Raw genomic sequence first — 54126 nt, forward strand, 5'->3', positions numbered from 1 at the left:
TTTACTTTTCCTTTACTTTTTCTTTACTTTTTCTTTACTTTTTCTTTACTTTTCCTTTACTTTTCCTTTACTTTTCCTTTTTTTGCTTTTACCTATCTCTCGTTTTCCTTAATTTTACTTTCTTGTTTTTTGCATTTGTTCTTTTTGCCTTTATCTCTTTTCTTGCTTTTCCTTTGAGCTTGAGACAAGCCTTAAAGCAAAGCCTAAAGTAAAACAAAAAGAAACAGTAAAACTTAAGCAAATCTCAAAAAAACTAAAAACAATTTTGCAACTAATAGCTCTTTAAGATGAGAATAAATTTAAAAATATAAATTTTATTGATCATTAAAACCGATCAATAAAATTTTTCACAATGGCAAATTTTATGGTATAATATACTTGTAAAAAAGATTAACCAGACTTATATGAATTTTTAAGGATTTTAAAATGTTAGTGCTTTTATCTCCAGCAAAAACTTTTAATACAAAGTTAAGCGTACCACATAAGTTTCCAGTACGTGCTCCTGAATATTATGACTCACTAACAGATAAACTAATTTCTAATTTAAAAGAATTAAATCAAAATCAGTTAGAAGAACTGTTAGATGTAAGTGAAAAGATTGCTCAAACTAACTTTGAGCGTTATAAATCTTGGACAAAAGAATTAAACGAAGCAAATGCAAAACCAGCTGCTTTTAGTTTTTGGGGTGATGTAAATAAGCATTTTGATGCTTTTACTTTATCACAAAGCCAATTAAAGTATGCGGATGAGCATGTTCTTTACTTAAGTGGTTTATATGGCCCAGTACGTCCTCTAGACTTTATTAAAGAATATCGTCTAGAAATGGGCAAGTCTCTTGCAACTTCTCCAACTTGTAAGAATCTATACCAATTTTGGCATACTCCATTACTTGATTATTTAAATGCTCGTATTGCAGCTGAAAATATTGAAGTAATTGTGAACCTAGCTTCTAAAGAGTATGCTGGAGCTGTGGATTTTGCTCAGGTTAAAGCCCCTGTGATCGAAATTCAATTCAAAGAGCAAAAAAATGGTGTTTACAAAGTAATTTCTGTAATTGCTAAACGTAGCCGTGGTGAGTTTGCTCGTTGGATTGTCGAAAACAAAGTAACTAAAATTGAACAATTAAAAGAGTTCAATGTAGGTGGTTACTACTTTAACCCAGAAGAGTCTACAGACAAATTATTTACTTTTTATCGCGATGAAAAGTAAAGTTAAATAATATGAATTAAATAGAGTGTTTGTTATTCGAGTCTAGTTTGAATTAAGTTCAAACTAGACTTTTTTTAATAAGTGTGGTTTTTGCTTTTACTCTTGTTTGTGCTCTTGCTTTTACACTTACTCTCACTCTTACACTTCTATTAGTTTATCTTTAGTGTATTAGTGTTTTTTTAGTTGCTCGCCTTTATTTTTAGCAGTTGTAAGTGATTGTCATTTTATTTGCTTTAAAATAAGCTGATTTTTTAAATTTTCTTGCTTGCTATTTTTTCTTTGCTATAATTTTCCCTTTGTTTGTCTTGCAAAAAGTTATAATAAAAAACACATAACAATTATTATTTTGCACGATATTTTAGTGACTTAGCAAAGTATTTTTCTGAGATATTGTGGTAAATATCTGTAAAAAATATTTTGCTGTTTTGGAAAAGATCTTATGACAGTTTTATCTCCTGAAGAGTATAAACGTACGGTAAGTCGAGCTTCAATTGCAGCCATTTGTACTGCGTTGACGCTGATAGTTATCAAGCTTACCGTCGTAATTATGAGTAACTCGATTTCACTCTATGCTTCGTTAATGGACTCAGTATTTGACGTAGCTTGTAGTGTAATTAACTTAATTATTTTACGTAAAGCTTTAAAACCTGCCGATGATGATCATACTTTTGGGCATGGTAAATTAGAGTACTTTGGTATTTTAGGGCAAAGTATTTTTATAGGTACTTTAGCGGTAATGCTAATTGTTAGTGCTATTAACCGTTTTTCTACCCCTGTCCCTATTGAAAAAACCACCCTTTCGGTAATAATTCTTATTATTTCCATTATTATGACCGCAATCCTCGTAGCTTACCAACAGCGAATCATTAGGATCACTGGTTCGGAAATGATAAAAGTGGACCAAGCCCACTATAAAATGGACTGCTTAATGAACGCTTCGGTAGCTGTGGCAATTGTTTTTGCTCACTATGGTTATGCTAAAGTGGATTTAATACTCGCCATAATTATTGGTATTTACATGTTAGTTTCCGTTTATCAAATGATAAAAACTGCCGTAGATGGCTTAACTGACAAGGTACTACCTAGCGAAGATCTGCAGTTAATTGAGCTAACCATAAACAAGCATCCTCAAGTTTTAGGCGTACATGAACTGCGGACACGTCAAGCTGCTAATACCAAATACATTCAATTTCATCTAGAGCTAGACAATAATATTCTCTTACGTCAAGCCCATGACATTTGTGATGAAATTGAAACTACTTTATTAGCTATTTTCCCAGATGCTTTAATTACCATTCACCCAGAACCAAAAATGGTAGCCCAAGAAGAGGCAAAAGGAACTTATCAAGCTAAGACATCTCCTGAACTTGTTGATCTCGTGCAAAACTATGCCGAGCATGAAAACCAAGAACCTCAGCAAAAACGTCGTTTTTGGCGTCGTCGTAAAGACAAGGATCAGGAACAAGATCAAGAACAAGAATAGGTTATTTTTAAGACCAGAAGAATTTTTTTCTTCTGGTCTTTTGTTTTTTAGGTTAGATTTTTTAGAGCCTCTTTTGAGTAGTTTAATTTTGCTAATTTTTCCTTTGCCTAAAAATCTTGCTGACAGAAAATTATTTTTGCATTAAGATATAAAGGGTATAAGCAAGAATTGCTTTTGTTCGCAAAGCAAAATAGCGGTATAATATTAGGTAGATTTGGCTCACTAAGGTTGGGCTAAATAAAGATTAACTTTCGCATAACAAAAAAAGGAAATAGCATGCTTTTTAATGTTGTCCATACACTTCAACATGGTAAAGAAGACACTTTAGTTTTATTTGCCAACACTGAAGGAAAACTTGTAAGAACAAACGACTTAAATGCTGATACTGTAGCTGACGTTGAACGTTTACTAGTATTAGATAACTTCAAAGGCTCTACAGGTGAAGTTTCTCACTTCTACTCTGTAGCTGGTTTAACTGGTTTTACCCGTGTTATAGTTGCCGGTGTAGGTAAATACGATGCTGAGCACAAATTAACAGCTAAAGCATTAAAAAAAGTTGCTGATAAATTAGTAAAAAAATTAGTTGAAGTTAAAGCTTCGTCATTAACTTTACTATTACCAGAAGACTTATTAACTACGGCTGAAGCAAGTGATGCACCTTACCACACTGCTTTAGTATTTGTTGAAGCGATTAACTTTAGTCGTTACAAATTCAAACGCTTCCTGACTTTAGATAAACCTGAAGAAGGTCACGCGGACAACTGCTCTTGCTGTACAGGAGTTAAATCTTATCACTTCTACGTAACTCCAGAACACGCTGCTGCCTTTGAAGCAGGTTTAGCTGATGCACGTTGCATTTCTGCTGGGGTTAAATTAGCTCGTGACTTAGGTAACCTACCTGGTAATATCTGTACTCCTCGCTATCTTGCTGATCAAGGGGAAAAACTAGCTCGTGATTACGACAATATTACTACCGAAGTTCTTGATGAAAACGCTCTTGAAGCTTTAGGCATGGGTTGCTACCTTGCTGTAGGTAAGGGTTCTTCTAACCGTCCATACATGACAGTAGTAAAATACAACGGTGCTCCAGATAGCAACCAACGTCCATATGTGTTTGTAGGTAAAGGAATGACTTTTGATACAGGTGGTTATTCTTTAAAACCAGCTGCAAGTATGGAAGAAATGAAATACGACATGTGTGGGGCAGCTTCGGTATTAGGTTTAGTTAAAGCAGTAGCGGAATTAAACTTACCAATTAACTTAGTTGGGGTTGTAGCTGGCTGTGAAAACTTAATTTCTAGCACTTCATACCGTCCAGGTGATATTCTAAAATCTATGAACGGTTTAACAGTAGAAGTAAACAATACTGATGCTGAAGGTCGTTTAGTATTATGTGATGCTTTAACTTATGTAGCTCGTTTTAACCCATTAAAAGTAATTGATATTGCTACTTTAACTGGGGCATGTATGGTTGCTTTAGGTAGCCGTATTACGGGTGTATTCTCTACAAGAGATGAGTTTGCTCGTGAATTAGTAGAAGCGGGTGAATATGTTGATGACCGTGGTTGGCATTTACCTCTAGACGATGACTTCCGTGCAGACATGCGTGGTAACCATGCAGATTTAACTAACGCAGGTAGTCGTTTTGGTGGGGCTTCAACAGCAGCAGCTTTCTTAAGCTACTTTACTAAAGATTACGACTGGGCTCACTTAGATGTAGCTGGTACAGCTTGGGTTTCAGGTAAATACCACTTAGCTACTGGTCGTCCAGTATCTTTAATGACGCGTTGGTTACAAAACCAAGTAATGCAAGCAGAATAATAATTTATTTCTGTAAAGTAAAAAAAGGCGCCCTAGGGGCGTCTTTTTTATGCTTATGATAAAATTTTTTCAAACAAAATTAGCCCTCTTCAAGTGCTGAGGGCTAGTTATTTTAGTAGCTTCAAGCTTACTTAGCAAAATTAAAGCTAAAGAAAAGTAACTAGTAAACCTAGTTTACAATGCGAATATAAAATTCCTTATAGAAGTGAATAGCACGATCATAGTAGTACTCAACTTCAGGGTAGGCTATCGTAAAATTAGTTCTTATGTTTTCAGGATTTTGTCTAAGCAGGTTCTCTTTATTACTTAGAGCCATATTTTCATTTACTTTCATATTTATAAGCATAAATGTACTTTCCAAAGCCATAGTTTGCAAGTATTGCGGATTTCTTTGAAAAACATCATAAATAGTAAAGATCTCTTTACATCCAGAATATGCCTCGCTTTTCAACTCTAGAGACAAAACTGCAAGATTATTACTCTTAGGCACACAACCTGCGGCAACTTTTAGAAATAAGGTCACGCGAGGATCTTGCTCATAATAAGAATTACTTGGATTATAAGAAAAATTACTATTAAGGTCTGCAAAGAAATGTACCCCTACAGTGTAAACAAAATCAGCTGCATTCATTTCTACGCCATAATAAGTATTTTGTATATTACTAATAGTATTTTTCGCATGTTTAATAATTTCGTCTCTGGCGGTGTTATAACTAGAATTTGCGAAGCTTGGTGCAGTAGTTGCACCTAGGCTTAAGAGAGCAAGACAGGTAGTGATAAGGCTTTTACGAAACATGATTGTTCTCCTATAAGGATATTTTTTAAGTTGAGAAATTGAGAATATTATTATAAATACATCACTTTTTTAACTTTATTATAACGAGATTTTTTTCTTAAGAGAAACCATTTTATATTGAAGTTTCTGAAAAATGTAGTTATTTTCTACTTTTAAATAACTATCTCTAGATACAACTAAGATGTGTATAATATGAAATAATAAAGCCATTGCTTTTGCCTAACGAAGGTTAATTTAGTTCTGCAAAAGGTAAATTCATTTCTCAACAAAAAGTTTTTCTTAAAACTAAAAAAACAATAACAATTATGTCTCGAAAACATGTACTTTTATCACTTTGTGCTTTAGGGGCTACAGGTGTAGCTCTATACTATGGTTATGATTATTACGAAAACAATTCTACTAGAGGCCTAGAAGCAAAGTATGCTAAACTTTCTCCCGAGTTTTCTAAAGCTATGGTATCCGTGAGGAATGGTACTCAAGGTACTTATCAAAGTACCAATAGTAGGCTTGTAAGTCCAACGTATGTAACTAGCAGACATTTTCTCGATATTATTAGTAAAAGTTATTTTGGTGAGTTAAATAAAGAGTTTATTCTTACTTCTAATAGTTATCGTCAAGATCCTAGTATTGATAGATTTATTGAGTTTGCTAAAGTATGTGACAAAATGTCTGAATTAGACATATATAATTATGGGGACCATCCAACTTGTCGATATGCTAACGTGATTTGGGAGCTTAGTCAAAAAGATCCTGAGGTAATCAAAAGCCTTGCTCTTTTAGGTATTATGGCAAGTGCAAGAGAAGTTAGACCACATAATCAAACCGAATTATCTAAGTCATTAATTGCTTTAGAGAAAAATATTTCTAACTTTGATTTAGGTTTTACCTATACTTTACCTACGTCTGAGTATCTTACGCAAGAAAATGTTAGAAGTCATACTAGGTCTTGGTTTAATCTTTCTGTTCTTGAAAGAAGAAAATAAAAACGCTTAGTAAATAAAAGCGGGGTTGATGTTTAATCTCGCTTTTTGCTTTAGCAAAATTTTTTGAGGGTGAGAGTTTTAGCAAAATAATATCCCAAAAGTTATACTCTAAAATTCCAAAAAGCCAAACTACAACCTTGCAAAACCAAAACCTCAACGTCGCAAAATCCCTAAATCTATCCCTCAAAAAAAATCACGCCAAAAAAAAGTGCAAAAAATTGCTCTAAAAAATCATTTTCCAAAAAACTTTTAGGAAAAGATTTTCTTCTTTGTGGGAGTAAAAAAAGCTAATTCTTTACTTCTTTATAGGGGAATAAAAATTAGCCCTTTATAAAACTCTCCTAGTTTAGGCAAGTAATTTAATCTCCCTTAAAAAAACTGCCTAAAATTAGGCAAAAATTAAAAATTTGCCTTTTTATTTCCTGTTTATCAATTACTTAAGAAAATCTTTTAAAAAAGTGTTGATCTGAATAATTATACATGCTACTATAAAACTATACCTAAGGAAATAAAAAATTACGCGAAAAAAAGTATTATTCCTCTTGCCTTTTTTTCTTTTATATTTTCCTTTGCAAACATTTATAAGGCAAGAAAGTTTGTACTTTTTTCTACCTCATTTTTTATTTCTTTTCCTGCAACAATCTTAAGTTATTTTTTAAATTTTTATAAGTTTTATAGGAGTATAAACTTATATTAGTTCTTTATTTTTTTAATACGCTAAATTTAAAAATAAGGAGAGATGCCAACATATGAAAAATTCTTCATCGTAACAAGTTTAACATTTTGGCAACAGGAGGAATACATGCAAAATTTATCTCAGGCTAAAGGGTTCTAAGAGAAAATAATTTTATCCCCTTTATGCTAACAAGTCTGTACCCTTACAGTTATTCTTACTTTAGCAGCAGCTCGTAGTGACTACCAGTCAATGTTAGAGGACAAGGCTTTTACTTCTCGAGATTGAGATTGAGAGAATCAGAAGTTGGCTAACTGATAATAAAGGATGTAGAGGCGGGGGTTCAGTAGATTTACTGAATAGTTTGCATAGTTTTATTTATAGGAATTGATTTTTTTCTAGAGGCACGAGTAATGGCTCTCTAGAAGCAAAACAGATTTTTTTCATAGTGATTTGAGGAGCTTAATTGCTCCTCAAATACTCTCGACAGATTTTTTCACCTTACAAAACCTAACAATAGGGGTTTGTTTATATTTTTTTTCATATTAATATCCTGTCTAATAAAATCTTAAAAACATAAACCAGCTAATTTAGCTGGTTTTTTGCGTAGTAAAAAGACAAAAAACAAATTAAAAACCCAAAAGCAAAATAAATACCCAAAAACAAAATAAAAAGCAAAAATACAAAACAAAAGACAAAAAGCAAAGCAAAAGACAAAGCCAAATACAAAATAAAACCCAAAAGCAAAATAAAACCCAAAAGCAAAATAAAAACCAAAAGACAAAAACCTATACAAATCTACTAGCAAGAGAAAAAGCTAAAGCTCAGGGAGTTCCCTGAGCTTTAGCTTTTTTTATTGTTTATTTAAAAATTCAAGTAGTTGATTTTCAAAATTAACTAAATGCGCATTATTACTTACCAGATTATTAATAAAGTAAGTAAAGGCAATTTTGTGACCTTTGCTGGTTGTAAGGATCCCTGTAAAATTACTTACCCCATTTAATGAGCCTGTTTTGCCGATTAAGCTATAGTTTTTATAGCTAGTACGTAAGGCTAGAGTACCTTCGTTTTGTTGCGGAAAAAGGGTTAAAAGGTTGCTTAATGAGGCGTTATTAGTATAAATAGCACTCATGATTTTTGTCATTTGCACTGGAGTTACATTATTGTAATAAGAGAGCCCTGAGCCATCATAAATACTAGGATCAACTTCGAGTCCTAAAGAAGTAAGCAGTTGACTGTTTACTTGATTAGCTAAAGTATAGGATACAGGTTGCCCTGTACGCTTGAGAGCTATATTACGATAAAGTTGCTCGGCAATGTGGTTTTCTGATTTAGTTAACATGGTTTTAACTAAATCACCTATAGTTGCACTAGGAATACTAAAACTTGGGGTGCGATCACTACTAATTAAAGTTTGCTCGAATTTGAGGTTACTAACTTTAATACCCGCATTAGTTAAAGCTTGACGAATTACATTGCCTGTAAAAAGATCGCCATTAGGAACTGCAAAATACATCCAGATACCATCACGACTTTGGCTACTACAGCCTGTAAGAGTAAAGCTAGTATTTTGTGGATTCGAGTAGTTTAATTCACAGCTTGTGCTTTGGTTACGCGAAACTATCCGAACTTGGGAGTTAATGCTAATTACATTAGCATTAGACACGTTTTTCATTGGGGCAATAGTGCCTACAGCTTTACTGGTATCTAGAGTGCCCGTAATACAGTTGTAGTTATACTGAGCAGCTGAGTTTTCTGAACTATAACACATAGAATTACCATTCCACACCCAGCCTTGTGGACGGTTGTGTCCGGTGTATTTTCCTGTATTAATGGTTAAGGTATTAATTTGCGTTACTCCATTGCCTTTTAATTGGCTAATGAGATTATTTACACTTGCCAAATTAAAGCTAGGGTCACCTGTAAACTCTAAAGTAAGATTCGAGCCATTTAAGTAAGCATTGGTATATAAACGCGAATTAAAATCAAAAGTTAATGCCGTTAATAAAGCAGTAATTACTTTATTGGTAGAAGCGGGCTTAAAATTGAGATTGGCATTGTAACTTAAAACCACGCGATTATTTGTTAAGTCAACAGCATAAACGCCCACTAAAGCTCCTGGTAAGTAGGCTTGAGGATTAAAGTTACCTACTCTACCGCCTGTCCAATCGAGGTTAGGGAGAGTGAGCTGGCTTATTGCCGTACTTGAGGCATATTGTGCCGAGGCGTTTTGGCTTTGTTGAATTAAATCATCCAAAGAATCATTAGCCTCATCAGCCCAGCTTGGCAGGGCTAATAAAGCTAAAAAACAAAGGGGTAGAGAAAGTTTCATAGACATTAGAGATCAAGGTTGAGAGTTGGCAGCCTAATCGTTTACTTGTTGTAAGATTTTAACGGCTGCTTGACGCTTTTTTGCTTGTGCGTAACTACTCCCGAATTGATCTTTTGCTTGACGTAATTTAGTAAATTGATTGAGATCTTTTGCTTGTAAAAAAGGATTATATAGTTTTTCTTGGCTATAAAGCACAGGACTATTACCACGATTTTGGGCAAAAGCTTGACGAGTTTGCTCTTCAAGTTTAGCTAAAGGAGCTTCGAGTTGGGCTTGTTCAAGCGAACGAGCAAAAGCTATATTACTTAAAGTATACTCGTGTCCTGGGAATAACCAGAAGTCGACTTGCCCAATAAACTCTTTAACTTTAACAATCGAAGAGTAAAGTTGTTCATAACTGCCGTCAGGCATAACCTTACCGCACCCTGCACTAAAGAGCAGATCACCAGTAAAGAGGAGGTTGCCTGTACTAAAGCAGAGATGATAATCAGTATGTCCTGGAGTAGCTAAGGCTGTAAAGTTTAAGCCAGCTACAGTAAACTCTTGCTCATCTTGCAGATACTGGCGTGCTTCTTGAGGCACTTGCCATCTAATTGCCGCAAAAATTTGTTCACTAGTATAAACTTGGGTTTGCGGGTAATCGGCAAACAGAGCTTGGAGTCCAGCCACATGATCATCATGTTTATGGGTAATTAAAAGATGGACTTGGCGAATATTATTTTCTTTTAAGTAGGTACGTAAAATCTTATATTCGCCTATATCAACAACTATAGCTTGGTCGTCGACTTTTATAACGTAAATATAATTATCTGAGAGAGCAGAAATAACTTCTACTTGCATGCTCTGATTTCTCCTATTCTTTCTCTACAAGTTCTTTTTCTTGCGCAAAGATTTGTAGGATTTCTTTGTTTATCTCTTTTAAGCGCTTTTGCGTAACTCCTTTGCTCTTCCGGAGTTTTTTAGGCACGGCATTAGCTTTAAAGCTAGCAGCCAGTTCTGCGAGTAAAAGATTAAGTTGTTGTTCGAGAGCCTGGAGTTGATCAAGGTTAGGGTCAGGGTTAGCTTCTGGGCTCTCTTTTGCCTCAAGATAAGTAAAGGCAGCTGCTTTTTTGGCAGCAGCTAGATTGAGGGGGATATTTTTTAATTTAGCGGATGCTTTTGGATTTTCAAGTTCATAAATAAAATCATGGAAAAGTAATTCAGCAGGTTGATCAGCAGCTTGGGTTGCCAGTTGGTCAACAAGCTCATTACCAGCTACGCCCGAGTGAGCAGGAACCTTTTCCCATTGAATGTTAAAGTGGTAGCGATAAACATTACAACGTCTAAAAAGATCAGGATTCTTTTTATCAAGAAAGTTTATTTTCTCCCAACTTTTGATCCATTTGGTCATGGAATCTTTTAAATAGTTCGAATCGGTTTTAAATAAAATAGTATCACCACGCTGAATAAGTTTTTCTTTATGTAAATAGAACATGGCATAAAGAAAAGCACTTATTTCCATGCGGTTATTAGTAGTTAAAGCAAAGCCTTTGGCTTTTTGGGCAAAGAGCTTATTGTCTTTATATACAGCAAAGGCATAGCCTCCGCGTCCTGGATTACTACGACAAGCTCCGTCAATATAAACTGTTATCATGCGAATATTATACAAGAAATAATAAAAGAACCCCAAGCAAAGCTTGGGGTTAGTCTAAAATCTATATTAGTTTCTACGGCAAGTAGCTACTACTTTTGCTTTATCAGTAGAGCTAGAGGTTGCACAAGTGTTTGTCCAACTTCCAGTGTTGCAACGTTTGCCAGTAGCACAATTGCCGTTTGTGCCATTAGCACTATTGCAGGTAGTGGTTGCACAGTTGCCAGTAGTGCAAGTTTTTGTGCCTTTGCCTTTAGCACAATTGCCAGTTGTGCAGTTTGTTGCACATTTACTACCTTCACAAGTTGCCGCACGGTTACCAGTTGTGCAGCTTGCTACACAATTAGTACCTTCACAAGTTCTTGCACCTTTGCCCTTAGTACAAGAGGTTGCACTTTTTGCTCTTTCACAGGTTTTAACGGCTGTGCAATTGCCATTATTACATACTGCAGTACATGTGTTAGCTTCACATTTACTTACAGTAGTACAAGTTGCACTTGCTGTGTAAGTAGTACTTGACCCAGCAGGAGTACAAGCTGCGTTTGCAGGAGCGGTTGCAAAGAATCCAGCTACTACAACTGCAAATAAAGTTGAAAGAGTTTTAAATGATAATTTCATATTACGCCTCTATATATCATTATTTATAACGAAGAAGAACGTTGCCCATTATTTTTAAGGGGGATCGTATAATACCGCCAAGTAGTATACGCCAAATAATGCGATCTTCTTGCTAAGCCAACCTATTCTCTCCAAAAGATGTTGCCTAGCAGGTTATAAAGTTTAAGAACTTTCATTTATCTTTCTTAGACGCCAATCTAATAGTGAAAGATAATTGAATTTAAATTAACTTCTATAAAAGAAGTAAAGCTAAGATTATCTTAAACATTCATGCTTAACTTTATACTTATATTTTATATTAGTCATATTTAAAAGACTATATTAACTCTATAAAAAGTAGGTAATTTGGTACTTTTGATAGAAAATGGTATTAGAGAGGGTGAAAACAGCAAGTTTTAGCTATCAAATGATAGTTTTTTCAAATAAGGGCTAAATTTGGCAAAAAAATATTTGCTTTAAAATCAAAAATTTAAGTATAAGTTATAGTAAACAATAAAGTTGCTAAGGTGCGGAAGATTCGGGAGTTTTGTAAGTTTAGAAAGGAGCTAAAATGAGCAAAATAATAAAATTTAGGAATTTATTGATCGGCAAAGCTAAAAAAGAAAATAAATGTTAGTTTATAACAGAAACGACAAAAATTGCCCTGGCTAATAGAAGGGAAAACCCTCGATATGTTCGCAAGAAATGCATTTTTTTAGCCAAATGCAAAAAAGCAAAAAATTCACGTATTTAGCAAAAATAGGTGATTTTTGTTATTTTGCTTCAAGTTAGCAAAATTGCCTAAATGTTAGTTAACTTTGTTCCTGAAAAAAAGTGATCAAATTTTCTTGGTTAAAAAACTAGCGATTCTCGTTGCTTTTTCTTATTTTTGAATCTACCCCTCAAAATAAGCCCTCTGATTTCTCTACAAAAACCCCTCTAATCTATCAAATGATAGGAAAAGCTTAAAAAACATGCCTTATTTTTAAAGACAACTAACATTTTAGGGGTGATTTTGATCCTTTTATGACCTTGGTTTGCGTTTTGGCTAAAAAAGAAACAAAAAATCCTCTTAGTAAGCTTACTAAGAGGAGTGAAGATTCGATTAAAACGAAATAAATAGATTAAAATTAGATTAAATATTAAATATGAAAAAACTTTACCTTAGCATTATGAATTATGGCGAAATTCATAATTAATTCTTAGAACAGAAAAAGTATTTAAGACTTTTTATTTAAAGGGCTACTTTAAATTTAAATCTGTTCTTACTAGCTTTGGTTTACTTAAGTTATAGACCCCAAAAACTAAAATGCAAATTATTTTTCCAAAAAATTGTCTAACTTGCTGTTTTTTAGTACAGGAAAATAAGAGAAAAATAGGGTAAAAAATAATTAAATTAATTGGCAAAAGAAAAAAATGCAGTTAAAAAAAGCAAATATAAAAATATAGCCCAAGAAAAAAAGATTAAGCATTTGAAAGAACTAAATAAAGCATTAAACCTTTACCAGGCTGATAAAAAAATTTATTACGGTTAATTACTTAAATTAGTGATTGGTTAATATTTCAAATAAATAGCAGATCTTAACTTAAAAAGTTAAATAAATACCCCACCTTAACTTAAAAAGCCAATTAAACACTTTCCCCTAACTTAATAAAGTAATTAAAAAAACTGCCTTAAATAGGCAAATAAACCCAACTAACTAAAAAAAATTAATAAGAATAGATAAAAATAAATAAAAAATATTCCTTAAAAAAGAGTAATTTAGAAAAATATTTAACAAAAACTCGATAAAATTAGAAACTTTTGCTTTTATTTATTGTCTAAGTAAATGAGTAAAAAAGATTAATTATTTTTCCTTTTAAATTAGGCAAAGAAAAATAAAAAAATAAATTATTTAATTAATTTTTTTAGTAAAAAATTGCCTAAATTAGGCAAGTTGGTCAAAAAAATTGCTAAAAATTTACAAAAAAGTTTACTTAAATTTCAACTGATTAAGAAAAAAGTCAAAAAAAATGTAAAATTTTAGACGACTTTTTGAAATTAGATTTGTCTAAGTAAGTGTAAAAATAATTAATATTGAGTTTATATTATTTTTTAGTTTTTATTCCTAAAAAATAAAACCACTTATTAACTTAAGCGGTTTTTCTGTTTTCACACTCTGTGTGCGTAGCTACTAAATTAAAAAAATTAAATTAATTTAATTATTTATTTAATATTTTTTCTTTGGTGGTTAAAAAAATACTAAATTTTTAATCTTAAAAAACAACAAGTTAAGAAATTAATTAAAATTTTGTAAAACTTTTAACAAAATTATTTGTCAAAGTTTACGTCCTCATTAAAATAATTGCCTTATACCTTATTTGCTGGCAATGAGTAATTATCTTTATCACGCCAAAAGTAAAGATAAGAATTAGTTATTCGATACCGCCTCTTCGTGTAGCTAAGTACTCTCCGCAAATTTTGCGCCAACAGAATTTGCATTTACATTTACATATAGTTGTCGCCAAATAAGTTATAAGAAATTTAAATTTGGATAACAGAATTTTAGATTTCATACCATGGTCTAGCATATCCCTCTCGCTTTAAGCGCCAACTTAAATCGACTCATACAGGAAATATGCATAGTTTGCGCCAACAAACTAATAGATCTTATTCAATCGAATCTAATTAAATTGTTTTAAGTAACAATTTAATTTTCATTTTATACGCCCAAAACTAACTTATAGCCAAATAAGTTAGTTTTTTTTGTTTGAAATTTCTCTCTTTGCCGTTATAACTTTAAATAAGGACAATGAATATTTTATTAGACAAGTATGCGTATTTTTCTTCTCTTCTGTTTTGGTCTAGTAGCTTTTAGTAACGCTCAGGCTAATACTTACAGTATTAGTAGCAACAACCAAAAGCAAACAATTTCTTGGAGTAGTCAAGCAAAGGCTCAGACACAGACAAATCAACCAGCTCAAGCACCAACGAGCACCAACCAAACAAAAAATGACTATAATCTAGGCGTAAAAGCTTACAATGCCAAAGATTACATGACCGCCCGCACTTATTTTTTCCGTGCGAGTAAACAAGGTTCTATTGGAGCAAAACGCTACCTTGGCTTAATGTACTTAAATGGCCAAGGGGTGACTCGTAATTTAACTAAATCATTTAATTATTTTTCGGCAGCTGCCAAGGGTAACGACGCTGTAGCTTTATACTATGTAGGACGAGCTTACGAGTATGGTCAAGGCGTGAGCCGTAACCTTAACCAAGCTAAAAGCCACTATCAAAAATCAGCTCAACTCGGTAACAATTTAGCTAGTCAAGCAGTGTTACGTTTAGGGCAACAAAAATAATTTCCCGCTCAAAGGTAACTTTGAGCCTTTTTTGTGTCTAATTTCGGGATTTTTTCCCCGCTGTGGCATAAAAAAGATATAATATAAAAGTTATACTCTTATGCTAGGCTAAGAGCCTAGTTGCACTAACTAGATTTGGAATATTTATGGAAAGCTCACAAGCTAATTTTCACCTCAATGATCTTTTAGAGTGGGTGAACAATAATGGGTTTTCAATAAACCTTTCAAGTGATCGTATAGGTTTTTTACTCGCGATCCATACCTTTCAGCGTACGAGCACGAGCGAGTTGTCAGAAGAAATTCTTATTGACCTCTATCGGCAAGTACTAGCCCAACAAAACCAAAATGCTTCAGATTTAACCGAAGCTACTTCGGCAGCTAGGGCAAATAAAATTATTAACGATATGGTGACGCAAAAGCTCCTTAATCGTTTTAGTCTCGACTTTGCAGAAGACCCTGATGTTGCCAACCAATCTTCGATTTATCGTCTTTCGCCTTTAGCTATAGGTATTGCCGATAACTATATTAGGCAAAAAGAATTTTCCCAAGTGGGCTTGAGCGTGCAATTATCTATGGTTGCCAAGGAGATGAATGAAATTACGCAAGTTTGTACCCAAAGAGGAGACTATTCTTTTTGGCGTACTAATGTCTATGCTCCTTTACGTTACTCAGTTGCCGAGATTTTTGATTTAATTGACTATCGTCAGCGTGAGCTTGATGAAGATCAACACCAAATTAAACAACAAATTTCCGAACTTCTCTCGCAAAACTGGGCAGCTGCTATAGATAAGTGTAAAGACTTATTAGCCTCAACTGGAGATACGCTCCGAGAACTGCAAGATACTTTAAGTTCGGCAGGTGATAAGCTCCAAGCTCAATTAATTACTATTTACTATGCCGTAAACCATCATATAGAGGCATTAAATACTTTAGCTATTCTGCAAAACGAACCTGAGTTAAAAAATACTCTGTTCCGTGATAATGTCGAACTTTTAGCTTTAGTTGAAGCTTATCAAACTGAATATACAGCCGAGGATCTAATTGACCTCGAAGCTATTTTTGCCCAAATAAACGAACTTATTGGCCATTTACAAACCAAGCTCGACCGGATTATTTCTTGGGGACAACAAAGTATAGATTTATGGATCGGCTTTGATCGTCACATTCATAAATTTATTCGTAATACCATTGACCTCGATAAAAACCGTGTATTCTCAACCCGCTTACGTCGTTCGGTAAGTGAATATTTACAGCAACCGTTTTTCCTTACTTATGTTGAGCAAGAGCGGATTCTCGATATGCGTGTAGAAGCCCAAGACCTAGTTGAAGGGGAAGAGATTGGGGAAATTCCGGAGGCATTGACCTATGAGTCTTACGACAATATTCAAGAGCAAATTGCTCAGGCAATGCAAATGGTGTTAACTCCATTCAAACAAAAACAAGAACCTTTAGACGTGGCCTTTATTCTGCGAAATATTCTTCGCGATAACCCTTTAGCAATTCATTTTGATGTAGCCCGAATTTTTGTTGAACAAGCAATGCGCTTGGGCGTATCAGCTGATGAATTAGCGGGAGTACAGGCTCTATGGCAAGATGTTAATGAGCAACATGCCCAAGTGCAGGCTCATGTGATTAATCGTTACCCAGCTTGAGGATTTGGCGTATATGAATAACTTATCAAGTAAGTTAATTGAAGCATTAAGTAGTCCTTTGTTTCCTGAACTAGATACGCAACTGCGAGCAGGGAAACACATTTGTAGTGAAGACATGGAAAAACACAGTTTTTGTCATGACTACTTTAATGAACTCGATAACTTTTATCGTCGCTATAATGTGGAGTTAATTCATGCTCCAGAAGACTTTTATTACTTACGTACTAAGAGTACAAGCATTATTGCGAGCTCTCAACTTAGTGAATTAGAAATGTTAGCAGGAAAAATTCTTTGCTTGCTATATCTTTCTCCTGAACGTTTAGCACAACAAGGAATTTTCTCAGCCCAAGAAGTATATGATGAACTTGTCTCTTTAGTAGAAGTTGAACGCCTGGTAAAAATTATTAACCCTCGTTCTACAGGTTCGGATTTAGATAAAGTTAAACTCTTTGAAAAATTACGTTCGGCTTTAAATCGTTTAGCTCGAATTGGCATGATTAGCTTTTTAGGCAAGGATAAAAGTCGAGATCGTTTTTTAATTCGTAATGCCGTGTTTCGTTTTGGTGCTGAAGTGAGAACAGGTGAGGACGCAAGCCAAGCCCAAGAAAAACTTATTCGTTCTGGCGAGGCTGTTACCCCTGAGTCTTTAAAACTAGCAGCCCAAGCTCAAAAAGCAAAAGAAGAGGCTGAGGCAAGTCAAGACTCTCAAACTCCTGAGCAAGAACTTGACTCTGCCCAAGAGCAAGAACAAGAAGAATCTGCAAGCCTTGCCGAGAATCAAGACTTAGAGGCTCATGCTCCAGAAGAGCAAGAAGATCAAGATTTTGATGAGGAAGATCAAGACAACTTCGATGATCAAGACGAAGACGACTTTGATGATGAAGATCAAGACGACTTCGACGATGAAGACGAAGATGACTTTGACGATGAAGATGAAGACGACTTCGAAGATGAAGACGACTTTGATGACGAAGATGAAGACGACTTCGAAGATGAAGATGAAGACGACTTTGACGACGAAGATGAAGACGATTTCGACGACGAAGATGAAGATGACTTCGATGACGAAGACGACAGCTTCGATGATCTCTACGGTGATAATCCATCCTTTGCCAAAAATAAATAAGAAAGATAGGTAGCAAAATGCTAAAACGAGGAAAGTTTAAATCCTTAATCATGATGAACTGGAATGGTTTTTTTGCCAGAAAGTATGATCTTGATGATCTAGTTACCACTCTTTCTGGGGGGAACGGGGCTGGTAAGTCAACAACCATGGCTGCCTTTATTACAGCTTTAATTCCAGATCTAAGTTTATTACATTTCCGTAATACTACCGAAGCGGGTTCGACCTCGAGTTCGCGTGATCGCGGTTTACACGGAAAATTAAAAAGTGGCGTATGTTACGCTGCTCTTGAATGTGAAAACTCGCGTGGAGAAATTTTACTCTTTGGGGTAAGATTACAGCAGGTTGCAGGGCGAGATAAAAAAGTAGACCTTAAGCTCTTTTCCATTATGGGCTTACAAGGGCAAGATGTAACCCAACTCTTTTTACAGCAGTTAGGGCAAAATCGTGCCAAAATCATTCCTCTCAATGACTTAAAAGAAGTTTGTGAGCAACAAGGTTTAGTGTTAAAAACCTATCACTCTTTAGGCGATTACCATGCCCAAATGTTTGATTATGGTTTCTTACCTAAGCGTTTACGTACGCCTCAAGATAGATCTCGTTTTTACCGTCTTATCGAAGCTTCGCTGTATGGGGGTATTTCTTCTACGATCACCAAATCTTTACGTGAGTATTTACTACCAGAAAATACGAGCGTAAAACGTGCTTTCCAAGACATGGAAGCGGCAATTTTAGAAAACCGTATTACGTTAAATAAAATTGAGCAAACCCGCAGTGATCGTAATCTTTTCCGAGCATTAGTTGATGCAGCCGTAGACTATGTAGCTGCCGATTATGTTTATCAGCACAATCAGCGTAAAGAACAAGTTGAACAACTTCTGGCGGCTCGTAAACAAAAACAACAGCTCCAAACTAAATACCAAGGCTTAACTACTAGTGTGCAAGCTTTTGAGTTACAGCAAAGTCAGTACCAAGAGAACTACCAACAGCTGTTAAGCCAGTATGAGCAAGCTAATGAGTATCACAGTTTATTAGTTTCGGCATTTCGTTTACAACAGCAATATGATGAAGCTTTAGTACGTGTAAATACTTTACGCGAAGAGGCAGAAATTGCTCAAGTACGTGCCGAAGACTTGGCTATAGCTCGGGAAGAAATTAGCGATAAGATTCTGAGCCAAGAAAGTCAAATTGACAACTTACGTCGTCAGTTAAGTGACACTCAAGCGGCTTTAGACCAGCAAGCGACCCGTCAAGTGCAATATAAGCAGGCCGTAGGTAAACTAAATGAGTTTAACACTGCCTATACGCAAGCTTATGCTCAGCTAGATGCTAGCTTACAAGTTTATGGCGAACAAACTTTAGCTTTAGAGCAAGTAGTTGCTCTTAGTGAAAAATTTGCTCCAGCCTTAGCTCAAGTTAACCAAAACTATTATGAACTGGATATGGCACAAAAAGTTAGCCAAAGTTCAGGAGAAAAACGAGCTAAGGTGCAACAGGCTTTAACTAAACTAGCTGGACGCGAAGTTGCCCCAAAACAAGCTTATGCTTTAGCGCAAAGTTTGGTGAAGGGGGCAATTATTAAACGCAACCTAGCCGAACGTAGTAACCAACTCGAAAGTGAGTTTAATAGCTTACATGCTCGCCGTGAACAAGTGCAAGCAAGTAGTAACCAAGTAATGCAATTACAGCAACAACTTGGAGAGAGCTTTAGTTCACGTCAAGAGTTAATGGATTACTTTGCGGCTAACCAGGAAGCTTTTGCTCAAGTTGATGAGCAGCGTAATGAAGTAAAAGATACGCTAGGGGCTTTACAAGCTCAACTAGGGGTAGGGCAAAATCAGCTTAACTTATTACAACAGCAACGTGTACCTTACTTAAAAGCTCAAGAAGAGTTAAGTAAAATTAATGCTAAACTTGAGCAACCAATTAGCAATGCTCAACAAGCACGTCAAGCTTTAGATTATTATCTGGGCATTAGTAACAGCCAAGGTCTACAAGTACAAAACCTAGAAAAACAACGAGATCAGCTCCAAGAGCGAATTTATCAAGTTGAAAAACAAGGTATGGGCGTAGATCAGCAGTTACAATATATAGCTCAAGATCTCAACGGGGTGTTATTATCAGAAATTTATGATGATATTAGCCTCGAAGATGCTAACTATTACTCGGCATTATATGGTCCTGCTCGTGATGCGATTGTAGTGCCAAGTTTTACTGATATTGAAGCTAAGTTAAGTCAGTTAAAAGACTTACCTTCAGACCTCTACTTAATTGAAGCAGACTTTAATGACTTTAATGAAAGTATGTTTGATAGTACGCTTCTCGATGAAAAATCAGTAGTAGTACGCATTAACCAAAACCAAATTCGTTACTCGACTATTCAGGAAATGACTACTTTTGGGCGAGCAGCTCGAGAGAAGTTTTTAGAGCAAGCTAAAGACGAACTCAAAGATGTACTTTATCAACTGAACGAAATTGAGCGTGAACATTTTGTTAATAAGGCTCTTGCTGAAAGCTTAACTTCGTTTATTGCCCAGTACTTTGATGTAGCCTTTAGAGCAAATCCTGAAGAGCAAATTAACCAATTAACGCGTCAAGTAAATGCTCTCGAACGTGAAATTAACAGTCTGCTACGCAATTTAGAGAGTTACAATGCCCAAATTAGCGATTTTACACGCAAAAATAGCATCTTAAATCGCTTAATTAATGTGTTTACCGCTCCAGAGGCAAGCCTCGAAGATGACTATCAAAGAGTACGTAATGAGTTAAATCAAGCTAAAGAAGCAAAAAGATACATTCAGCAATATGGTGAAGTCTTAGAAACTTTAGAAGCTGATTATGCTTTATTACAGTACCAAGTGGACGAAGGACAAGATCTAAGTGCTCAACTTGAGCAGGTTAAAGAGCAACGTCGCGTTTTAACTAATTTACAACACTTGGCTCTTGAAGTAGCAAATCGTCAACAACACTTTGATTATAAAGATCTAGGTGAACTTCAAGGTGATGAACTGGCAGATAGCCTAAGAGCACAATTAGCTACTCTTGAAGCTACTTGGGGTGAAGACAAAGAGCAACTAAAACAGGCAGTAGCGCAACACGAGCAAGCCCGTCAGCAAGTGTTTAAAGCCCAAGCTGAATTAGGAGCTGCCGAAAATAGTCTCAACCAATTAGGTAAAGACCTCAACCAAACTGGAACTAATGTAAACCAAGCTGCTGTTGATGCTGCCAAAGCTAAGGCTACGCAATTATTAAATCAAGTAGAGCAAGTTAAAGAACAAATGGTAAACGCTAAAAACGAATACCAAAACAATCTCGAACGCTTACAAGGTCTCTCTGAGCAAATTGACAAAGCGCAAAGAGAGTTCAAGCTCTTACGCACAAGTGTAATTGATAGCAAAGAAAAATGGCAGTTATCGCAACGTTTGGCAGCCGAGCATCAAGTAGCTACACGTTTATATAACCCAGATTTTCTTTCTTTAGCAAATAGTGAGTTACGCTCTAAATCTGACCGTGCTTTAGGGGTGTTACGTACTTTAATTAGTGATAATGAGTATTTACGCGACTCTTTAAAAGCTTCGGAAGATTCACGTCGTCCTCACTTAAAAGTAGAGTTCTTTATTGCCGTGTATCAACACTTAAGAGAACGTATTCGTCAAGATGTTCTAACTACTAACGATCCAATTGAAGCTATTGAACAAATGGAAATTCAATTAGATATGTTAAGTAGTAAACTTGCTGAACGGGAAAAATCTCTAGGTATTTCGGCAGCAGATGTGGCTTCAATTTTAGATAAGACTATTCAGCGTGAACAAAACCGTATTTGGCAATTAAACCAAGGCCTACAAAATATGAGCTTTGGGCAGGTTAAATCGGTGCGTTTAACGGCAACTTGTCGTGAAAGTCATGCTTTACTTTTAAATGCTTTACGAGATACAACTAATAAGTACGCAGATCTATTTGAAAATAGTGAAATTAGTTTTACCGAGGCTCTAGCTCGTTTATATCAACGCCTCAATGTTGATTTTGAGGTGGGGACACGTAACTATCAAACTATCGGTGAAGAGTTACTTGATTATCGTAACTATATAGATTTAGGAATTGAAGTATTCCGTGGTTCAGATGGTTGGTTAAAAGCAGAATCTGGTGCTTTATCTACAGGTGAAGCTATAGGTACGGGGATGTCAATTCTTCTTATGGTGGTACAATCTTGGGAAGAAGAATCTAAACGTATTCGTGCCAAAGACCTCTTACCATGTCGTCTCTTATTCCTTGACGAGGCTGCTCGTTTAGATTCTAAATCTATAGCAACGCTCTTTGAATTATGTCAACGCCAACAAATGCAGTTAATAATTGCGGCTCCAGAGAATATAGCTCCTGAAAATGGAACTACTTATAAACTGGTGCGTACAATTGACGGTGATCGTGAATATGTACAGGTTATTGGCTTACGTGGCTTTGGTAAAAAAGAAGAGTAAGTTTTGATTCTTGTAAAAGTCCTTGACGAGAAAGTCGAGGACTTTTTTTATAGGTAAATTAGTTAATTATGTAAATTTGTGATCAGGGGATAGTCTCCTGATCTTATTTTTTATGATTAGATTTTACGAAAGGTAAAGCAATTTTAAGTGTAATTTCTAAATTTACGAAGAGTTAAGCAAGTTTGACTTGTTGGGCTTTTTAAATTTACGAAGACTTTAGCAGATTATTACTTTTAATTAACTGAGGTTAGAATAATTAGAAGAGAAGCAAGAAAAGTTAATGAGGAGAAGAAAATAAATTAAGTGAAAATGTACCGTAAATGCGGGCTTATTTTAATAATTATGAAAAAATTTCAATTTACGAGTAAAAAAGCACTTGCAAAATCAAATTAAATATACTATAATAAATTTAGATTCATAAGTTATAACAATTGCAATTACAATTACAATGTTATTGATTTGTTTATTGTCCTTTTTATCCTTTTGCTTTTTACGGTAAATTTAGCTTTTATGCTAAATCTTAATTGGATATTACTGTTAAAAATATAGTTGTTAAAAATATAGTGGAAAACTTCAATTATTAATTATAAGGAATTTAATATGACTTCAGAAATTAAAGATTCAGTTACAGCAAACAAAGTAGACAAACAAAAGATCTTTAACCAAGTTTGGAGTATTGCTAACGATTTACGTGGAGGTATGGATGCAAATGACTATAAAAACTATATTCTAGGTTTCCTTTTCTATCGTTACCTAAACGTACAACTTGAACCTATCATTAAAGAGTTCATTAAAGCAGCTTTTGGGGAAGCTAATAAAGATTTATCTAAAGAGGAACTTGATAACCTAGTTAATGAAAAAATCAGGAAAGAAAGACTTCATAAAGTATATGATGAAGCTATTAAGATCTACGTAGAACTTGTAGGTAATAGAGCAGAGTACCAGGGCTTAAACGAAGATCAAAAAAGAGAAAAATTTATTAAGGGAGAACTTGCAGATTCCTTCAATCGAGCAGGTAGACCATATATTATCCGTCCTGAATATTGTTGGGATGCATTACTAGACAATATCGAAACTAATACCATAAATTATAATATTTACCAAAACGCATTTGTGGCATTTAACGAGGATAATACAGGAAAAAATTCTCTTAAAAATATTTTCCACGCTGTAAATATTAATTCACCTCAAATTGGTTCTACCACAAATGAACGTATAAATAATCTAAATAAATTAGTAACCAAGTTAGAAGGCATGCCATTCAAAGACGAATCAGGTCAGGATTTACTTGGAGCTATCTATGAGTATTTAATCGGTAAATTTGCGGCGAGTGCTGGTAAATCTGGGGGTGAGTTCTATACACCACATGAAGTTAGTGTACTTATTTCAAAAATCATTAGCTATAATTTAATAAGTGATAAAAAAGCTTCAGAAGAAATAAATCGTAAAGTACAAAATAGTCAAATTACCGTATTTGACCCTACTTGTGGTTCAGGTTCATTACTTTTAACTGTGCGTCAATCAATTCTTGAAAGGTTAGAAGAAGAAAATATTGAGATTACTGAAAGACAAAAAGAAAATCTCATAAGATTCTATGGTAAAGAGAAAAACTATACCACTTATAACTTAGCACGTATGAACCTCTTTATGCATGAGGTTAATTCAGATAACTTTGAATTAAGTGAAGGGGATACTCTAGATTTTCAATATCCAGTTAAGGAAGATAGTAAGAAAACTCCAATAAAAGTAGATGCAGTAGTAGCTAACCCTCCTTACTCTGCACACTGGGATCCACAAAACAAAGAAGATGATCCACGTTTCTCACCTTATGGTAAATTAGCTCCTAAAACTAAAGCTGACTTTGCTTTCTTATTACATGGTCTATACCACTTAGATGATCATGGTACCATGGGGATTGTTTTACCACACGGGGTTTTATTCCGTAGTGCTGCCGAAGCAACAATTCGTGAAAATCTAATTAAGAAAAACTATTTAGATGCAGTAATTGGTTTACCAAGCAACCTATTCTATGGTACAGGTATTCCAACAATTATCTTAATCTTCAGAAAAGGTCGTACAACCAATGATGTATTATTCATCGATGCATCAACTGAGTTTGAGAAAGATAAACGTCAAAACCGTCTAACTGAAGAAAATATTGAGAAAATTCTTCAAACGTACATTAATCGTGTAGACGTAGACAAATATGCTCACGTTGCAACTCTTGAGGAAATTGAAGAGAATGAGTACAACCTAAATATTCCTCGTTATGTTCAGACTTATGAAGAAGAAGAGCCAATCGATTTAGAAGAAGTGTTACGTAATATCGAGATTGAAAAACGTGAAATTCAACGTCTTGAAGATTCTATCTACGCACAATTAAAAGAATTAGGTGTGGATGTAGAAAAAATTCTCAAAGACATTAAATAATTAGCTTAAGCTTGAATAAGAATGTAAAAAATTAGAATATAAAATAAAGTTAGGGAAGAGAGATTAGCCTCTCTTCCCTTCTTTTTTTTGTTAATTTGCCTTTTGGGTTAATTTGCCTTGGATCAAAGGTTTTACTTTTAGTTGAGTTAAAGATAATATCAAAGTCGGCTTTTAGTTGAGATAAAGGGCTAGCATTTAGTTGAGTAAAAAGAATATTAAAGTTCTATTTTTAATTGAGCTATAGCCCATATAAGAGTAGCCCTAGAAGTAGCTAAATTTAGCATTTAGAAGCTCATATTTCCACAAAAAAGGCTAGAGGGTTATTTAGGTATAGCTTAAGCAAAACAAGGCTATATATAGCTTTTATAAGCTAAATTTTATTTGCTTAGAGTCTTGAGATCTTGCTCGAAGTAACAAAGTAGTTTTGAGCTTTTTTTGACCATGGGGCAGAGTAAATTAGTAAGTTTGCTATAAAGTAGTTACTTTTACTTTTTCTTTTGCTAATTCTCCATAAGGTTGGTTTTTCTTCTTTTTTCTCTAGATAATAACAATTATTATTAATCACCACTTAGTGAAACTTTTTTTAGAAAAACCTATCACTTTGAGGAAAAATTGGGGTAAAATATGAGTGTGCTGAATAAGCTACTTAAAGGTTTTTCCTTTAAGTTTTGAGGATCCTACTAAGAAATTTTCTTAGTATTTTTTCACTAACCCGCTTTTTCAGTTAATGTTTAAATGTAATTTAGTCGTACTTGTCAAAGTGCGACTTTTTTTGTAAGCAAAAGGCTCTATTGCCTCGCAATAGAGCCTTAGCTAATTTAAATTAGAAACTATAACCCACTAAAAGGTTAAGAGCATTAGAGCTATCATCAAATGCTGTATCTTTTAAGCCTGTTTTCCAAGCGTGACGGTATTCTAAACCTAGAGTTAAACCGAATTTAAATTTAACCCCGCCTTCAAGGCTTGCATACATGCCATGACTATTTTGTGTTGTTCCTTCACCTGTATTTAAAGAGTAGTGAACATTGTTCATCCCTAAACCAAGGCTAATGTAGTGATTCACAAGTAAGTCAGGAGTTGAGATTAAGTAGGTACCTTTTACCCCTACAGTATATTGAGTAACTTTAGTGTCTACATTAGTGCCAGCTTCTTGACCTTTGAATTTGCTGCTATCAAGAGATTTTGAGCTATAAGCAAAGGCAACTTCTGGACCAAAATAAAATTGGTGGGTAGTACCAAGGCTAGCTACTCTAAAGTCTACACCTAATTTTGCTACGGGACCAGTAAAACTGTGGTCAATGTTACCAAATTTAGTAAAACCATAACCTAAAGCAAAGTTAAAGTTAATGTTACTACGGTATTGAGCAAAAGTGTTTTGTAATTCAGGAGAAGACTCTAAAGTTGTGTTATTACCTTGAGCATAAGCTCCACCAGCTACTAAAGTAGCTAAACTTAAAGTTAGTAGTAGTTTGCGCATAATTTTTTTCAAAAGATTAATAAAAACTTTCTCTATTATACCACGACAAAAGGACTAGTGTATGACACCAGTCCTTTTGTTGCATGTTGGATTATTCTTCTGTAGGTGGAACTACAAGGATTTTAACTTGTGATTTATCTGCTACTAAAGCATCAAAACCTTCAGTTACTACATCTTTAAGAGCGATTTTCTTAGTTACAAAATCTTCAACTTTGAAGTAGCCTTGCTCCATTAATTTTAATACTGTTGGGTGGTCGTTGTTATAGCAGATTACCCCACGTAAAGTTCTTTCTGGAATTACTAATACGTTTGGTTGGAAGTCTGCACGACGTTCCCAAATAGATACTACTACTGCAGTACCACCAGTACGTGCAGCTAAAATAGATGTTTCTAATACTTGAGGCACACCAGTTACTTCAAAAGTAAAGTCTGCACCACCGTCAGTTAAACGCTGAACTTCAGCAACTACATCTACTTCAGTTGGATCTAATGGAATTGCACCTAAAGATTTAGCACGAGCACGACGAGTTTCGTTTACTTCTACAGCAAAAATTGTTCCAGCTCCAGCTGCTTTTAAAGCTTCGATTACCAATAAACCGATTGGACCAGCACCAAATACTACTGCAGATTCACCTAATTGTAAACCTGATTTACGTACTGCGTGCACTGCTACTGCTGCTGGTTCAACTAGAGCAGCTTGCTCGTAGCTTACGCTGTCAGGGATTTTATGTAACATGTGTTCCCCAACAACTGAGTACTCAGAGAAACCACCAACACCACCAGATAGACCTTGGAAGCCTAATAATGGAGATAAGTGGTACTCAGATAATAAGTAACGTCCGTCTTTGTGCGGAGATAAAATAGGTTCACAACATACGCGATCACCTACTTTAACACGTGTAACTTTTGGACCTACTTCTACAACTTCAGCAGACCATTCGTGCCCCATTACGATTGGAGCTACATCACCAGAGATAGGGTGTGGTTTATCTACTGGGATAAAGATTGGACCGGCAAGATATTCATGTAAGTCAGAACCACAGATACCACAGAACTTTAATTTAACCTTAACTTCATGTGGATCTTTAATTTCTGGAACTTCAATTGATTCAACACGAATATCTTTTACTTTATGCCAACGTGCAGCTAACATTGTTTTAGTCATTTAATTAAAACTCCTGGTTGTAGAAGAGAGTAAGTTTTTCCTGAAAATGAAAGTACTTAAGTATAACTAACCTTCTGTAAGTTCTACTTTTGCATCGATTATTGGTGCAAAGTTTTCTTGCATAAATCGCGTAATTCTTCTGCGACGTTCTCTTTTAACAATAAAAGAACGCATAGTTAATACTCTGGAACGTTTCATTTAACCTCTTCAGGCTTAAAGTTGATTCATTCACCTTTAAGCAGTAGATGGAAAAGTAAAATACAATCATCATAATTGTATTAAGCGAAAGTATGTGAAGTAAATTAATTATATTTTGTGCGATAAGTAGGATAGGAATTTAATTTACTCACAACTTAAGGCGAACCTAGAGACAGCAAAAAACCGCTCTTTCCACAAGGTCAGGAATGCCGACCTTGAGGAACTAGCGGGAACTATTAACTTAGTTGTTCTAGGCACCACTACTCAACTACTCCCTTGGCTGCCTAAGTGGGACTATATCCGATAGCATGCACTAGACACGGGTACCGTACGCCTGAGATAGTCCATGAGACCTCCCAGACTTGAACGAATAGCGCCTTGCCAAGTTCTTCATCTTTCGACCTAAAACTGTCGCAAATGCTTCCAATCATGGTATTTTTGAGCAAATGGATCTACCTAGGAAAGGGTTCAAGTTCTTTACTACCTTAAGCTAAGCATATCTTAGACCTAAGAAAATAGTTCTACCTAACTACCACGAGCAACTTACTTTGCTTCTGTAGTTAGGCTAAGCTACAAGGGGTCGCCCCACAAGCAGCCTAAAAACTAATACGGTAAGATCCCTTGTTAGCAGTTGACCATAAAAAATTAGGCTTTTCTACTGCGGTTTAGCCAACCGCCAACAAGACATCATCTAAGGCTTTGGACGCATAGATATTTGAGACGAACCGAGCGATTTAAACTTGCTATAGTTATGCGAGGATCTAGTATCCAACACGCATCAAAAAATTGGTTCTTATAATTGAGCGCCAAAGTAATGTAAAAAACTAAGCTTAATGCTTTTTTTAAAGTATTACCTTGTAAAACTTTGCAAAAAGGATTAAGAAAAAATGTCTAGGAAGAAGTTCTTGTTAACTGATGGGCAGAGCTAACTGATATCTACTCAAATTTGAACCCAGTAGAGATTTGCGAAAATAACTAAAACCACTTGGAGTAGATCAACTTTTATCTCTTAGAATATGAGGTTTTGTTTTTATAATGGAGTTGAGGTATTAACGGGAACCTTCTCCTAGACAAATAACAAACGAGATTAAGAATATGCTAAGACGAGAGTATTTTCTTTGGTTGCTAAGTATTTCGATCTAACATATGTCTCTTTTTCTATTTCTAGTTTAACACTATTTTGGGGTAAAAAAAGATAGGGCAACAAGTTTTATTCTTTTTTGTGGCATGAGTCACACTTTTTTGTTGCAAAAATGCCAATATTGATCAAAAAAGATCATTTTTGCTATATTTAACCGAGCTAAATACTCAAGAAATAGGACTTAAATTAAAAAATATAGCTTAATAATTTGAGGGGAAAGTTGGTTTTTTAAGCTTTTTGCCTTTGTTTTTAGTCTCTTTTTTAGATTTTTTTAGTTTTTTATTATTTCTTTTATTACTTTAGAGAAATAATGGCAAAAAAAGATGAGAAAGTAGACAAAAGAAAGTAAAAAAAAGATAGAGGAATAAAAAAAACATAGAGAAAAGTTAATAAAAAGTCGGTTAGTCAAATAAAGGTAAGGAGGTGAGAAATAAGACAAAAGAAAGTAAAAAAAAAGATATGGGAATAAAAAACATAGAGAAAAGTTAATAAAAGTCGGTTAGTCAAATAAAGGCAAAAAGATGAGAAAGTAGACAAAAGAAGGTAAAAGAAAGATAGAGGAATAAAAAAACATAGAGAAAAGGTAAGAGAAAGTCGATTAGTCAGAAAAGTTAGGAAAATATGTTAGTCTGAAAAGTTAGGAAAATCTGTTAATCTGAAAAGTTAGAAACCTCTGTAAGTCCAAAAAGTTAAAAAAGTTAGATAAAAATAAATAACCAACCGCTTTTAATAACAAGACTAAAAATAATATAAAAAATACCTAACTTTAACGAATAACTTATGGATAGTAGTTTCCCTGCTTTTCTACTTTGCTGTTCTTATAATCTTTTAGAGTTTACTTTAGATATAAGTTAACGAGGCAATTTGTTTACTTCAAATAAATGGTAGGGTTAAGTTGATCACAAATTATTAGTAATATCCTTACTAATAACTTACCAAAAATATCTCCTCCAAAAAATAAAAATCTCTAGATATTCTCTTTAATTTTCTCCCTTACGGAGAATTTTTTTGCCTCAAAAAGGAGCTAAAAACCTTGTAAAGTATAAGGGTTTTATTTTATTTAAGTAGTACCTAAAATGGCTATTATTGTTTCATTTTAGGTATTGTGACTTAAGACAAAGCCGATAATATCGTACTTTTTCTTAATTGCTTGAGGATAAAAAACAAAAAAATTAAGGTATTTTAGTTATAAGTGGGTTTTTGCGCAAAAGTGTGACGTAGATCACAGAATAAGAAAAAAGTTTTTGTGAGTTTTTGATCGAAATTAATCAGAAAACTGGTCATAATTCACACTTTTTGTAAATAAAATTGAATTTTCAAGAAGCCTTTTTGGGTTTATGCTTATTTATCACGGGTAAAGCATTTCACAAAAAGTGGGCAAATGTCATGTTTTTAGAAAAAATTGTGACAAATTCCCGAAAAAAATAGGTTGGACATAAACTTGGTAAAAGAACTAAAATAAAGAAAGAAAAAATATAAAATAATTTTAAAGTTTAAACTGAGGTTTAAGGTAATTGTCTTGTTCTTTTATTTTAAATTCCAGTATACCTAGTTCAAGGCTTTTATCCTTCCTTTAACATTATTTATATTTTTTTGGTAGCTGAGGCTACTTGCAGTTAGAATCTTCATGTTCTCAGAAAATAAAATTGAGAGTTCTCTCTCATTACAAGCAACAATATGCATAATTTCATTAGAAATTAGCAAAAAAAAATGAGATTCTAATTATGACTAAAATGATGAAAGCAGCGGTATTTGTGGAAAAAGGTCGTATCGAGTTAACTGATAAACCTATTCCAGATGTAGGTCCAAATGATGCCTTAGTACGCATTACTACAACTACAATTTGTGGTACTGACGTGCACATCCTTAAAGGCGAATACCCTGTTGCTAAAGGTTTAACTGTAGGACATGAACCTGTAGGTGTTATCGAAAAATTAGGTTCGAATGTAAAAGGTTACCACGAAGGGCAAAGAGTTATTGCTGGTGCTATCTGTCCTAGCTTTACTTCTTACCCATGTCAAGATGGTTTCCCTTCACAAGATGGTTCATACCTATTAAACGAAGACGGCACTTGTTCATGCCACGGTTATAAAGCAACTGCAGGCTGGCGTTTTGGTAATATTATTGACGGTACTCAAGCAGAATATGTTTTAGTACCAGATGCACAAGCAAACTTAGCACCTATTCCAGATGGTTTAACCGACGAAGAAGTGCTAATGTGTCCTGATATTATGTCAACTGGTTTTAAAGGGGCTGAAAATGCTGATATTAAAATCGGTGATATAGTGGCTGTATTTGCTCAAGGTCCAATTGGTCTTTGTGCAACTGCAGGGGCAAAATTAAGAGGTGCAAGTGTAATTATCGCTATCGATGGTAATGATGAGCGTTTAGCGATTGCAAAAAACCTAGGGGCTACAGTTACTTTAAACTTCCGTAACTGCGATATAGTTGACGAAATTATGAAATTAACTGGTGGTCGTGGGGTAGATTCTGCAATTGAAGCTCTAGGAACACAAAGAACCTTTGAGCAAGCTTTAGCTATCTTAAAACCAGGCGGTACTTTATCGAGTTTAGGTGTTTACTCAGATGACCTAACCATTCCATTAAAATACTTTGCAGCAGGTCTGGGCGATCATACTATTCGTACAGCTCTATGTCCTGGCGGTAAAGAAAGAATGCGTCGTCTATTAAATGTTCTAGATTCAAGAACAATTGACTTAAAACCTCTGGTAACTCATACCTATGCTCTTGATGATATAGTTGAGGCATATGACCTCTTTGCAAATCAACGTGACGGGGTATTAAAAGTAGCAATTAAACCAAAAAAATAGTTTAGTTTCTCTTTAAAAAATCTTTAAAAAAGTTAATTATTTCTGCTAATATAGAAGTAATAAATGATTAATTTTTCTCGCTTAAGGCTAGGTAGAAAATTTAATCCCTATCTAGCTTTAAGTGATCCCCTCTTACTCAGCTTTTTCTTTTAAAGAAACTGAAAAGTAAGCACTTGATCTACATAAAGGAGGACCTATGTCTCAAAGCCAAACTTCAGTTGTTCCAGCAGTTGAACGTCCATCTTTTTTAAACCGTTTAGCTCTAGCATTATTTGCAGTTTTAGTGGTAGTAGCAGGAGTATTTATTTCTCTAGCAGCTATTGCCCTTGCAGCTAGCATCATTGGTTTCTTATTATCTGTAGCTGTTGGCTTAGCTGCTATAGTTGCAGGTGCTTTAGTATTGCTTATTGCAGGTACTAAAATTGGGATTATTTTCAGTGATTTATTCAAAAAATAATCAATTAATTTAATTTCGGTATACTGGTTTATGTTTTGCTTAGCTCTAAGCAAAATATGAACCTTTTTTTTATTTTAGTTTTGCTAAAAAAGCTAAAATTACGCTTATTTTTGTCCTCATTTTTAAGCTAGAGGTTATTAAAATCTAAATAAAGCTGACTATTTTACTTATCTATTTAACAAATGCACAAAAAGTTTTACATTTTTTGCGTAAAATTTGAGGAAATTAGCGAGCTTTTTTTCACAAAAATTTAAATATTTTTAACCTAAAAGAAAATAGTTCTCAGGGTAATGAGGATCTGCAGTTAAGTAAGTTAAGCAAAATTAAGCAGAAAATTTTGCTTGTGAAAAACTTAACGCCTCAGAGCTTAAATAAAATTTAGATTTGGTTAATTAATTTAATAGTTTTACAATGATGACAAAAGTAATTACTGTTGAGTTGCAAAAAGACCGCATGCACTTATCCCAACTTTAACAGTTAAGTGACGTATTTGTACCGAGGTACTTGTTAGTCACATGTTCTTTACCAACCCCAAGTTTAACAATTTTGCAAGACTATCTTGCATTTTTAGGAGTAAAAAACATGACTAAACTAATGAAAGCAGCAGTTGTTAACCAAGCTGGTGACGGTGTAGAAGTAGTAGAAAAAGCAGTGCCAACTCCAGGTATTGGACAAGCTTTAGTACAAGTTGAATACTGTGGTGTTTGTCACACTGACTTACACGTTGCTGCCGGTGACTATGGTAAAAAACCAGGTGTTGTTTTAGGTCACGAAGGTATAGGTAAAGTAGTAGAATTAGGTGAAGGGGTACATAACCTTAAAGTAGGTGATCGTGTGTCTATCGCTTGGTTCTATAGTGGTTGTGGCGTATGTGAATACTGTGTAACAGGTAGAGAGACTTTCTGTCGTGAAGTAAAAAATGCGGGTTACTCAGTAGACGGAGCTATGGCGGAATACTGCTTAGTAGAAGACAACTATGCAGTTAAAGTGCCAGACGCTTTAGATCCAGTACAAGCTTCTTCAATTACTTGTGCGGGGGTAACTACTTATAAAGGCGTTAAAGTATCTAACGTTAAAGCAGGACAATGGTTAGTAGTATTTGGTGCTGGTGGTTTAGGTAACCTCGGGGTACAATACGCTAAAGCTCTTGGTCTACGCGTAATTGCGGTAGATATTAACGATGACAAACTAGCTCTAGCTAAAGAAGTTGGTGCTGAAGTAGTTATCAATGGAAAAAAAGAAGATACAGTTGCACGTATTAAAGAAATTACCGACGGTGGAGCTCAAGGGGTAATTTGTACTGCTGTATCAAAAATTGCTTTCAACCAAGCAGTTGATGCAGTACGTCCAGGCGGTCGTGTAGTATGTATTGGTTTACCACCTGATACTATGGACTTATCAATCCCACGTTTAGTGTTTGATGGTATCGAAGTAGTAGGTTCATTAGTAGGTACACGTGAAGATCTTGCTGAAGCATTTGACTTTGGTGCACGTGGCTTAGTAAAACCTGTAGTAGAAACTTGCCCTGTAGATGCAGTAGGTCAAGTATTCGAAGAAATGCATGCTGGTAAGATCCAAGGTCGTAAAGTATTAGACTTTACTAAAGAAGCTCATGCTTGTGGCTGTGGTTGTGCTCATCATCACCACTAATTTAACTAACTAAGATAAGAATTAAGGCTTCTAGCGGTTGCTAGAAGCCTTGATTTTATTCAGGTAAACTTTGCACAATAGTTATGCGAAATGATTCTTTTACATTAGGAAAAATGCCTTCCTTGACATAATGTTCATAGCTAGGTAAAGCATAGGTAAATTTTAGGGGAGCCTTAGCAGCTATGTTTTGCAAGGTTGGCACATTTTGCGTAATGGCAGCTAAACTATAAGAGTAAACATAGTCAGGACTATTACCTGCAAGAGAGTAAACTAAAATAGTTTTAGCACATAGATGTTGGTATTCACGATCGAGTTCTCTTAGAGTATTACGATCAAGCGTATTTTTTAAGTTTTCACAAGTTTGATAGACTTTAAGAAAACTCTCAACCGAGGCAGAAGTATAGCCATTTTCTACAGTAAGGCTATAGCTCTTATTTAGAGGTAAGAAAAACTTAGTTATTAATAGCTCTTGAAAATCTGCATAGCTAAGAGCCTTACCTTGGTTGGGACCGATAAATTCTTTGGGAAGAAATTCATTAACTATTGCTAAATAGTCCGAATTCTCTTTTACTAAATTATTTAGTTGTGCCTGAGGAATGGAGTTCGCTGCTAAACTAGCAGTGGCAATAGCCCCGAAGCAGAGGCTAAGAAGTAACTTACGCATGGTATAACTCCTTAGAGTAGGTTAAAAAAGAGTTGGTACTTTTATTATAGCCAAGTTAATTTAAGTACAAGTGATTATTTTCCTAAAAGTGGGCAAAGATCACACTTTTTTTAATCGGCAATCAATTGGACTTTGTAAATAGTTTCAATAGTTTGGCGCGTACTTGCATCGGCATAGAGTCTATTGCCTGGAATATATAAGGCAAAACCTAATTTATAGGCACCTGGATTTTTAGGAATTTGTAATAAAGCCTTTTGTTTAGTAGTAAGAGGCTGTTTTTTGTCCTCGAGATCGGCAACTTTAAATAAAGTGCCAAAGAGAGCTAAAGAATATAAAGCATTACTATTGAGTTCGGCAATAACATAGAGGCGACTAACAGTTTTACAGCTTTGACTTAGTTGAGCAAAATCTTGTCCACGAGCAATAAATTCAAGGCACACTTGGGAGAGGTTAACCAGATTGGTTATGCGTGGATCCGAAGTGTAAGTTAAGCCTTGCAACGAATAGTATTGATTAAAATCAGCTAAAAGTTGGGTTGAGGCAAGACGCAAAAAACTTTGGGCAGTTAGTTGTTTACCGCCATTAACTCTAACAAAGTTAACGAGTTTTGTTCTGAGGTTGGTTACGGTATCGGTATTTAGTTTTTCAAGGCGTTGAAATTCTTGTTGTAATTGTTTATCTGAGTAGTTACTATAGTTAGGAGTAGCTATAACGCCTAAAGATGTTAGAGCCAAAGCTATAGTTAAAAGAGGTTTACTTAGCATAATCACTCTCCTTAGGGTTAAGTAAAAGGTTTTCTCTAGCTATTTACGGATAATTAGCTTAAAGCTAAGGTAAAGATTAATGACTAATTGTTTAAATAATTAACCTAAGTTAGGGGGAGAGAAAAAAGCAGAGGTGCCAAAAAGCAAAAAATAAATAACCAAGAAAATTTGTCTATTCTTCTATTATATCCAAGGAAAAATATTTTTCCGAAAAAACCGAGGCTTAACCTCGGATTTTTTAAGTGCTATTTTTATTTTATTCCGCAGAATTAGGTAAAAGATGAACCTTGTAAGCTGCATAGATAGATTTTTTCATATTATCTTTTAAGTAGACTTGTTCATCAGGTATTTTTGCTTTAAAGCCCAAATCCATATTATCAAGATTCTCTACTGTATTAAGAAGAGCCTGTTGGTTTGCTTGCAGAGGAATATTATTGTGTTCTTGCACATAAGCATTAAATGAAGTACCAACAATTATTAATGACTGGAGTAAATCACGATCAAAATAGGCTAAGAGGTAAATCGGAAAAACCGTACTACAGGTTTGATTTGGGGACTCGTAGTTATTCCTAATACTCAAATGATAACAAACATCAGCAAGGTTAACGAGGTTAGTTATGCGAGGATCTTGACGATAAGTAGTAGGAGTAATGGTAAAGTTTTGATTTAGGTCGGCAAGAATATAGCCTGTAGCAAGAGATAAAAATCTATCTACAGAAAACTCTCTTTCCCCAAAATCTGTGGCAAAGTTATTAATTTCTTCTTTGAGATAAGCTAAAGTAGTTGCATTTGCTTGCTCGAGTTTAGTAAATTCTTGCTGCAATTGAGCATCGCTGTATTGGCGGTAATTAGGAGCTGCCATAGCTCCTAAAGTAGTTAGAGCTAAGGTGGCGGTGAGAATAAATTTACGTAACATAGTTTTAATTAAGAGTTGTCTATAAGTTTTATTATAGGCAAAATTTATGTAAAATAGCGAATATTTTATAAGTAGGTAAAAAAGTAATCTCCGCTAATAAAAGTAAACACCTAGGCTGATTGTGCAGGCTAGGTGTTTTAGATTACTATTGATCCGGAACTAGGTCTACATTGTAAGATTCTTTAAATACCTCATTACGTTTTTTGTCATAGTATACGGAAAAAGGTGGGAGTTTAAACGTAAAACCAAAATCAATAGAGCCAACGTATTTATTAAGTAAGCCAATTAAAGCAAGTTCCTTATTACTAAGAGGCTCATTTTTACTTTGTTTAAGTTGAGCATCTACTATAGAGCCATAAGTAGCAATAGTTAAAAGAGCGTCTGGATCGAAGTCAGCAATAAGATAAATTAATAGTGCGGATTTACAATGTACTGTTAGCTCGTCATAACTTTGTATATATTTAGTTAAGTGATAGCAAGTATCAAACAGTTTTACTATATCGATGATACGAGGATCTGCCCGATAAGTATTCCCATTTAATGTGTAATTTTCATTAAAATAGGAAAAGAGTATATAAGAAGATAGCTCTAAAAATTCTTTAGCATTAGCTTGACGTCCATTATGCAATTTTTTTAGAATATTTAAATTAAAGTTAATCATAATTAGGTTTACGTCAGTTAGGGGCACTAAACGTTGAAGCTCTTGTTGCAATTGGGTATAAGAATAGTTTTCATATTTTGGAATTGCTTGTACCCCTAGAGTGCTAATTCCTAGACCTAGGGCAAGTAAAGTTTTACCTAGCATATTTATTCTCCTTGCAGAGAAGTACATTTTAAGTTGAGATAAGGCAGACTAGTCTCTTACTAAACGAACATTAAAGGTTGTATAAAAATCATATAGAGTTTGGTTATCTAAATAATCTCCAGATTCTGGTAAATAAGGTTTAAAGCCATAATTATATGCGTCAGGATTTTTTGATAAGTTAATTAAGGCTCTTTGCTTTTGCGTTAGAGGCATGTTGTTTTCTTGTTGCAACACAGCCATAAAGACAACCCCAGCTAAAGCCATGCTTTGCAGAGTTTGGCGATTATATTTGGCAACCATATATAGAACATTAGTCGCTTCACAAGCACTATTTGGGGCTACATTATTATTTCTCACCGTTAACTGATAACAAACATCGGTTAGATTCACAAAACTCAGCACACGGGGATCCTGACGATAAGTATAATTGTTAATGCTATAGTTCTTGTTGATATCAGCAAAAACTAAAGCAGAAAAATAGACAATAAATTGGTGAGCACCAATTTCTTCGCCTACGGCTTCTTGACGTAATTCACGAATGGTTGTCGCTAGTTCGCGAACGGCTGTTGCGTTTTGGTTATAAAGGCGATTGTACTCTTGTTGTAATTGGGTGTTAGAGTAGTGCTTATACTCGCTGCTTATAGCACCTAGACTAGCTAGAGCCAGAATAAATGTAAATAGGGGTTTAACGAACAAGTTTTTTTCCTCACTTTTGTATCTTATTTAATCCTCATCGACAATGTGGATTTTAAAAACAGCATAGATTAGTTCTTTGTAATCTTTTTTTAAAGCCTTATAATTAATATTACCTCTTAAGTTAAAGTCAATATTGTAATTTTTGAAATCAGCATCAAACGCACGCATTCTTCTCTCTTTAGCAGTTAATTGATTGTCATCTTTTCTATCAATAGCTAAAAAAGTACCCAAAAGGACCAAGGTTTTTAAGGTATCTCGATTATAGTCTGCAAACGCATATATAGTTGCAAAATGTAAACAATCTACGTTTGTATTTGTATTATTATCTGGAGTGTATATAAAATTACATAATTCACCTAGATCGCTAAAGCTGTCTACATGTGGATCATGTCTATAAGTGTAATTATTTATAGTATAGTTTTGATTAATCGTATAAAGATAACCACTGGCAAAATATTGGATAAACTTAGAATAAGGCATTTGCTTTCCAGCAAAGTATTGCTTCATATATTTTACAAAAATATGGTAGTTGGCTAAATCTTGGGAATGGATTTTTATAAGTCTATCGTATTCTTGCTGTAACTGGGCTCTTGAGTACTTACTGTAATCGGCTGCCATAACACTGAAGCAAGTAAAGATAAGGCAGAGTGTGAGAAGGATTTTTCTAAGCATGATCTTTCTCCAAGTTTGGTTGTATATATTTTTAGTTGAGAAGTATAAATAGAGTTAATTAACTCTATAGCTAGGGATGAAAAAATGTAAAGTGTTTATGTTATTTTAAGGAGTTTGCTACTTATTTAATAAGTAGTTTAGACCTTGTTTTATCCCTATATTTCTATTATAAACAAGCTTTAATTGTCGTTTATATGTAATTATCAAGAGTGGTCATCAGTGGCATTTTTTTACAAAAAAATGATTATTTTTGATCAAAATAAGTCGATTAAGCTTTTATGGCATGAGTTATTTTTTCTTTTTAGCCAATATTTTTCTTTTTGCTTAAGCTTTGGCTTTTCTTTCTATATTTATATTCTCCTTGTCCCTTCTTCTATTCCTTTTGCTCCGCTTTATCTCTCCCTTCTTTTTTTTGATTCATTTATTCTGGATTTTAGTTGATCACTAATTTAAATAATTAACCAAAATTGGTGAGAAAAAAAAGTAAAGAGAACCTTAGATAATTCTAGGGTTCTCTTTTTTTAGATCGTACGAATAAGTTGTTAGTTTAAGCTAGAGGGTAAAGAGGTAAAATTAACTTAAGTGGCAAAAGAATAATGGCTCTTTAACTCCCAAGTTAAAAGAACTGTCATTTTGGAGCAGTTAAATTTACGTTAATAAATGAAGAAACGCCTTCTTTAAAATACTGATTATTTAGCAATTCGTTTTCAGTAGGTAGATCTAGTTTAAAACTATAATTATACTTACTCCAGTTATTTGCTATCTGCACTATGAGTGTATGTTGAGCTGTAACTTCATACTTAGGAAAATCTTGTATAAATGCAGCAGGTCCTAAAATCGCTAAAGTTTGTAAGATATCTGCGTTTGCACCTGAAAATACGATAAGGTAAGTAACAGCTTGGCATGCTGCATCTATTTCTTTTGTATGCCGCCAAACTTGGACACATACCTTATAGAAACTTACTAGATTTGTAACCCTAGGGTCATGGTAGTAGTTGTTACCTACAACTTTAAAGTCTTGATTTACATAATAAAAGAAAGGTCCATGAATTAATGCAAACAACTCATATGGAGTTAGGCTTTTACCACCATACTCTTCTTTTACATAAGTTGTTAACTGTAAAAACGATTTGAGATCTTCTAGCGTTGCTTGTTGTAAGCGACTATGCTCTTGTTGGAGTTGAGTATAGGAGTAGTTACTATAGTCTGTGGCAAATACATTACAACTTGCCAAAGCTATACCTAAGGTGAGAAGAGTTTTACGTAACATAAACATTCTCCAAGTTGTTGTAATTTAAGTTGAGAAAAAATATAACTTTGAGGAAGTTCCTCTAAGTTAAGGAAATAGTTCCTTATATAATTATTATAAAACCTCAGAAAAATTAACGAGATAAAATTTATCAAAACAGGTCATTTGACCTATTTTTGCACAAAAAAATCCCCTTGGGTTTATCCAAGGGGAATTGTTTATCCTTTATCAGGCTAGATTTATTATTTATTAATAACAAGAACGCCATAAGTATTACGAACGTAATTTTTCATATTTTCATTAAAGTAGTTATTAGCATCTAGAAGAGTGTATTTATTTAACTTCCAAGCTAAAAGAACCTATCATTTTGGAGCAATTAAATTTACCTTAAGAAACGAAGAAACGGTTTCTACAAAATTCTTATTATTAAGCAATTCGTTTTGGGTAGGTAGATAGAGTTTAAAACTATAATTATAATTATCCAAGTTCTTTGATAGGTGTACTAATAGTGTATGTTGAGCTGTAACTTCATGATTAGGATATTTGCTTATAAATGTTCCAGGTGCTAAAATCGCTAGAGTTTGTAAGGAGTTTATGTCTCCACCTGAATATATGGCAAGGAAAGTAATAGCTTGGCATATCTCATCTATTTCTTTTGTATGCTGCCAAAGTTGGTAACAAACCTCATGTAGATTTACTAAATTTGTAACCTTAGGGTCATGGTAATAGTTATTACCTACAACTTTAAAGTCTTTATTTACATAATAAAAGTAAGGTCCATGAATTATTTTAAGCAAGTCATAAGGAGTCATACTTTTACCACCATATTCTTCTTTTACTAGACTAGTTAACTTCAGAAAAAATGTGAGATCGGATAGGGTTGCTTTTTCTAAGCGGCTATGTTCTTGCTTGAGTTGAGTATAGGAGTAGTTGCTATAGTCTGTGGCAAATACATTACAACTTGCCAGAGCTATACCTAAGGTGAGAAGAGCTTTACGAAACATACACATTCTCCAAGTTGGTGTAATTTAAGTTGAGAAAAATGTAACTTTGAGGAAGTTCCTCTAAGTTAAGGAAATAGATCCTTATATAATTATTATAAAACTTCAGAAAAATTAACGAGATAAAATTTATCAAAACTGGTCATTTGACCTATTTTTGCACAAAAAATCCCCTTGGGCTTACCCAAGGGGGAGTGTTTATCCTTTATCAGGCTAGATTTATTATCTATTAACAATAAAAACTCCATAAGTATTACGAACGTAATTTCTCATGTTTTCATTAAAGAAGTTATTAGCATCTAGAAGAGATATTTATTTAACTCCCAAGCTAAAAGAACCTATCATTTGGGAGCAATTAAATTTAGGTTAAGAAATGAAGAAACGGCTTTTGTAAAAAGCTCATTATTAAGCAATTCGTTTTGGGTAGGTAGATTGGGTGTAAAACTATAATTATACTTATCCCAGTTCTTTGCTATCTGTGCTAAAAGTGTATGTTGAGCTGTAACTTCATAATCTTTATTTCTGTTTATAAGTCTTCCAGGTCCTAAAATCGCTAAAGTTTGGAAGGAATTTGTATCTCCGCCTGCAAGTATGACAAGGTAACCAATAGCCTGGCATACCGCATCAATTTCGTTTGTATGCTGCCAAAGTAGGACACAAACATCATGTAGATTTACTAAATTTGTAACCCTAGGGTCATGGTAGTAGTTTTTACCCACAACTTTAAAGTTTTGATTTACTCGATAAAAGTAAAATCCACTAAATGATTCAAGCAAGTCATATGGAGTTATGCTTTTACCACCAAATTCTTGTTTCATTAGATTAGTTACCTTTAGAAACCATCTTAGATCTTCTATGGTTGCTTTTTCTAAGCGACTATGCTCTTGTTGGAGTTGAGTATAGGAGTAGTTACTATAGTCTGTGGCAAATACATTACAACTTGCCAAAGCTATGCCTAAGGTGAGAAGAGTTTTACGAAACATAAACATTCTCCAAGTTGTTGTAATTTAAGTTGAGAAAAAAATATAACTTTGAGGAAGTTCCTCTAAGTTAAGGAAATAGATCCTTGTATAAATATTATAAAACGCGAGAAAAATTAACGAGATAAAATTTGTCAAAACTGGTCATTTGACCTATTTTTGCACAAAAAATCCCCTTAGGCTTACCCAAGGGGAAGTGTTTATCCTTATATCAGGCTAGATTTATTATTGATTAACAATAAAAACGCCATAAGTATTACGAACGTAATTTCTCATATTTTCATTAAAATAGTTATTAGCATTTAGAAGAGTGTATTTAAAACTAAGTTCAAAATTATCCAAGTTGTTCTCTTTGAGTTTCCTTTCACTAAACGAAAGAGTATATTGATTTCTTTTATTTTCGATATAGCTTTTAGTGGTAATTAGAGCTATAGTTTGGACAAACTCTGGGTTGTAATTAAAGAGATAATAGAAATTTATAATTCTCTTACAAGCATTATTATAGTTTGAATCAGAAACATAGAAGCTATTTCTTTCATAAAGATAATAGCAAAGTTCAGACATTTTAACGAGATCTACAAGTTCTTGACTTTGGGTATATCTAGGGGGATAAAAGTGGTTGACTTGAAAATCTTTATTGAGTGGAGTCAAGAAGTATAAACTTACTAAACTTATAAATTTAATAGGACTAGCTTGTATTCCGCCAAAGCCATTGCGACTTCTAAATTCTTGTAAAACCCTTTCTAAGTAAGTATCATAATTACTGAGAAGCTGGCTGTATCTATTATACTCAAGTTCTAGCATTGGAGTCAGATAGCTACTATAATCTGGGATTTTATTTGGGAAAAGAAAAGCCCAAGAGCCTAAACTGGTTAAAGCTAAACTTGTTGCAACGAGAGTCTTTTTTAGCATTAATTCTCCATATGGTGATATATTTACAGTTGAGATTTAGTATAAGTGTAAATGTTCAAAGATATTTTTAATAAGCTTGTTCGAATTAGCCACAAAGCACAGGGTAATTTACTAAACGATTAACTTGAGGCTATATAAAATATTATAAAACCTCAGAAAAATTAACGAGATAAAATTTGTCAAAACTGGTCATTTGACCTATTTTTTTGTACAAAAAAATCCCCTTAGGTTTACCTAAGGGGAATAATTTTTTCTTTTTCTTTGGCTTAGTAAAAGCCATTTTACTGCTCAACTATGATATTAACGTCATAAACTCTTTTAATAAAAGCGATTAGATTTTCATGAAAATAGCTGTCAGTATTAATAAAAGAGAATCTGAATTTATAGCCCAGCATATCTAAGTTAGTTTTAACTAACTGTTGTTGGCTCGAAGACAGAGACCTCTTGTTTCTTACCTTACTAAGCTCGCCTTTAGTGCTCACTAGAGCCATAGTTTGGAGAAAGTCGGGATTATAGTTAAAGACATAATATAAGTCTGCTGTTAGTTCACAGGCATTACCAAAAGAGTAATCGTAAACTAGTTTACTTCTCTGTTCATAAAGAGAGAGGCAGAGCTCAGAAAGCTTAACTAGATTAGTTAGCTCAGTACTTGGGAGATAAACATAGGTGGTATTGATATTATCCGTAATGCCATAGGTTATCTCAAGGTTTTTATTAAGTTGAGGAAAGAACTCTAAGCTTACGAGCCTTAAAAAATCTGTAGGGCTAAGATCTTTATTAGCATGCTTCTTTTTAAAAGAAGTAAATTTTTTCGTTAGATATTCTTGGTAAAAAGATCGAGTATAAGTATTATTTCTATACTCAGCTTCTAACTTAGCTAGAGTATAGTTACGATAATCTGGGATAGCATGGGGATCATAGCTAGAAGCTATAGCCCCTAAACTAGTTAAAGCTAAACTCGTAGCAACGAGATATTTTTGCAACATTTTTTCTCCACTGGGGTGGTATATTTAGCGTTGAGATTTGGTAAAAAAGAACCTAGGCTTGTCCAAGGTTCTTTTTTTGTTTGTCGCTACTCTCCTTGTCCTACGAGTCGCACGTGGTAAAGATTATAAATTTGCTCACGTGTTTCAGGATTAAGGAAATAGCTTTCTTGCGGTAAACGCAAGGTAAAGCCAAGGTTATAGTCACGTAACTTGTCTTTTGCTTGGACTAGAGCTTGTTGTCTAGGATCAAGAGGCGTACCTTGTTTGGCATTAATTTCGAGCGTTTGTAAGGTTCCTAATAAAGCCATGGACTGTAGAGCATTGGCATCATAACCTGCAGTGAGGTAAATAGCTGCCACAAAGCTACAAGTATCATCATCTTTTAGTAAGGCACTATTGCGTCTAAAAAGCTCATTACAAGTTTGAGCGAGATCAACAAAATTGCTTACTTGTGGATCTTGGGTATAACTATTGGCAGTTATACCAAAGTTTTTATTTAATTCGGCAAGAAACGAGCCACTAACATATTGAACAAATTCACCTGGCGTAATTTGTTTTCCTGCACTAAATTCATTAAAAGCAAGAAGAAAGCTTTTTATTTTATGAATACTTGCTTCATTGCTTTGCACTAAAGTATGATAATGCTTTTCGAGTTGAGTTTGCGAGAGTTTATCTACAGAAGTAGAGGCCATAGCTGTAACGCTAGCTAAGGCGAGGCTAAGAGTGAGAATAAACTTGTGACGCATAATTATTTTCCAAACTCGTGATCAGGAACGAGATAAATTTTATAGTGTTGGGCAAAGTAAGCAGGTAGCTTATGTTGCTCATAATCTTCATAGGTTACTTGATAAAACTTAAAGCTCTTTTGCAGGTTATCAGGATTTAATAAAGCCTGAAGCTGACTTTGTTGGCTTGCCGTTGGTGCTTGCAGTTCACTTAAATCTTCTCTTAAGCCTAGGAGGCCAAGACTTTGTGCTACATCAGCTTTATAAGCCGCTCCAGCATATACTTCAAGTAAAGCTTGACAGTCGGCTGCATAAGGAGCACTAGTACCTTCTTGTTCGAGGTAAGCTTGACAGCTATGAGCTAGCTTAACAAAGGCATCTACATCTGCACTTTGGTAGGATGTAGGAGTAATTTGATAATTACGATTTATTACCGAAAAATAAGCTTGGGTTAGGTAAGCTAAATCAGATGCAGTTACCTTACTTGTCCCAAAAGCCCCGTGTACCATATTTTGCCAGTTTTTAGCAGTAGAAATAAGGTAAGGGCGATCTTGAATTTGTTGTTGTACTTGTTCAGCAAGAGTGCTTGCCTGTGCTAATACAGGGCTAGCGATTAAAGCAAGAAAAGAAAGTTTTTTTAACATAACGTAAGCCAAAGAAAAAAAATTATTTTCATTTTATCATAAAAGCTCAGGGTTTTGCCCTGAGCTTTTATTATTGCACTAGATTTGGATAGTTACCAAGACCTGGAGAAATTTGAATTCCGTAAGTTGTTTTGAGATAACTTAAGGCAGGACCACCAATAGTATAGTATTGTTTATAACTATACGGTTGCCAGTAAAAGTCACGGCTCAAGTTTTTCCCAAACTCGGTACTTTTTAGGATTTCTAACTTACTTGTAGCAGCTAAACTAAGACTACCTTTTTCTTGGTTATAGTTAAAACCTTGATAAAGACTAAGCAGACCTAAGGTTTCCATAAAGTTAGGATCATTGAGCATTAGATTACCAAATCTAATAACATTATTACAGTTGCCCAGATTATTTTGCGTGCGATCTTGGTAAGTAGAGCAAGCAAGATAATAGCTAACAAACTGTTCCATAGATTGTGATGTGTAACTAGTTTCGGTAAGAGAATAACGTAAGTTGATATTGGATAATACCGAGAAAATTACATTAAGATATTGCCGATAATCAAGATTGCGATTACTTAGCTTTTCAACAAGGAGATTATCGAGCTGGGGACTAATTTTATTAAAGTCCTGAGCAGCTTGGGTCTTACTTAAGTTTTTTACCTCTTTGGCGAGCTTATCTGTTGGTAGTTGCTCATACTGTTGGGCTAGGTCACGATATTTCTCTGACTCTACATTAGTAAAGGTTAATGGAGAGCTTAAATTAGGTAAAGTTAAAGTTTGGCTGGCAAAGGCACTCAATGAGCTAGTTAAACTAACCAAGCCAGTACCTATTACCGCAATTAATTTGCTTGTTAATTTCATATTACTTTGCATAGAGTGAGTTTATAAAAAAATGGGATAAACGCTTTTATTCCATGCTATGCAATATAAGGTTTAAAAACCAAAAATCAATAATTTAGGACGGTTATTTTTTAAATTAACGGATAAAGGAAATAAAAAAGCTTGAGACAACAAAGAGAAGAAAAAAATTATAGAGTTGATCAGCAAAAATATAGGTCTTAGCTGCAAAGTTAATTAGGTATTAGTTTTCAATGTTAGTTGGGTCTTAGAGAGGTAAATAAACTTACCTAAAAGCAAAAACAAAAAGCAAATGCACTTTTTCCTCAGCTAATGTAGCAAATCTAGTTTTTTAGCTAAACAGGCAAGAAATCTGGACTTTTTTTAAGAGAGGGACAAGAAGCTAATAGCTTATACCCACAATTTATACCCTAGAAATATTTAAAAAATTATCTATAAAAATCAGTGAATTAAGAAAATAAAAGCAAAAAAGAAATATTTTCCCTGTTCTCTAGTTGACAAAAGGAAAAATTATTCATAAAATGGAAGTGTAAGGAAAATATCAAAAGAGAACCAAAGACAAATGAAGGTTTCAGAAGCTTTTCTTTTTCTCTTTGGTTCACAGAGTAGATTATTAAGTTGTGGCTAAGTGAGGTATAAAGAGCCGAGCTTAAAGTCTACTGGTCTTTAAAGTTTTTGCTTTAAAGGAACTTTAACTTTTCTTAACCAAAATAAGGAGTTGAATATGGCTCTAGATGTCGTAGGTAAAGCATTTGAAGTAACTGATGCTATCAAATCTCATGCAGACAAAGTTGTAGGTAAATTATCTAAATTAAAAGTAGATCTAAGCTACAATACTTTAGCTCTGAAAAAAGATGGGGCAAACTACGTAACTGAATATGAAGTACAAACCAATTTAGGTCGCTTCTTCGCACGTGGTTCAGCAACAGATTGCTATGTATCAATTACCGAAGCAGTAAATAAAATTTACGATCAAGTTAAGAAAAAACTAGACAAATTACAACATCCAAATAAAGGTAAAGTAGCTGCATAGGCTTTCTTAACCAAAAGCTCCCCTCTGACCAGAGGGGAGTTTTTTATTGAGCAAATACTAAGTTAAATGTTTTATAATAAGACTTTTGAGTAAGTAATTATTTAGTCTCCAATTTAAATTAAGAATACAATGTACAGTAAAATCTCTCCACCCTTAGAGTTACAAGGGAAAAAAGTAGATCTACGTGTTGAGAGGACTCATGTTCAAATTCGTATGGCAATGTTAGAATTGCTTAATGAAAAAGAATATCACTCAATTCGGGTAGAAGACATTTTGCAAAAGGCTCTAGTAAACCGAGCTACTTTTTATAAGTACTATACTTGTAAAGATGATCTGATTGGCAAAATGATCGAAGCAGTTAAAATAAATCTTGATAAAACTTGGGAAAAGAGAACTAAATATGGTGATCTCAATGACTTTCTTGATCATCATATAAATAATCTCTATGCAATGCGTGGTGAAATTCTCGCTCTCTGGAAAGTAAATACGCCTCGTCATCACTTACGTCAGGATATGATTAAAATGGTAAGTAATCGTTTTAGTGAGCTTTCGTTATTAGCTTTTCCTGAGAAAAAACCAGAAGATTTAGAGCTACAGAGTTATATCTTTTCTAATTTGGCACTAGATGTTTTAGAGTATCTCTTTACTAAGGGTGTACTTTCGAATTTACGCGAAATCTCTTATCATCTAGAGCAAATTCTTGTTATGGTTAATTTCGATTTTCGTAATATAATAAAATAAATTCTTGGAAAAACTATTCTATGTTTACTAATCCTGAAGATCAAAGCATTTTAGCTTGTATTCTCCACCGTCCAGAGTTAAACGATTGGCTTCCTGCTCTAAGTGCTGCCATGCAAGAAGCAGATGCTACTTTACTAGCGCGAGCAAAAACTAAATCTTCGCGTGAAGTAGCTTTTATTAATAATTTGCGTAAACTAGCTGCTTTAGAAAATTTTCTTGCCGAATTTAAACAACAAGCTTTGAGCCAAAAAGAACAATTAAGAGCCTTTTGGCAAGAAAATCCAGCTTTGGCACCAGAAGAAGTAAGTGCTGAACTTGAAGCTTTAGTAAACTTAGAGCAAATTCCAAGCTTTTTATCCACTCAAGCTGGTGATAAGTTAGAATTACATCCCTTATGGGCAGAGTATTTTAAACAATACCCAAATGAACTCTGGCATAAGATTTTACGTTTACGCGATACTTTAGTCCAAGATCTAATTCCTTGGCGCAAAGGTCCATTTAATCTCTTAGGGCAAGAAATAGATGCCGAATGGGATTGTGGGAAAAAATGGGCACGTATTCAAGCTTTAGGTTTAGATCAACAGCTGGCAGGAAAAAATGTTCTCGATGTTGGCTGTGGTAATGGCTATTACTTATGGCAAATGCTCAAGGGTAAACATCAACCTAAGTTTGTCCTGGGTGTAGAACCTTTTGAGGGTTTTACGGCACAATTTTTACTCACTAAAGTAATTTATACTGCTTTAGCTAGCGATCCGAGCCAAGTGCCTTATATGCTCACCTTACCTTTAGCTAAAGTGCCTGTTTACAATAAATTTGATGTAGTTTTTAACATGGGGGTACTCTACCACCGTAAAGACCCAGTGATTTTCTTAGAGGATTTAGCTAAATTCCTCACCCCAAATGGCACATTAGTTTTAGAAACTATAGTAATTGACGGTGATGCCCAAACTTGTTTAATTCCAGGGGCAAAATACTGTGGTATGACCAATGTGTATTTTATTCCGAGTTTAGCGACTTTAGAAAAATGGCTAGAAATGGCTGGCTTTAAAGAGTATGAAGTTAAAGATCTGTCAGTAACTACAAGTGAAGAACAAAGGTCTACGCCTTTATCTTCTCCGCTTTCGCTGCAAGATTTTCTTGATCCTCACAACCCTGACTTAACTATCGAAGGTTACCCTCGTCCACAAAGGGTAATAATTGTAGCCAAACGCTAAAAAGAAAGCTCAAGAACCAAATGGTTCTTGAGCTTTTTGCATTGTAAAAATTACTTATAAGCATCAGGATCAAAATTATTGCCTTGTTCTTGCTCCCAAGCCATACTATCAAAATAAGCTTGAGCTTCTTCATCGCTATAAGGAATATAATCTTGTTGATCTTCTGAGACAAAGTAAGATTCAGGATCGAGGTTATTAAGATCATACGCGAGTAGATCTTCAGGCACTTGCGGTTCTGCTTGAACAAGAATTTCTTGTCCTTGCTCTTGAGCTTGAGTTGTAGGCTCTTGTTCTTGAGCTTGAGTTGTAGGCTCTTGTTCTTGAGCTTGGTTTGTCAGTTCTTGCTCGGCTACCACAAAAGTATTGTCCTCAGCTTTGCCTTCAACTTGCGAGCTAGGATCCTGCTCTAAGGTCTGGTTTAGTTGAGGGGCATAAGCTTCTGGGCTTTGACTCAGACTAAAGTCTTCATCTTCTTCCAGAGTAGCAAATGCTTGTTTTAACTCAGCTTGCGAAGTTTGTCCTTCTTGAGGGGCAACGAGTTCGGGTACTTGAGTACTTTGTTTGAACTGTTGCTTGAGTTGTTCAAGAGGCACATCTACATCTTGGCTAAGGTGTAATTCGAGAGCCTGAGCGTCACTTACGCCTTGACTTAAACGTTTAGCCTTGAGGCTTTCTTGGTAAGCATTGCTATCTTTTACTTTTAAGACACGTACAGTTTCATTTTCGCGCAGTCTTTCTACTCGACTTGCCTGTACTCGCATGCTAGTTAAAGAAAACAGATCTGTTTCAGGGTGCAAGCTTGACCAGAGCGGAGCATCATATTGCCCGAGTTTCATGAGGTCGTAACCTGGCATAGGTTGCGGATTTGCAGGGCTAATATAGGAAATGAGATATGAGTGTTGCTGCATTTGCAGACGATCATAATCATTTAAAAAGGTTTGTGCTCGCTGAAGGTTAGCTTTTTGTTCGCTAGAAATAGTGTTTTCTTTTTGTTGTAAACGTTGGAGATCATATTGCAGAAGTTTTTCTAAACTGCGTAAATAGGTCATCTCCACATTAACATTATTAATTTGCTCGGCATAGGTTTGCAGATAAACTTGCCCCAGACGACAAATGCTATATACAAAATTAGTATAGGTTTCTTGCATCCCCTTATTAAAAATATAAGGAGCATCATCGGGGGTAAATTCAACCAAGTTATGCGCAAATTCCCCAAAGTGGCGTTCGAGATAGCGATTATAGTTAGCCTCAACTACTTGGCGTACTTCTTCACTTGCTTGCTCTTCGGAAATTAAGCCATCCTTTAATTTGTCTCTAACCGTTGCCAAAGCAAAATGTAAATGGTTAAAGAAAGTAAAGCAAGGTAAGCTAAATACAGTTATATAGCTGAGCATACTACTTATTGCCACAATTGGGCGTTGGTAGTACCAGGAAATTAAGGTTAATATCCGGTTTTCATAGCGACGAGCTGCTTGCAGAAAGCCTTTTATAGGTTCAAGGGCATCTGGATTAGCATAAACTAAAGGTTCGATTTGAATTACTAAACCATGATAATAAATATCCTTGTAATCAAAGCGTAACTTTAACTCTTGTTTAGTTTGTTCAATTTGGTTGGCTAAGTACTCCTTTTCCAGAGGTTGGAGTTCTTTAGGAGTTGCCGAGTCAACCTGAGGTAAACCTTGTTGGGCAATAAACTTAGTTAAAGGAATATTATAGGCTACACTTTGGGCATGTACTTCTTTAGCGATGCGTAAAATTTCAGCCTCTACTGCCTCTTGGGTAAACTCGAGCTTGTGTTTAATTTGTCGCCCTTTGGCGAGAGCTGTACGTTGTAAAAGGAGGCGATAGTTGATATTTTGAATAGCTTGATCTTTAAATTTATCCCAAAGTTGATTAGTTAAGCTTTCTTGATTAGCTTGTCGTTCTTCTGGCGTATATGCACTAGCTAATAGTTCCCGAAAGGCATGGATATAGGAAATACGAAATTCACTGTTTTGTGAGTCTCTTACCGAGTGTTCGATTGCCTTCCGCATAGCATGAGCTTGACTCCGCTGTTGAATTTGCGAAGCAAAAGCATTAACTCGAGCTTTTAAAGGATCTTGTTCACTTGCTTGGGTAAAAGTTTGGATTTGTTGCAAGTTAACTTGACGCTCAGGTTCTTTGTTACGGCGTCCATATTCACGTCCGAGATTTTGTCCTGTAGCTTGGGCAAGCATGCTTTTACCTGCAGCACTAACTTGACTTGGATCACGCTTTTTCCTTTTAGTTTGCGGTTGATCTTCTTGGCGACGATAACCATAGCCGTAAGGATTACTTGTATTAACTACAGGCGTTCTAGAAACAGGTTCTTGCTCTTGCTTTGGCTCTTGGCTTACTTTATTTGGCGTAGAAGCAGGGGCAACTTGTGTCACCACTTGCGTTTGTTCCTGGCGATAGCGTTGCTGATTGGCAAAGCGAAGACGATCTTCTTCTTGCTCTTGCTCATAGAGATCTTTAGCTTGAGCAAATTGTGCCATAAGAGCAGCGTGATCTAGGTTAAAGCGACGAATTACTTTGTTAACCAGGTCATTACGGTAAGCTACGGCAGAAATTTGGGCATAATAGTATCCCAGTTGCGATAAAGCAAAGCGCTCGATTTCGCTAGGAGCTGTATTCTTTTGTTCGAGACTAGACAGCGTATGTTCAATTAAATAGTCAATTAAGCCAATGGTTTTATGGCGTAAAAACTGATCATAGCTTTGCGGGCCATATTTTTTTAAGTAAGAATCTGGATCTTCACCGTCACTTAAAAAAGCAAATTGCACTGTATATTCATCACTAAGAATACCCAGAACATTACGAGCAGCCTGAGCTGCAGCTTTGTAACCTGCACTATCTCCATCAAAACAGCATACAAGATTTGTAGTGTATTTAAAAATTTGCTGTAGTTGTCCTTGAGCTATAGCTGTACCTGAAGCCGCTACGCCTTGGAATATACCAAATTGACTTAAGGAAATTACATCTAAGTAACCTTCAACTAAGATAATACGTTCAATTTTGGCACGGTTAATGCGGTGTGCTTGCACCACTTGGTATAAACCGTAGAGCTCTTTTGATTTGTCGTACAGAGTTGAAGTATTGGACGGGTTAATGTATTTGGCTTTGCTTTTACTATTGTTGAGTATTCGTCCGCCAAAGCCAACAATATCCCCATTTAAATTAAAAATCGGGAAAACAATTCTTTCGCGGTAAGTGTCATAATAGCCTTCACCTTGACTAGATTTACGCAATACATCGACATTGAGTAAGTGAGTTAAAGGATCAGGTACAGGACTTTTACCTTGAGCAACCAGACTATTATAGTAGTGGAGTACAGCATTATTTGCTGGAGCATAGCCCAGAAAATATAGATTAGCCATATCTTCGGTCATGCCTCGACTTACTAAGTAGTCAACTGCCCCTTGGTTATGTTGGAGTTGATATTGATAAAACTCTGCCACTTCTTGCAGAATTTTTTGGTCAATTTGTAGGGAGAGGCGACGAGCTTGAGCTAGTTCTTTATCCTTTTCACTACGTCCATCTTCTTGGTATTCAACGGGCATGCCAAGGAGATTAGCTAGTTCTTTAACTGCATCTTTAAAGTTTAAGCCATTGTGGTTACGTAAAAAAGTAAGAACGTTTCCTTTAGCTCCACAACCAAAACAGTGGTAAACCGCACGGTCATCATCTATATGAAAAGACGGTGTCTTTTCATTATGAAAAGGACAGCATCCTTTCCACTTATGTGAACCTGTTTTTTCTAATTTAACATAGCGACCAATAACATCACTCAATACCGCTTTTTCTTGAATTTCTTCAATAAACGTAGGCTTAATAAAACCTTGAGAGTTATCTGCATTCATAAGGTCAATAATAACTTAATAAAATAGTAAGGAATAATGGTAACTAAATTTAAAGATCTTGCCATTAAACTTTTGAAAAATAGACATTATTTTCTTAAAGGTGTTTTTCTCACGAAAATATCGTGAAAAAATATGAAAAAAAGTGTTGAAATAATCTAATCTTCGCTTATAATAAAATATAGAAAGAAAAAGAAAAGTTATTTAAAATAAAGCTAATTAAATGCTTTATATAGTTAATTAGCATTTTAATATAATTTGCTTGTTGCTTTTATTTTACCATTAAATAGCCCAAGCAAAACAAGGTTATTACAGCATTTAAGCTTAAGTCTTTATCGAAGCTCTAAACTACCCTTTTCAAGCTCTGAGGAAAAGGATAGTTTGATAAAGTATTTGAGCTTAAGTTGCAGATGCAATTAGGCATCTGCGGATTTTCAAGGTTGAGTCTTAAGCACTGCTTAGGACTTTTTTTCGTTATAAAACTGCAAAAGGGATCAAGTTCATCACTTGATCCTCTTTTAATGGAATAAGGATCAAGAATTTATCTTGATCCTTATTTATATTTTGCTTAGAAACTGTATTTAGCAAACACACCATAGTTGGTAACTGTTGTTTTTGATTTAGTTCCAGTCGTGTTACTATCGTTATCTGTTCTACGTACTGAAGCTTCTACCCCTACTAACACTTGGTTAGCAACTTGAGAGTAAACTCTACCATATACTGTGTGTGATCTGTTTGTTGCACGTGTTGCAGAGTTTAGAGTTGATTGCGTAAATACGTAAGAGTAGCCTAAAGCTGGCTGAGCATATTTATATGTAGTATTTAATACCTGAACATTAGCTGCGAAGAAAGTTCTCGAGAAGTTACGTTCGATTGTTTCTTTTGCCACACCTGCCGAACCTGATAATTGCGTATTTTCTGTTAGGTTATAAGAAGCAGAAAAGTCTAAAGACTGGTGATCATAACCAACCCAAGTAGTAGAACCATTAGTGACCTGCAGAAGCTACCACTTGTAGCACTAGGTCTTTAAAACCTTTATAACCATAAACCCCTGCAAATTGGGTACCATACTCACTACTTGATGCTGTTTTATTATCAGCATAAGATACACTTGCATAGTGTTCTTTATTTTCGCCAAAGAAGAAGTCAGCACGTACAGTACGTTTATCTGTACCTGGAGCATAGTTAACTCTGTCAACTAAGTCAAACGCGGTTCTTGCCCCGAGGACTAGATGGTTTGCTGTTAAAACATATTCATCACGTGCATATTCTAAAGCATCTGTAAATTGCCAGTATTGAGCAGCATCTTTTTCGCCACGTAAACCGAAGGTTACACGAACAAAGTTGTCGTAATCATAGTAGAAACGACCTACTTTTAGATAAACTGGTCTGCCGTTATGACCTTTAACAACGGTTGAAGTTAGGTCATTAGTATACTTGGAAGTATAGAATTCTTTGTAGTAGCTTAGATAAGCACCAAAAGTACCTTTTTCGCCTACTTTTGCGTCAAAACCACCACCTAAAACTAGTCTTAAAACGTAGCTACGACCATCGTTGTATCTTTGGGTTACACTAGTAGTGTTACCTGAAGTTGTTTCAGTTTTGTTGTTAAAAAGTACACCTGATAGACGTACATTACCATCAACATATACACGACCTTGATCAGTTTGATAAACAGTTGTGTCTGCAAAAGCCCCTGTTGTCAGAGCTGCTAAAGTTAAAGCAACTAATGTTTTTTTCATATTCTTATACCTAAAATCAAAATTAATCTTAATCTAAAATCTAAAATCTTGCGGTTTGTATATTTCGCAAATATGTTATTAGCTTAAATCATATCTTAAAAAAAAGAAATATATTTCACAATAAAAATTTATCAAATATTACTTAAATTATTGAAAAATAAAGAAATAAAATTGTAATATTTTATAGTCTAA

At 34.8% G+C, this 54126-nt stretch carries 39 protein-coding genes and 1 pseudogene; 15 read left to right on the forward strand and 25 right to left on the reverse strand.

Annotated elements, in window-relative coordinates; all coding sequences use genetic code 11:
- The first annotated feature begins 426 nt into the window (after positions 1–426).
- The 3 genes from yaaA to CJP74_RS01670 all read left to right on the forward strand — a co-directional run bounded on the left by yaaA (position 427) and on the right by CJP74_RS01670 (position 4513).
- Positions 427–1209 (forward strand): peroxide stress protein YaaA, encoded by a 783-nt coding sequence (gene yaaA, locus CJP74_RS01660; protein WP_119496542.1) that lies wholly within the window; start codon positions 427–429, stop codon positions 1207–1209.
- Between the two features lie 439 nt (positions 1210–1648).
- On the forward strand, positions 1649–2692 hold the full coding sequence (locus tag CJP74_RS01665) for a cation diffusion facilitator family transporter (protein ID WP_119496543.1): 1044 nt from the start codon (positions 1649–1651) through the stop codon (positions 2690–2692).
- A gap of 276 nt (positions 2693–2968) precedes the next feature.
- Positions 2969–4513 (forward strand): leucyl aminopeptidase, encoded by a 1545-nt coding sequence (locus CJP74_RS01670; protein ID WP_119496544.1) that lies wholly within the window; start codon positions 2969–2971, stop codon positions 4511–4513.
- Positions 4514–4682: 169 nt separating this feature from the next.
- On the opposite strand, the gene CJP74_RS01675 is transcribed toward CJP74_RS01670, so the two are convergent.
- Entirely contained in the window at positions 4683–5309 is a 627-nt protein-coding gene (locus CJP74_RS01675; protein WP_119496545.1) for a hypothetical protein, read from the reverse strand.
- Between the two features lie 305 nt (positions 5310–5614).
- On the opposite strand from CJP74_RS01675, the gene CJP74_RS01680 reads away from it, so the two are divergent.
- The gene (locus CJP74_RS01680) at positions 5615–6292 is read left to right on the forward strand and encodes a hypothetical protein (RefSeq protein WP_119496546.1); all 678 of its coding nucleotides are present in this window, start codon (positions 5615–5617) and stop codon (positions 6290–6292) included.
- A 1526-nt stretch (positions 6293–7818) separates the two neighbouring features.
- On the opposite strand, the gene dacB is transcribed toward CJP74_RS01680, so the two are convergent.
- The 4 genes from dacB to CJP74_RS01700 all read right to left on the reverse strand — a co-directional run bounded on the left by dacB (position 7819) and on the right by CJP74_RS01700 (position 11545).
- A complete protein-coding gene (gene dacB / locus CJP74_RS01685; protein WP_119496547.1) occupies positions 7819–9303 on the reverse strand; it encodes a D-alanyl-D-alanine carboxypeptidase/D-alanyl-D-alanine endopeptidase in 1485 nt (494 codons plus the stop codon).
- 27 nt (positions 9304–9330) lie between these two features.
- A complete protein-coding gene (locus CJP74_RS01690) occupies positions 9331–10137 on the reverse strand; it encodes a hydroxyacylglutathione hydrolase family protein (RefSeq protein WP_119496548.1) in 807 nt (268 codons plus the stop codon).
- Positions 10138–10150: 13 nt separating this feature from the next.
- On the reverse strand, positions 10151–10930 hold the full coding sequence (locus CJP74_RS01695) for a ribonuclease HI (RefSeq protein WP_119496549.1): 780 nt from the start codon (positions 10928–10930) through the stop codon (positions 10151–10153).
- A gap of 66 nt (positions 10931–10996) precedes the next feature.
- A complete protein-coding gene (locus CJP74_RS01700; protein ID WP_119496550.1) occupies positions 10997–11545 on the reverse strand; it encodes a hypothetical protein in 549 nt (182 codons plus the stop codon).
- Positions 11546–14338: 2793 nt separating this feature from the next.
- Here CJP74_RS01700 and CJP74_RS01705 point away from each other — a divergent pair.
- The 5 genes and pseudogenes from CJP74_RS01705 to CJP74_RS01725 all read left to right on the forward strand — a co-directional run bounded on the left by CJP74_RS01705 (position 14339) and on the right by CJP74_RS01725 (position 24546).
- Positions 14339–14866, forward strand: coding sequence for a tetratricopeptide repeat protein (locus tag CJP74_RS01705; RefSeq protein WP_119496551.1), 528 nt, complete (start codon positions 14339–14341; stop codon positions 14864–14866).
- A 146-nt stretch (positions 14867–15012) separates the two neighbouring features.
- The gene (locus CJP74_RS01710) at positions 15013–16518 is read left to right on the forward strand and encodes a condensin subunit MukF (protein ID WP_119496552.1); all 1506 of its coding nucleotides are present in this window, start codon (positions 15013–15015) and stop codon (positions 16516–16518) included.
- A pseudogene (mukE, locus tag CJP74_RS08225) lies at positions 16502–17263 on the forward strand (chromosome partition protein MukE); the annotation flags it as partial. The gene CJP74_RS01710 and the pseudogene mukE, both read left to right, overlap by 17 nt.
- Positions 17264–17661: 398 nt before the next feature.
- Complete coding sequence (mukB, locus tag CJP74_RS01720) at positions 17662–22116, forward strand: chromosome partition protein MukB (RefSeq protein ID WP_119496554.1); 4455 nt, start codon at positions 17662–17664, stop codon at positions 22114–22116.
- 600 nt (positions 22117–22716) lie between these two features.
- Positions 22717–24546, forward strand: coding sequence for a type I restriction-modification system subunit M (locus CJP74_RS01725; RefSeq protein WP_119496555.1), 1830 nt, complete (start codon positions 22717–22719; stop codon positions 24544–24546).
- Positions 24547–25369: 823 nt separating this feature from the next.
- Here CJP74_RS01725 and CJP74_RS01735 read toward each other — a convergent pair.
- The 3 genes from CJP74_RS01735 to CJP74_RS08275 all read right to left on the reverse strand — a co-directional run bounded on the left by CJP74_RS01735 (position 25370) and on the right by CJP74_RS08275 (position 27386).
- Positions 25370–26023: an outer membrane beta-barrel protein gene (locus tag CJP74_RS01735; protein WP_119496557.1), complete on the reverse strand. Its 654-nt coding sequence runs from the start codon at positions 26021–26023 to the stop codon at positions 25370–25372.
- 91 nt (positions 26024–26114) lie between these two features.
- A complete protein-coding gene (locus CJP74_RS01740) occupies positions 26115–27188 on the reverse strand; it encodes a 2,3-butanediol dehydrogenase (protein WP_282432504.1) in 1074 nt (357 codons plus the stop codon).
- Positions 27189–27254: 66 nt separating this feature from the next.
- On the reverse strand, positions 27255–27386 hold the full coding sequence (locus tag CJP74_RS08275; protein ID WP_282432505.1) for a hypothetical protein: 132 nt from the start codon (positions 27384–27386) through the stop codon (positions 27255–27257).
- A 2865-nt stretch (positions 27387–30251) separates the two neighbouring features.
- Between CJP74_RS08275 and CJP74_RS01745 the strand changes: the two genes are divergently transcribed.
- From CJP74_RS01745 to adhP, 3 genes are all read left to right on the forward strand, one after another.
- Positions 30252–31358, forward strand: a complete 1107-nt coding sequence (locus tag CJP74_RS01745) for an NAD(P)-dependent alcohol dehydrogenase (protein ID WP_119496558.1) — start codon at positions 30252–30254, stop codon at positions 31356–31358.
- A 196-nt stretch (positions 31359–31554) separates the two neighbouring features.
- Positions 31555–31815: a hypothetical protein gene (locus CJP74_RS01750; protein ID WP_119496559.1), complete on the forward strand. Its 261-nt coding sequence runs from the start codon at positions 31555–31557 to the stop codon at positions 31813–31815.
- Positions 31816–32397: 582 nt separating this feature from the next.
- Positions 32398–33465 (forward strand): alcohol dehydrogenase AdhP, encoded by a 1068-nt coding sequence (adhP, locus tag CJP74_RS01755; protein ID WP_245958030.1) that lies wholly within the window; start codon positions 32398–32400, stop codon positions 33463–33465.
- Between the two features lie 55 nt (positions 33466–33520).
- On the opposite strand, the gene CJP74_RS01760 is transcribed toward adhP, so the two are convergent.
- From CJP74_RS01760 to CJP74_RS01830, 14 genes are all read right to left on the reverse strand, one after another.
- A complete protein-coding gene (locus tag CJP74_RS01760) occupies positions 33521–34129 on the reverse strand; it encodes a hypothetical protein (RefSeq protein WP_119496560.1) in 609 nt (202 codons plus the stop codon).
- Between the two features lie 110 nt (positions 34130–34239).
- Positions 34240–34893, reverse strand: coding sequence for a hypothetical protein (locus CJP74_RS01765; RefSeq protein WP_119496561.1), 654 nt, complete (start codon positions 34891–34893; stop codon positions 34240–34242).
- 256 nt (positions 34894–35149) lie between these two features.
- The gene (locus CJP74_RS01770; protein WP_119496562.1) at positions 35150–35809 is read right to left on the reverse strand and encodes a hypothetical protein; all 660 of its coding nucleotides are present in this window, start codon (positions 35807–35809) and stop codon (positions 35150–35152) included.
- Between the two features lie 145 nt (positions 35810–35954).
- The gene (locus tag CJP74_RS01775) at positions 35955–36614 is read right to left on the reverse strand and encodes a hypothetical protein (RefSeq protein ID WP_119496563.1); all 660 of its coding nucleotides are present in this window, start codon (positions 36612–36614) and stop codon (positions 35955–35957) included.
- A 48-nt stretch (positions 36615–36662) separates the two neighbouring features.
- Positions 36663–37310, reverse strand: coding sequence for a hypothetical protein (locus CJP74_RS01780; RefSeq protein WP_119496564.1), 648 nt, complete (start codon positions 37308–37310; stop codon positions 36663–36665).
- A 27-nt stretch (positions 37311–37337) separates the two neighbouring features.
- A complete protein-coding gene (locus CJP74_RS01785) occupies positions 37338–37928 on the reverse strand; it encodes a hypothetical protein (RefSeq protein ID WP_147397042.1) in 591 nt (196 codons plus the stop codon).
- Between the two features lie 682 nt (positions 37929–38610).
- Complete coding sequence (locus CJP74_RS01795; RefSeq protein ID WP_119496567.1) at positions 38611–39252, reverse strand: hypothetical protein; 642 nt, start codon at positions 39250–39252, stop codon at positions 38611–38613.
- A gap of 341 nt (positions 39253–39593) precedes the next feature.
- Positions 39594–40235: a hypothetical protein gene (locus CJP74_RS01800; protein WP_119496568.1), complete on the reverse strand. Its 642-nt coding sequence runs from the start codon at positions 40233–40235 to the stop codon at positions 39594–39596.
- A 338-nt stretch (positions 40236–40573) separates the two neighbouring features.
- A complete protein-coding gene (locus tag CJP74_RS01805) occupies positions 40574–41215 on the reverse strand; it encodes a hypothetical protein (RefSeq protein ID WP_119496569.1) in 642 nt (213 codons plus the stop codon).
- Positions 41216–41437: 222 nt separating this feature from the next.
- Positions 41438–42124, reverse strand: a complete 687-nt coding sequence (locus CJP74_RS01810; protein WP_119496570.1) for a hypothetical protein — start codon at positions 42122–42124, stop codon at positions 41438–41440.
- Positions 42125–42405: 281 nt separating this feature from the next.
- Positions 42406–43110 carry a hypothetical protein gene (locus CJP74_RS01815; RefSeq protein ID WP_119496571.1) on the reverse strand — a complete coding sequence of 235 codons (705 nt, stop codon included), beginning with the start codon at positions 43108–43110 and terminating at the stop codon, positions 42406–42408.
- An 86-nt stretch (positions 43111–43196) separates the two neighbouring features.
- Entirely contained in the window at positions 43197–43856 is a 660-nt protein-coding gene (locus CJP74_RS01820) for a hypothetical protein (protein ID WP_119496572.1), read from the reverse strand.
- A gap of 2 nt (positions 43857–43858) precedes the next feature.
- Positions 43859–44479: a hypothetical protein gene (locus tag CJP74_RS01825; protein ID WP_119496573.1), complete on the reverse strand. Its 621-nt coding sequence runs from the start codon at positions 44477–44479 to the stop codon at positions 43859–43861.
- A 70-nt stretch (positions 44480–44549) separates the two neighbouring features.
- On the reverse strand, positions 44550–45329 hold the full coding sequence (locus tag CJP74_RS01830) for a hypothetical protein (protein WP_147397043.1): 780 nt from the start codon (positions 45327–45329) through the stop codon (positions 44550–44552).
- 721 nt (positions 45330–46050) lie between these two features.
- Between CJP74_RS01830 and CJP74_RS01835 the strand changes: the two genes are divergently transcribed.
- The 3 genes from CJP74_RS01835 to cmoB all read left to right on the forward strand — a co-directional run bounded on the left by CJP74_RS01835 (position 46051) and on the right by cmoB (position 48314).
- Complete coding sequence (locus CJP74_RS01835; protein ID WP_119496575.1) at positions 46051–46359, forward strand: HPF/RaiA family ribosome-associated protein; 309 nt, start codon at positions 46051–46053, stop codon at positions 46357–46359.
- A gap of 129 nt (positions 46360–46488) precedes the next feature.
- Positions 46489–47100 (forward strand): TetR/AcrR family transcriptional regulator, encoded by a 612-nt coding sequence (locus CJP74_RS01840; protein ID WP_119496576.1) that lies wholly within the window; start codon positions 46489–46491, stop codon positions 47098–47100.
- Positions 47101–47120: 20 nt separating this feature from the next.
- A complete protein-coding gene (gene cmoB / locus CJP74_RS01845; RefSeq protein WP_119496577.1) occupies positions 47121–48314 on the forward strand; it encodes a tRNA 5-methoxyuridine(34)/uridine 5-oxyacetic acid(34) synthase CmoB in 1194 nt (397 codons plus the stop codon).
- 50 nt (positions 48315–48364) lie between these two features.
- On the opposite strand, the gene dnaG is transcribed toward cmoB, so the two are convergent.
- From dnaG to CJP74_RS01860, 3 genes are all read right to left on the reverse strand, one after another.
- Entirely contained in the window at positions 48365–52195 is a 3831-nt protein-coding gene (dnaG, locus tag CJP74_RS01850; protein ID WP_119496578.1) for a DNA primase, read from the reverse strand.
- Between the two features lie 565 nt (positions 52196–52760).
- On the reverse strand, positions 52761–53081 hold the full coding sequence (locus tag CJP74_RS01855) for a hypothetical protein (protein ID WP_119496579.1): 321 nt from the start codon (positions 53079–53081) through the stop codon (positions 52761–52763).
- A 97-nt stretch (positions 53082–53178) separates the two neighbouring features.
- Positions 53179–53934, reverse strand: coding sequence for a hypothetical protein (locus CJP74_RS01860; RefSeq protein ID WP_119496580.1), 756 nt, complete (start codon positions 53932–53934; stop codon positions 53179–53181).
- Positions 53935–54126 lie beyond the last annotated feature (192 nt).

The organism is Psittacicella melopsittaci (assembly GCF_003585925.1).
Taxonomy (GTDB): Bacteria; Pseudomonadota; Gammaproteobacteria; order Enterobacterales; family Psittacicellaceae; genus Psittacicella; species Psittacicella melopsittaci.

Bases quoted from the DNA above. Each gene is read 5' to 3' on its own strand.
- yaaA (WP_119496542.1), top strand. From the start codon at position 427: ATGTTAGTGCTTTTATCTCCAGCAAAAACTTTTAATACAAAGTTAAGC.
- CJP74_RS01665 (WP_119496543.1), top strand. From the start codon at position 1,649: ATGACAGTTTTATCTCCTGAAGAGTATAAACGTACGGTAAGTCGAGCT.
- CJP74_RS01670 (WP_119496544.1), top strand. From the start codon at position 2,969: ATGCTTTTTAATGTTGTCCATACACTTCAACATGGTAAAGAAGACACT.
- CJP74_RS01675 (WP_119496545.1), bottom strand. From the start codon at position 5,309: ATGTTTCGTAAAAGCCTTATCACTACCTGTCTTGCTCTCTTAAGCCTA.
- CJP74_RS01680 (WP_119496546.1), top strand. From the start codon at position 5,615: ATGTCTCGAAAACATGTACTTTTATCACTTTGTGCTTTAGGGGCTACA.
- dacB (WP_119496547.1), bottom strand. From the start codon at position 9,303: ATGTCTATGAAACTTTCTCTACCCCTTTGTTTTTTAGCTTTATTAGCC.
- CJP74_RS01690 (WP_119496548.1), bottom strand. From the start codon at position 10,137: ATGCAAGTAGAAGTTATTTCTGCTCTCTCAGATAATTATATTTACGTT.
- CJP74_RS01695 (WP_119496549.1), bottom strand. From the start codon at position 10,930: ATGATAACAGTTTATATTGACGGAGCTTGTCGTAGTAATCCAGGACGC.
- CJP74_RS01700 (WP_119496550.1), bottom strand. From the start codon at position 11,545: ATGAAATTATCATTTAAAACTCTTTCAACTTTATTTGCAGTTGTAGTA.
- CJP74_RS01705 (WP_119496551.1), top strand. From the start codon at position 14,339: ATGCGTATTTTTCTTCTCTTCTGTTTTGGTCTAGTAGCTTTTAGTAAC.
- CJP74_RS01710 (WP_119496552.1), top strand. From the start codon at position 15,013: ATGGAAAGCTCACAAGCTAATTTTCACCTCAATGATCTTTTAGAGTGG.
- mukB (WP_119496554.1), top strand. From the start codon at position 17,662: ATGCTAAAACGAGGAAAGTTTAAATCCTTAATCATGATGAACTGGAAT.
- CJP74_RS01725 (WP_119496555.1), top strand. From the start codon at position 22,717: ATGACTTCAGAAATTAAAGATTCAGTTACAGCAAACAAAGTAGACAAA.
- CJP74_RS01735 (WP_119496557.1), bottom strand. From the start codon at position 26,023: ATGCGCAAACTACTACTAACTTTAAGTTTAGCTACTTTAGTAGCTGGT.
- CJP74_RS01740 (WP_282432504.1), bottom strand. From the start codon at position 27,188: ATGACTAAAACAATGTTAGCTGCACGTTGGCATAAAGTAAAAGATATT.
- CJP74_RS08275 (WP_282432505.1), bottom strand. From the start codon at position 27,386: ATGAAACGTTCCAGAGTATTAACTATGCGTTCTTTTATTGTTAAAAGA.
- CJP74_RS01745 (WP_119496558.1), top strand. From the start codon at position 30,252: ATGACTAAAATGATGAAAGCAGCGGTATTTGTGGAAAAAGGTCGTATC.
- CJP74_RS01750 (WP_119496559.1), top strand. From the start codon at position 31,555: ATGTCTCAAAGCCAAACTTCAGTTGTTCCAGCAGTTGAACGTCCATCT.
- adhP (WP_245958030.1), top strand. From the start codon at position 32,398: ATGACTAAACTAATGAAAGCAGCAGTTGTTAACCAAGCTGGTGACGGT.
- CJP74_RS01760 (WP_119496560.1), bottom strand. From the start codon at position 34,129: ATGCGTAAGTTACTTCTTAGCCTCTGCTTCGGGGCTATTGCCACTGCT.
- CJP74_RS01765 (WP_119496561.1), bottom strand. From the start codon at position 34,893: ATGCTAAGTAAACCTCTTTTAACTATAGCTTTGGCTCTAACATCTTTA.
- CJP74_RS01770 (WP_119496562.1), bottom strand. From the start codon at position 35,809: ATGTTACGTAAATTTATTCTCACCGCCACCTTAGCTCTAACTACTTTA.
- CJP74_RS01775 (WP_119496563.1), bottom strand. From the start codon at position 36,614: ATGCTAGGTAAAACTTTACTTGCCCTAGGTCTAGGAATTAGCACTCTA.
- CJP74_RS01785 (WP_147397042.1), bottom strand. From the start codon at position 37,928: ATGGCAGCCGATTACAGTAAGTACTCAAGAGCCCAGTTACAGCAAGAA.
- CJP74_RS01795 (WP_119496567.1), bottom strand. From the start codon at position 39,252: ATGTTACGTAAAACTCTTCTCACCTTAGGTATAGCTTTGGCAAGTTGT.
- CJP74_RS01800 (WP_119496568.1), bottom strand. From the start codon at position 40,235: ATGTTTCGTAAAGCTCTTCTCACCTTAGGTATAGCTCTGGCAAGTTGT.
- CJP74_RS01805 (WP_119496569.1), bottom strand. From the start codon at position 41,215: ATGTTTCGTAAAACTCTTCTCACCTTAGGCATAGCTTTGGCAAGTTGT.
- CJP74_RS01810 (WP_119496570.1), bottom strand. From the start codon at position 42,124: ATGCTAAAAAAGACTCTCGTTGCAACAAGTTTAGCTTTAACCAGTTTA.
- CJP74_RS01815 (WP_119496571.1), bottom strand. From the start codon at position 43,110: ATGTTGCAAAAATATCTCGTTGCTACGAGTTTAGCTTTAACTAGTTTA.
- CJP74_RS01820 (WP_119496572.1), bottom strand. From the start codon at position 43,856: ATGCGTCACAAGTTTATTCTCACTCTTAGCCTCGCCTTAGCTAGCGTT.
- CJP74_RS01825 (WP_119496573.1), bottom strand. From the start codon at position 44,479: ATGTTAAAAAAACTTTCTTTTCTTGCTTTAATCGCTAGCCCTGTATTA.
- CJP74_RS01830 (WP_147397043.1), bottom strand. From the start codon at position 45,329: ATGAAATTAACAAGCAAATTAATTGCGGTAATAGGTACTGGCTTGGTT.
- CJP74_RS01835 (WP_119496575.1), top strand. From the start codon at position 46,051: ATGGCTCTAGATGTCGTAGGTAAAGCATTTGAAGTAACTGATGCTATC.
- CJP74_RS01840 (WP_119496576.1), top strand. From the start codon at position 46,489: ATGTACAGTAAAATCTCTCCACCCTTAGAGTTACAAGGGAAAAAAGTA.
- cmoB (WP_119496577.1), top strand. From the start codon at position 47,121: ATGTTTACTAATCCTGAAGATCAAAGCATTTTAGCTTGTATTCTCCAC.
- dnaG (WP_119496578.1), bottom strand. From the start codon at position 52,195: ATGAATGCAGATAACTCTCAAGGTTTTATTAAGCCTACGTTTATTGAA.
- CJP74_RS01860 (WP_119496580.1), bottom strand. From the start codon at position 53,934: ATGAAAAAAACATTAGTTGCTTTAACTTTAGCAGCTCTGACAACAGGG.